This is a genomic window from Nitrososphaera sp., assembly GCF_013388945.1.
Taxonomy (GTDB): Archaea; Thermoproteota; Nitrososphaeria; order Nitrososphaerales; family Nitrososphaeraceae; genus Nitrososphaera.
The window spans coordinates 1-54,395 of record NZ_JACAEH010000001.1 but is presented as its reverse complement, the minus strand read 5'-3'; the positions used below and the strand labels follow the sequence as shown (position 1 = coordinate 54,395).

69 protein-coding genes, 1 tRNA gene and 1 pseudogene (1 of these 71 running past the window's edge) are annotated in these 54,395 nt (G+C 53.3%); 25 read left to right on the top strand and 46 right to left on the bottom strand.

Annotation, left to right across the window (positions count from 1 at the left end; genetic code table 11):
- Both metK and HXY31_RS00350 read right to left on the bottom strand, forming a co-directional pair.
- Positions 1–787, bottom strand: the 5' portion of a protein-coding gene (metK, locus tag HXY31_RS00355) for a methionine adenosyltransferase (protein WP_292638297.1). It extends 356 nt beyond the left edge of the window; only the first 787 of its 1,143 coding nucleotides appear in the window; the start codon lies at positions 785–787; the stop codon falls past the left edge of the window.
- A gap of 18 nt (positions 788–805) precedes the next feature.
- A complete protein-coding gene (locus HXY31_RS00350) occupies positions 806–1,057 on the bottom strand; it encodes an LSM domain-containing protein (protein ID WP_292638295.1) in 252 nt (83 codons plus the stop codon).
- A 95-nt stretch (positions 1,058–1,152) separates the two neighbouring features.
- Between HXY31_RS00350 and HXY31_RS00345 the strand changes: the two genes are divergently transcribed.
- Positions 1,153–1,797 (top strand): AAA family ATPase, encoded by a 645-nt coding sequence (locus tag HXY31_RS00345; RefSeq protein ID WP_292638293.1) that lies wholly within the window; start codon positions 1,153–1,155, stop codon positions 1,795–1,797.
- A gap of 33 nt (positions 1,798–1,830) precedes the next feature.
- Positions 1,831–3,015, top strand: coding sequence for a glycosyltransferase family 2 protein (locus HXY31_RS00340; protein ID WP_292638290.1), 1,185 nt, complete (start codon positions 1,831–1,833; stop codon positions 3,013–3,015).
- Positions 3,016–3,264: 249 nt separating this feature from the next.
- On the opposite strand, the gene HXY31_RS00335 is transcribed toward HXY31_RS00340, so the two are convergent.
- Together HXY31_RS00335 and HXY31_RS00330 are read right to left on the bottom strand one after the other, a co-directional pair.
- On the bottom strand, positions 3,265–3,609 hold the full coding sequence (locus HXY31_RS00335) for a hypothetical protein (protein ID WP_292638288.1): 345 nt from the start codon (positions 3,607–3,609) through the stop codon (positions 3,265–3,267).
- Positions 3,610–3,709: 100 nt separating this feature from the next.
- A complete protein-coding gene (locus HXY31_RS00330; protein ID WP_292638286.1) occupies positions 3,710–4,693 on the bottom strand; it encodes a hypothetical protein in 984 nt (327 codons plus the stop codon).
- 110 nt (positions 4,694–4,803) lie between these two features.
- Between HXY31_RS00330 and HXY31_RS00325 the strand changes: the two genes are divergently transcribed.
- Positions 4,804–5,133, top strand: coding sequence for a dUTPase (locus HXY31_RS00325; protein WP_292638284.1), 330 nt, complete (start codon positions 4,804–4,806; stop codon positions 5,131–5,133).
- Here HXY31_RS00325 and HXY31_RS00320 read toward each other — a convergent pair.
- Genes HXY31_RS00320 through HXY31_RS00305 form a run of 4 tightly spaced genes read right to left on the bottom strand, consistent with a single transcriptional unit; the run spans position 5,122 to position 6,928 of the window.
- A complete protein-coding gene (locus tag HXY31_RS00320; RefSeq protein WP_292638282.1) occupies positions 5,122–5,601 on the bottom strand; it encodes a hypothetical protein in 480 nt (159 codons plus the stop codon). The genes HXY31_RS00325 and HXY31_RS00320 overlap by 12 nt on opposite strands.
- Positions 5,598–5,993, bottom strand: coding sequence for a pyridoxamine 5'-phosphate oxidase family protein (locus HXY31_RS00315; RefSeq protein ID WP_292638281.1), 396 nt, complete (start codon positions 5,991–5,993; stop codon positions 5,598–5,600). Before HXY31_RS00315 ends, HXY31_RS00320 begins: the two co-directional genes overlap by 4 nt.
- 36 nt (positions 5,994–6,029) lie before the next feature.
- Positions 6,030–6,293 (bottom strand): hypothetical protein, encoded by a 264-nt coding sequence (locus tag HXY31_RS00310; protein ID WP_292638280.1) that lies wholly within the window; start codon positions 6,291–6,293, stop codon positions 6,030–6,032.
- Positions 6,294–6,331: 38 nt separating this feature from the next.
- Positions 6,332–6,928, bottom strand: a complete 597-nt coding sequence (locus tag HXY31_RS00305) for a hypothetical protein (RefSeq protein ID WP_292638278.1) — start codon at positions 6,926–6,928, stop codon at positions 6,332–6,334.
- A 79-nt stretch (positions 6,929–7,007) separates the two neighbouring features.
- On the opposite strand from HXY31_RS00305, the gene HXY31_RS00300 reads away from it, so the two are divergent.
- Positions 7,008–7,199, top strand: coding sequence for a hypothetical protein (locus HXY31_RS00300; RefSeq protein WP_292638275.1), 192 nt, complete (start codon positions 7,008–7,010; stop codon positions 7,197–7,199).
- Here HXY31_RS00300 and HXY31_RS00295 read toward each other — a convergent pair.
- Entirely contained in the window at positions 7,196–7,363 is a 168-nt protein-coding gene (locus HXY31_RS00295) for a hypothetical protein (RefSeq protein WP_292638273.1), read from the bottom strand. The genes HXY31_RS00300 and HXY31_RS00295 overlap by 4 nt on opposite strands.
- Positions 7,364–7,387: 24 nt before the next feature.
- Between HXY31_RS00295 and HXY31_RS00290 the strand changes: the two genes are divergently transcribed.
- Complete coding sequence (locus tag HXY31_RS00290) at positions 7,388–8,239, top strand: methyltransferase domain-containing protein (protein WP_366933049.1); 852 nt, start codon at positions 7,388–7,390, stop codon at positions 8,237–8,239.
- 44 nt (positions 8,240–8,283) lie between these two features.
- A complete protein-coding gene (locus tag HXY31_RS00285; RefSeq protein ID WP_292638270.1) occupies positions 8,284–8,685 on the top strand; it encodes a VOC family protein in 402 nt (133 codons plus the stop codon).
- Here HXY31_RS00285 and HXY31_RS00280 read toward each other — a convergent pair.
- Together HXY31_RS00280 and HXY31_RS00275 are read right to left on the bottom strand one after the other, a co-directional pair.
- Positions 8,682–9,656 (bottom strand): class I SAM-dependent methyltransferase, encoded by a 975-nt coding sequence (locus HXY31_RS00280; RefSeq protein WP_292638267.1) that lies wholly within the window; start codon positions 9,654–9,656, stop codon positions 8,682–8,684. The genes HXY31_RS00285 and HXY31_RS00280 overlap by 4 nt on opposite strands.
- Positions 9,657–9,681: 25 nt before the next feature.
- Positions 9,682–11,121, bottom strand: a complete 1,440-nt coding sequence (locus HXY31_RS00275; RefSeq protein WP_292638265.1) for an FAD-binding oxidoreductase — start codon at positions 11,119–11,121, stop codon at positions 9,682–9,684.
- 67 nt (positions 11,122–11,188) lie between these two features.
- Between HXY31_RS00275 and HXY31_RS00270 the strand changes: the two genes are divergently transcribed.
- Entirely contained in the window at positions 11,189–11,422 is a 234-nt protein-coding gene (locus HXY31_RS00270; RefSeq protein WP_292638262.1) for a hypothetical protein, read from the top strand.
- A 3-nt stretch (positions 11,423–11,425) separates the two neighbouring features.
- Here the strand turns inward: HXY31_RS00270 and HXY31_RS00265 are convergent, their stop codons facing one another.
- Positions 11,426–12,010 (bottom strand): hypothetical protein, encoded by a 585-nt coding sequence (locus tag HXY31_RS00265; RefSeq protein ID WP_292638260.1) that lies wholly within the window; start codon positions 12,008–12,010, stop codon positions 11,426–11,428.
- 107 nt (positions 12,011–12,117) lie between these two features.
- On the opposite strand from HXY31_RS00265, the gene HXY31_RS00260 reads away from it, so the two are divergent.
- On the top strand, positions 12,118–12,258 hold the full coding sequence (locus HXY31_RS00260) for a hypothetical protein (protein WP_292638257.1): 141 nt from the start codon (positions 12,118–12,120) through the stop codon (positions 12,256–12,258).
- A 65-nt stretch (positions 12,259–12,323) separates the two neighbouring features.
- Here HXY31_RS00260 and HXY31_RS00255 read toward each other — a convergent pair whose 3' ends face one another.
- On the bottom strand, positions 12,324–12,824 hold the full coding sequence (locus tag HXY31_RS00255; RefSeq protein WP_292638255.1) for a GTP-dependent dephospho-CoA kinase family protein: 501 nt from the start codon (positions 12,822–12,824) through the stop codon (positions 12,324–12,326).
- Between the two features lie 24 nt (positions 12,825–12,848).
- The gene (locus HXY31_RS00250) at positions 12,849–13,952 is read right to left on the bottom strand and encodes an Mrp/NBP35 family ATP-binding protein (protein ID WP_292638253.1); all 1,104 of its coding nucleotides are present in this window, start codon (positions 13,950–13,952) and stop codon (positions 12,849–12,851) included.
- A gap of 151 nt (positions 13,953–14,103) precedes the next feature.
- On the opposite strand from HXY31_RS00250, the gene HXY31_RS00245 reads away from it, so the two are divergent.
- Genes HXY31_RS00245 through nadC form a run of 3 tightly spaced genes read left to right on the top strand, consistent with a single transcriptional unit; the run spans position 14,104 to position 15,740 of the window.
- Positions 14,104–14,697, top strand: a complete 594-nt coding sequence (locus tag HXY31_RS00245) for a DNA-directed RNA polymerase (RefSeq protein ID WP_292638251.1) — start codon at positions 14,104–14,106, stop codon at positions 14,695–14,697.
- Complete coding sequence (gene spt4 / locus HXY31_RS00240) at positions 14,698–14,886, top strand: transcription elongation factor subunit Spt4 (protein ID WP_292638249.1); 189 nt, start codon at positions 14,698–14,700, stop codon at positions 14,884–14,886.
- Positions 14,887–14,891: 5 nt separating this feature from the next.
- Entirely contained in the window at positions 14,892–15,740 is an 849-nt protein-coding gene (nadC, locus tag HXY31_RS00235) for a carboxylating nicotinate-nucleotide diphosphorylase (protein WP_292638247.1), read from the top strand.
- A 2-nt stretch (positions 15,741–15,742) separates the two neighbouring features.
- Here the strand turns inward: nadC and HXY31_RS00230 are convergent, their stop codons facing one another.
- Both HXY31_RS00230 and nadA read right to left on the bottom strand, forming a co-directional pair.
- Complete coding sequence (locus tag HXY31_RS00230) at positions 15,743–16,360, bottom strand: hypothetical protein (RefSeq protein ID WP_292638245.1); 618 nt, start codon at positions 16,358–16,360, stop codon at positions 15,743–15,745.
- 59 nt (positions 16,361–16,419) lie between these two features.
- Positions 16,420–17,370, bottom strand: a complete 951-nt coding sequence (gene nadA, locus HXY31_RS00225; RefSeq protein WP_292638244.1) for a quinolinate synthase NadA — start codon at positions 17,368–17,370, stop codon at positions 16,420–16,422.
- A 166-nt stretch (positions 17,371–17,536) separates the two neighbouring features.
- On the opposite strand from nadA, the gene HXY31_RS00220 reads away from it, so the two are divergent.
- The 4 genes from HXY31_RS00220 to HXY31_RS00205 all read left to right on the top strand — a co-directional run bounded on the left by HXY31_RS00220 (position 17,537) and on the right by HXY31_RS00205 (position 19,359).
- Positions 17,537–17,719 (top strand): 30S ribosomal protein S30e, encoded by a 183-nt coding sequence (locus tag HXY31_RS00220; protein WP_292638242.1) that lies wholly within the window; start codon positions 17,537–17,539, stop codon positions 17,717–17,719.
- 34 nt (positions 17,720–17,753) lie between these two features.
- A complete protein-coding gene (locus HXY31_RS00215; RefSeq protein ID WP_292638239.1) occupies positions 17,754–18,566 on the top strand; it encodes an aspartate dehydrogenase in 813 nt (270 codons plus the stop codon).
- Between the two features lie 91 nt (positions 18,567–18,657).
- Positions 18,658–18,867, top strand: a complete 210-nt coding sequence (locus HXY31_RS00210; protein WP_292638237.1) for a TRAM domain-containing protein — start codon at positions 18,658–18,660, stop codon at positions 18,865–18,867.
- 90 nt (positions 18,868–18,957) lie between these two features.
- Positions 18,958–19,359: a cupredoxin domain-containing protein gene (locus HXY31_RS00205; protein ID WP_292638235.1), complete on the top strand. Its 402-nt coding sequence runs from the start codon at positions 18,958–18,960 to the stop codon at positions 19,357–19,359.
- On the opposite strand, the gene HXY31_RS00200 is transcribed toward HXY31_RS00205, so the two are convergent.
- Positions 19,356–20,477 carry a GTP-binding protein gene (locus HXY31_RS00200; RefSeq protein ID WP_292638232.1) on the bottom strand — a complete coding sequence of 374 codons (1,122 nt, stop codon included), beginning with the start codon at positions 20,475–20,477 and terminating at the stop codon, positions 19,356–19,358. The two genes, HXY31_RS00205 and HXY31_RS00200, sit on opposite strands and share 4 nt — an antisense overlap.
- Positions 20,478–20,516: 39 nt before the next feature.
- A complete protein-coding gene (locus HXY31_RS00195) occupies positions 20,517–21,983 on the bottom strand; it encodes a zinc ribbon domain-containing protein (protein ID WP_292638230.1) in 1,467 nt (488 codons plus the stop codon).
- 361 nt (positions 21,984–22,344) lie between these two features.
- Here HXY31_RS00195 and HXY31_RS00190 point away from each other — a divergent pair.
- The 3 genes from HXY31_RS00190 (at position 22,345) to HXY31_RS00180 (ending at position 24,415) form a co-directional block, all read left to right on the top strand.
- Positions 22,345–22,420: transfer RNA gene (locus tag HXY31_RS00190), tRNA-Glu, on the top strand.
- A 92-nt stretch (positions 22,421–22,512) separates the two neighbouring features.
- Positions 22,513–23,367 carry an integrase gene (locus HXY31_RS00185; RefSeq protein ID WP_292638227.1) on the top strand — a complete coding sequence of 285 codons (855 nt, stop codon included), beginning with the start codon at positions 22,513–22,515 and terminating at the stop codon, positions 23,365–23,367.
- Between the two features lie 289 nt (positions 23,368–23,656).
- Positions 23,657–24,415 carry a hypothetical protein gene (locus tag HXY31_RS00180; protein ID WP_292638226.1) on the top strand — a complete coding sequence of 253 codons (759 nt, stop codon included), beginning with the start codon at positions 23,657–23,659 and terminating at the stop codon, positions 24,413–24,415.
- A 6-nt stretch (positions 24,416–24,421) separates the two neighbouring features.
- Here the strand turns inward: HXY31_RS00180 and HXY31_RS00175 are convergent, their stop codons facing one another.
- Complete coding sequence (locus HXY31_RS00175; RefSeq protein WP_292638224.1) at positions 24,422–24,868, bottom strand: hypothetical protein; 447 nt, start codon at positions 24,866–24,868, stop codon at positions 24,422–24,424.
- Positions 24,869–24,922: 54 nt separating this feature from the next.
- Positions 24,923–25,981, bottom strand: a complete 1,059-nt coding sequence (locus HXY31_RS00170; RefSeq protein ID WP_292638222.1) for an SIR2 family protein — start codon at positions 25,979–25,981, stop codon at positions 24,923–24,925.
- A gap of 403 nt (positions 25,982–26,384) precedes the next feature.
- On the opposite strand from HXY31_RS00170, the gene HXY31_RS00165 reads away from it, so the two are divergent.
- Complete coding sequence (locus tag HXY31_RS00165; RefSeq protein WP_292638220.1) at positions 26,385–27,041, top strand: hypothetical protein; 657 nt, start codon at positions 26,385–26,387, stop codon at positions 27,039–27,041.
- Between the two features lie 1,165 nt (positions 27,042–28,206).
- On the opposite strand, the gene HXY31_RS00160 is transcribed toward HXY31_RS00165, so the two are convergent.
- The 15 genes from HXY31_RS00160 to endA form a co-directional block, all read right to left on the bottom strand.
- Complete coding sequence (locus tag HXY31_RS00160; RefSeq protein WP_292638218.1) at positions 28,207–29,160, bottom strand: Shedu anti-phage system protein SduA domain-containing protein; 954 nt, start codon at positions 29,158–29,160, stop codon at positions 28,207–28,209.
- Between the two features lie 96 nt (positions 29,161–29,256).
- Positions 29,257–30,360 carry a zinc ribbon domain-containing protein gene (locus HXY31_RS00155; RefSeq protein ID WP_292638215.1) on the bottom strand — a complete coding sequence of 368 codons (1,104 nt, stop codon included), beginning with the start codon at positions 30,358–30,360 and terminating at the stop codon, positions 29,257–29,259.
- A 404-nt stretch (positions 30,361–30,764) separates the two neighbouring features.
- Positions 30,765–32,027: a hypothetical protein gene (locus tag HXY31_RS00150; protein WP_292638212.1), complete on the bottom strand. Its 1,263-nt coding sequence runs from the start codon at positions 32,025–32,027 to the stop codon at positions 30,765–30,767.
- Between the two features lie 133 nt (positions 32,028–32,160).
- The gene (locus HXY31_RS00145) at positions 32,161–32,715 is read right to left on the bottom strand and encodes a S16 family serine protease (protein WP_292638210.1); all 555 of its coding nucleotides are present in this window, start codon (positions 32,713–32,715) and stop codon (positions 32,161–32,163) included.
- A complete protein-coding gene (locus HXY31_RS00140; protein ID WP_292638208.1) occupies positions 32,708–34,369 on the bottom strand; it encodes a phage/plasmid primase, P4 family in 1,662 nt (553 codons plus the stop codon). The genes HXY31_RS00145 and HXY31_RS00140 overlap by 8 nt, the downstream gene beginning before the upstream one ends.
- Before the next feature lie 321 nt (positions 34,370–34,690).
- On the bottom strand, positions 34,691–35,164 hold the full coding sequence (locus HXY31_RS00135) for a hypothetical protein (RefSeq protein ID WP_292638206.1): 474 nt from the start codon (positions 35,162–35,164) through the stop codon (positions 34,691–34,693).
- Between the two features lie 600 nt (positions 35,165–35,764).
- Entirely contained in the window at positions 35,765–36,199 is a 435-nt protein-coding gene (locus HXY31_RS00130; RefSeq protein ID WP_292638204.1) for a hypothetical protein, read from the bottom strand.
- A gap of 385 nt (positions 36,200–36,584) precedes the next feature.
- Positions 36,585–36,716 carry a hypothetical protein gene (locus HXY31_RS00125; protein WP_292638203.1) on the bottom strand — a complete coding sequence of 44 codons (132 nt, stop codon included), beginning with the start codon at positions 36,714–36,716 and terminating at the stop codon, positions 36,585–36,587.
- A 96-nt stretch (positions 36,717–36,812) separates the two neighbouring features.
- The gene (locus HXY31_RS00120) at positions 36,813–37,037 is read right to left on the bottom strand and encodes a hypothetical protein (protein ID WP_292638201.1); all 225 of its coding nucleotides are present in this window, start codon (positions 37,035–37,037) and stop codon (positions 36,813–36,815) included.
- Positions 37,038–37,208, bottom strand: a complete 171-nt coding sequence (locus tag HXY31_RS00115; RefSeq protein WP_292638199.1) for a hypothetical protein — start codon at positions 37,206–37,208, stop codon at positions 37,038–37,040.
- 55 nt (positions 37,209–37,263) lie between these two features.
- Positions 37,264–37,647, bottom strand: coding sequence for a hypothetical protein (locus HXY31_RS00110; RefSeq protein WP_292638196.1), 384 nt, complete (start codon positions 37,645–37,647; stop codon positions 37,264–37,266).
- A gap of 164 nt (positions 37,648–37,811) precedes the next feature.
- On the bottom strand, positions 37,812–37,985 hold the full coding sequence (locus HXY31_RS00105) for a hypothetical protein (protein ID WP_292638192.1): 174 nt from the start codon (positions 37,983–37,985) through the stop codon (positions 37,812–37,814).
- Positions 37,986–38,012: 27 nt separating this feature from the next.
- Positions 38,013–38,384 (bottom strand): hypothetical protein, encoded by a 372-nt coding sequence (locus HXY31_RS00100; RefSeq protein ID WP_292638189.1) that lies wholly within the window; start codon positions 38,382–38,384, stop codon positions 38,013–38,015.
- Between the two features lie 34 nt (positions 38,385–38,418).
- On the bottom strand, positions 38,419–38,586 hold the full coding sequence (locus tag HXY31_RS00095) for a hypothetical protein (RefSeq protein ID WP_292638187.1): 168 nt from the start codon (positions 38,584–38,586) through the stop codon (positions 38,419–38,421).
- Positions 38,587–38,591: 5 nt separating this feature from the next.
- Complete coding sequence (endA, locus tag HXY31_RS00090; RefSeq protein ID WP_292638185.1) at positions 38,592–39,173, bottom strand: tRNA-intron lyase; 582 nt, start codon at positions 39,171–39,173, stop codon at positions 38,592–38,594.
- Positions 39,174–39,228: 55 nt separating this feature from the next.
- On the opposite strand from endA, the gene HXY31_RS00085 reads away from it, so the two are divergent.
- Complete coding sequence (locus HXY31_RS00085) at positions 39,229–39,747, top strand: 50S ribosomal protein L16 (protein WP_292638183.1); 519 nt, start codon at positions 39,229–39,231, stop codon at positions 39,745–39,747.
- A gap of 2 nt (positions 39,748–39,749) precedes the next feature.
- On the opposite strand, the gene HXY31_RS00080 is transcribed toward HXY31_RS00085, so the two are convergent.
- Positions 39,750–40,364, bottom strand: coding sequence for a DUF929 family protein (locus HXY31_RS00080; protein ID WP_292638181.1), 615 nt, complete (start codon positions 40,362–40,364; stop codon positions 39,750–39,752).
- A gap of 85 nt (positions 40,365–40,449) precedes the next feature.
- Here HXY31_RS00080 and HXY31_RS00075 point away from each other — a divergent pair, with 85 nt between their 5' ends.
- Positions 40,450–41,652: a phosphoglycerate kinase gene (locus HXY31_RS00075; RefSeq protein WP_292638179.1), complete on the top strand. Its 1,203-nt coding sequence runs from the start codon at positions 40,450–40,452 to the stop codon at positions 41,650–41,652.
- Between the two features lie 32 nt (positions 41,653–41,684).
- The gene (gene dinB, locus HXY31_RS00070; RefSeq protein WP_292638176.1) at positions 41,685–42,782 is read left to right on the top strand and encodes a DNA polymerase IV; all 1,098 of its coding nucleotides are present in this window, start codon (positions 41,685–41,687) and stop codon (positions 42,780–42,782) included.
- Here dinB and artG read toward each other — a convergent pair.
- Genes artG through HXY31_RS00055 form a run of 3 tightly spaced genes read right to left on the bottom strand, consistent with a single transcriptional unit; the run spans position 42,769 to position 46,527 of the window.
- A complete protein-coding gene (gene artG / locus HXY31_RS00065; protein WP_292638174.1) occupies positions 42,769–43,794 on the bottom strand; it encodes a thaumarchaeosortase in 1,026 nt (341 codons plus the stop codon). The genes dinB and artG overlap by 14 nt on opposite strands.
- 36 nt (positions 43,795–43,830) lie before the next feature.
- Entirely contained in the window at positions 43,831–45,531 is a 1,701-nt protein-coding gene (locus HXY31_RS00060; protein ID WP_292638172.1) for an ATP-dependent DNA helicase, read from the bottom strand.
- Positions 45,532–45,546: 15 nt separating this feature from the next.
- The gene (locus HXY31_RS00055) at positions 45,547–46,527 is read right to left on the bottom strand and encodes an ABC transporter ATP-binding protein (RefSeq protein ID WP_292638170.1); all 981 of its coding nucleotides are present in this window, start codon (positions 46,525–46,527) and stop codon (positions 45,547–45,549) included.
- A gap of 61 nt (positions 46,528–46,588) precedes the next feature.
- Here HXY31_RS00055 and aspS point away from each other — a divergent pair, with 61 nt between their 5' ends.
- Positions 46,589–47,911: an aspartate--tRNA(Asn) ligase gene (aspS, locus tag HXY31_RS00050; protein WP_292638168.1), complete on the top strand. Its 1,323-nt coding sequence runs from the start codon at positions 46,589–46,591 to the stop codon at positions 47,909–47,911.
- On the opposite strand, the gene HXY31_RS00045 is transcribed toward aspS, so the two are convergent.
- Positions 47,908–48,318, bottom strand: coding sequence for a M67 family metallopeptidase (locus HXY31_RS00045; protein WP_292638165.1), 411 nt, complete (start codon positions 48,316–48,318; stop codon positions 47,908–47,910). The two genes, aspS and HXY31_RS00045, sit on opposite strands and share 4 nt — an antisense overlap.
- The gene (locus HXY31_RS00040; protein WP_292638162.1) at positions 48,319–49,500 is read right to left on the bottom strand and encodes a plastocyanin/azurin family copper-binding protein; all 1,182 of its coding nucleotides are present in this window, start codon (positions 49,498–49,500) and stop codon (positions 48,319–48,321) included.
- A gap of 102 nt (positions 49,501–49,602) precedes the next feature.
- On the opposite strand from HXY31_RS00040, the gene HXY31_RS00035 reads away from it, so the two are divergent.
- Positions 49,603–49,890, top strand: a complete 288-nt coding sequence (locus HXY31_RS00035) for a hypothetical protein (RefSeq protein ID WP_292638159.1) — start codon at positions 49,603–49,605, stop codon at positions 49,888–49,890.
- Positions 49,891–49,942: 52 nt separating this feature from the next.
- On the top strand, positions 49,943–50,833 hold the full coding sequence (gene cyoE / locus HXY31_RS00030) for a heme o synthase (RefSeq protein WP_342816070.1): 891 nt from the start codon (positions 49,943–49,945) through the stop codon (positions 50,831–50,833).
- Here cyoE and HXY31_RS00025 read toward each other — a convergent pair.
- The 5 genes and pseudogenes from HXY31_RS00025 to HXY31_RS00005 form a co-directional block, all read right to left on the bottom strand.
- Positions 50,830–51,045: a hypothetical protein gene (locus HXY31_RS00025; RefSeq protein ID WP_292638158.1), complete on the bottom strand. Its 216-nt coding sequence runs from the start codon at positions 51,043–51,045 to the stop codon at positions 50,830–50,832. The genes cyoE and HXY31_RS00025 overlap by 4 nt on opposite strands.
- A 4-nt stretch (positions 51,046–51,049) precedes the next feature.
- On the bottom strand, positions 51,050–53,248 hold the full coding sequence (locus HXY31_RS00020) for a CDC48 family AAA ATPase (RefSeq protein WP_292638156.1): 2,199 nt from the start codon (positions 53,246–53,248) through the stop codon (positions 51,050–51,052).
- Between the two features lie 31 nt (positions 53,249–53,279).
- A complete protein-coding gene (locus HXY31_RS00015; RefSeq protein ID WP_292638154.1) occupies positions 53,280–53,561 on the bottom strand; it encodes an elongation factor 1-beta in 282 nt (93 codons plus the stop codon).
- Positions 53,562–53,563: 2 nt separating this feature from the next.
- Positions 53,564–53,743 (bottom strand): zinc finger domain-containing protein, encoded by a 180-nt coding sequence (locus HXY31_RS00010; RefSeq protein ID WP_292638152.1) that lies wholly within the window; start codon positions 53,741–53,743, stop codon positions 53,564–53,566.
- Positions 53,744–53,778: 35 nt separating this feature from the next.
- Positions 53,779–54,395, bottom strand: a pseudogene (locus tag HXY31_RS00005) (dehydrogenase); the annotation flags it as partial.

The window sequence follows — 54,395 nt, the reverse complement described above, 5'->3', positions numbered from 1 at the left end:
ACGCGCCGCCGCCGTGCCGGCCCATGCCGCCGTACGTGTCGGCGATTATCTTCCTGCCCGTCAGGCCCGTGTCGCCTGGCGGCCCGCCTATCACGAACCTGCCGGTCGGGTTTACGAGGAACTTGGTCTTGTCGTCTATCCACTCGCCGCAGACAGGCTTGATTATCTTGTTTACCACTTCCTCTCGCAGCTGGTCCATGCGTATGTCAGGCGAGTGCTGCGTCGATATCACGACTGTCGCGATGCGCTTTGGCACGCCGTCCTCGTACACAACTGACACCTGCGACTTGCCGTCCGGACGGAGCCAGCCAAGCTCCTTTTTCTTTCTTGCGCTTGCCAGCTTCATCGAGAGATGGTGGGCCATGGTTATCGGAAGCGGCATCAGCTGCGGCGTCTCGTTTGTAGCGTAGCCAAACATCAGCCCCTGGTCGCCTGCGCCCTGCTCCTTGTTCTCGGTAGCAGTCACGCCCATAGAGATGTCTGGGCTCTGCTCGTGGAGCGCTGCTAGCACAGAGCACGAGTCGCAGTCAAAACCGAGCTTGGGATCGTCGTAGCCTATCTCGCGGATTGTGTCGCGCACGAGTTTCTGGATGTCAATGTGGCCCTTTGAGGTGACCTCGCCTGCAACAAACACGATGCCGGTCGTAGTCATCGACTCTGCTGCAACGCGCGAGTCAGGGTCCTGCCTGAGAAACTCGTCTAGAATGGAATCGGAGATCTGGTCGCAGATCTTGTCCGGGTGGCCCTCGGTTACAGATTCAGAGGTAAACAGCCAGCGTTTGACCATTTGTCCCAAGTCACCCGTTCAGATGTCTTTTTCCAGCTTGATGAAAAGCACGTTGTTGCCGCGGATGACGACCTTGCCGTAGTTTGCCATCACGTCGTTGCCGTTGAACTCCTCCGCGTCCGTCAGTATGAGGTTCATGTAAGAATCGACATTGTTCATCTTGCCCTTGTACTCTATCTCGCTCTTCAGCCTGACCGCTACCTTGCGGTTTATCGAGCGCTGGAGAATTGAAAGCGGGCGTTTTGATTGCTGCGAAGGCGGCGACGACACTCTAGTTATTCACTTTGGAATTCGTGGTTAGTACCACGAATAAAAAGGTTCCTTTGCCGCTCAAATCATAAAAAGAGGTATGACAAGATACTGCCGTGCACATATCGACCGGCTCGAAGGCGCTCGACGCGCTGCTTGGCGGAGGCGTCAGGACCGGGATGCTCACCGACGTGTACGGGCCGGCCGGCTCTGGCAAGTCGCAGCTGTGCTTCACTCTGTGCGCAAACTGCGCCCGGGAACAAAAGCGCGTGTTTTTCATAGACACCGCCGGCACTTTTCGGCCGGAAAGAATATCCGAGATTGCCGGAAATACAGACATTTTGGACTACATCACGGTTACAAGGGCGCTTGGCACGCGCGACCAGATAGCCGCGCTTGACAGAATTGATGACGCCGCGCTCGTAGTCGTCGACTCGCTCACGTCGCTTTTTTCAGCAGAGTATTCGGGCCCGTCGAGGCACCTTGCGGTCATGAGCCACATGCACGAGCTTGCGCTCCTTGCCATAAACGCGCCGTGCGCTGTCGTGGCAACCAACATGGTAAGGGCGGTTCCGCAGGAAAACGGGAAGAGCATAGAGCGCGAATACCTCGCCGCCACCGTCTCGATACAGGCACACATGAGGCTGAAATTTGCAGTGGAAAACGCAGCCAAGTCGTCGTACAGGGCGACCCTTGTCCAGCCGCCAAGGGATTCAGCCCAGTTCTTGATTTCTAGAAGCGGAATCCATGACATGGACTAACCGTTTTATATTGCAGGATGCCAGACAAACTTGTTGGAAACCCCCAGGCAGGAAGAGCTTCTAAAGCCTTCCAGGATTCCATTGTCAATAGTCCTGCCCACCTACAACGAGTCGCAGAACATCACAAGGGTGATAGACTCTATTTCCGACTCGATTCCAGAGGGCACAAAGGCAGAGATAATCGTGGTCGACGACAGCTCGCCTGACGGGACCGGCAGCGTGGTTGCAGACTATGCGAACCGGCTGGGTCAGGGGATGAAAAAGCGCCTGCACATCGAGGTAATCAACAGGCCGGGCAAGATGGGCCTCAGCTCTGCAATTTTGGCAGGCGTAGAGTCTGCCTGCGGCGACGTCGTGGTGGTCATGGACAGCGACATGTCCCACCCGCCCCAGACCATCCCAAGGATGCTTGAGGAGCTTGCTCATTCAAAATGCGACATCGTAGTCGCGTCGAGGTACATCAAGGGCGGCGGCGTGTCGGGGTGGCCGTTCAAGCGCAAGCTTATGAGCAAGGGCGCCACCAAAATCGCGCAGTACAGCCTTGGCATCACCGTCAAGGACCCGATGTCAGGCTTTTTCGCGTTCAGGCGCCAGATAATTGAAGGTATCAAGTTTGACGCCATTGGCTACAAGATGCTGCTCGAGATACTTGTCAAGGCAAAGGGCGCCAGGATAAAAGAGATTCCATATACCTTCACAAATCGCCGGCTGGGTTCAAGCAAGCTTGACACGTCGACCATGATAGACTATGTCAGGGCGGTGTGGCGGCTGTACCGGTACGGCAGGTCGGCGCCTGAAGAAAAGCGCAGGTCTGTGCGGTTCCTCTCAAAGGCAGGCAGGTTCTACACCGTCGGCGCAAGCGGGCTGCTTGTGAACTATCTTGTCTCCTTTGTGCTCACGGCGCTGTTCCCGGCGATCTGGTACCTGCACGCAACTATCGCAGGCATTGCGCTTTCAATCACTTCCAACTTTATACTGAACAAGCTGTGGACGTTTGAAGACCGCGACTTTTCCGCAAAGAGGACCCTTGTCCAGTACGGCATGTTTGCAGGGTTCTCGGCGTTTGGTGCGCTCGTACAGCTTGGCATGGTCTACTATCTGGTGGAGAGTCAGGGGCAGAGCTACCCGCTTGCGCTGATACTGGCAGTTGCCACGGCTTCGATAAGCAACTTTTTGCTCAACAAAAAGTGGACTTTCAAGGAAAGGGTCTGGGGTTAAGTCGACTGTCGAAGTGGCAGCGCAAGAATTATCACAAACATCACAGTATTTGATGTAAATCACAAAACGCCTCGAATAGTAATACAGTTTTGCAATTCTATGATAAAAAGACTTAAATTATTTAGCCTTAGTAGAGGATACGACCGGAAGAACGACGCTAAATAGGTAGGGACCCCCCGATATCTCTAGGGCGGATTTGCCGACCCTTCCGATAGGGGGACGACCCTATCTAACTAATTTTGTTGACTGTCATTCAACCAAGAACTTTCTGTCTATTTCATGCGGCCTGTCAAGACCATCTGTGTTAACGGATATTGTCAGCTTGTAGATTCCCGGTTCTTCAGCATGAATAGGTGCCTGCCGATCTTTATCCAGTGGGAAATGCAGGACCTGTTCGGTATATTTTGGCGACTCCATCGGCAGTGGCGTCATAAAGGCTATGTCATAGATCTTGTTTTTCGCGTCCATTTCGTTTGTTATTTTTACACGCTGCAGTCCATTGCCGCGCAAAATGCCTTTGATAATTATGGAGAACTCTATCGGCTCGTTGATTCTGTATTTTTCCTTGAGTCCTTCAACGCCAATAGCAACCAACAGTAACAAGAGACCACACCAGTCGGATAACTATTGTGGAAACCAACTTATGTTGCTGTTTGTCAGTGCATTCAGGAAAGCAGTGGCAGGCTGACGGTGCTCAACTCTGCCTTCTCTTTCTAGGCTCTATGAGCCCCATCAGCTGGTAGCCGTACTCCAGGTTGTGCTTGACGTGGTTGATGCCGTGTGTCCCGTGCGGCACGAACTTGCCGTCCAGCACGTTTTCGATGTAGACCTTGGCTTTTCTGATGGAATTCACTGCATGCTGCAGCTGGTTGTCTGACAGCTTGCGCCCGAGGTCCTTTTCGACCTCCTTTTTGAGCGCCTCCGGCTTTGTCAGCTTGCTGTACTTTTGCAGGCGCTTGTAGTTTACCGAAAGGTCGGTTATCTTTTTCACGTCTGCTGCCTGCAGGTTTGCAAGCGACAGCTCGAGGTCCTTTGGCTGCCTGCCTGTTATCTGCGACAGGTTCTCGATGAGCTCCTCGCTGAACGTTATTGGAGCCTGAGGCTGCCCCGGGCGTTGTTTTATCTCCTGAACGGGCCGTGCGACGTAGCTAGCCGCCGGGTCTTCTGCCGGCGCGCTTGCCTTGCGCTCCTGGTAGTAGCGCTCGATTCCGTACACGCCTACTGCCTCGCCCCGCGTGTCCACGCCCTTGTCAAGTATCGATATCACGTCGACTATTATTCTCGGGAAATGAAGTTTCAGCTTCTCGTCGGCTTTCTGGTAGTTTTCCATGACGTCCATGTAGATGTGGAAAGTCGCGTCGTTTACTGCCTTTGTGCCCGCCCTTTTCGAGTCCATGCCCTTTGCGGCCACCGTCAAAAAGTCGCACAGGTCCGACTGCGAGAACGTGTAGCCAGTGACCGTGCAGGCGTCTGCCACTGCCTTGATGGCAGTCAGCCACTTGCCGTACGCGTTGACCGTTGCCAGCGACACGTTGCCCAGAAACTCGACTGCCTTTTTGCGCGTCTGTGCATCCTCTATCCTGAACATGTCAAGAGATGAAGAAAGAATGTTGCCAAGCGAGGCAGACTGGTTGTCTGTCTCGGGAGTTGAGGTAACAGGTTGCCTCCCGGAAGCCATGCAACCCCTATCCAACTCAGATGCCTTAAAGCTTTCGCACTCTCTCATGATGTTCGACGCAAGCAGAACCGGCCAACATTTTTTTACGACTTGGCAGGCAGAAGGCATAGATGGACACCCTTGAAACGATATTTTCGATGCAAAAAGAGCTTGCAGCCATGATGGACCAGTCGCGCTACCCGAAAGACGCGGAAGGCAGGGTATCCGCACTTTCGACAGCGATAATCCACGAAGCAGTCGAGCTGCAGCGCCTTACGAACTGGAAGTGGTGGAAAAAGCCTGCCGGCTTTGACAGCGCCTCTGCAAGGGAAGAACTTATCGACATCTGGCATTTTGTCGTGCAGGCATCAATCGAGCTTGGCATGACGCCGGCAGACATACTTGACGAGTACCGCAAGAAGAACAAGGTGAACCGTGACAGGCAGAACTCAGGCTACTAGCGCGGATATCCTCTCAAGGTCAGTCACGCCGACGAGGTCGTCTATTTCTACCTGCTTTCTGAATGACGCTATCTGCTCCTTTGGCGATTCAAGCGTCGGATAGGGGCCTTTTGCGCCAATTATCCTGTTGTCCCTGTCGACGCCGTTTTTGTGCAGTGCAATAAGAGCCTGGCCCGCATAGTGCCCCTTGACCTCCTTGCCGCACAATACAATGCGCCGGAGGTCTGGATGGCTGACGGCATAAGCAACAATGGCGTCAATCCCCTTGTTCTCTGAAAGCAGCCTGCCGGCCAGCGCCACTTTTTCCATCAGTTCAGAGCGCGATATCTCCTCTAGCAGGTCGATGCTGCCAAGCGTGCATATCGCCACCTCCTTGCCCCTGCCCCTGAACAGCTCGTGCTTTATCGGGATCAGCGCCTCGCAGACCTTGCCGGCCGCGTCGTCGAGCTTTCTTTTCAGCCCTGTCATATTCCCCAGCTGACCTTGGTAGTCGGGGTGACGCGCACAAATGGCGCCTCGCCTTCCTTCCACGGGTCCGCCCTGACCCATGCAAACTTTTTCTCAAATATCTTGTAGAGCCGGGCAAATTCGCTCCCGCGCTCTATCAGCTCCGCCTTCCCCTGCACGCAGACTGCCCTGTTGCCTTTGGAACTATAGATGTCGACGGTGAGCGCGACGCGGTTGTTTGCCTTGATGTTTTCGAGCTTGCGCGTCTCAAGGTCGGCGGCAAAGTAAAAGGCGCCATCTTCAAACACGTACGACACTGGAACGACGTGCGGTATGTCGTCGTGGCAGGTCGCCACCCTGCACGCCTCGTTCTTGGTAAGGAAGTCGACTTCGGCCCGGCTGAATCGTACCATGCCGCCGCTAGCCGTTTCCTGTATTTAGCCGGCGCGCTAGGAGACTGCCTTTGACTCGCGCCAGCGGCTGTAGCGGATCATGACAATGCCTGCAGCTATCACAAGAAGCGACGACGCAAGAAAGCCCGGGTTTATTATCGACTTCAACTGGTCGGGCGCTGTCGACTGAAAGTTGCAGCTGTCGCCCTCACACTCTTTGACCACCGGGAAGGCAAGCAATACTATCACAAAAACGACCAGCATGGCGACTCCTGCAGTTGACACTATGGCGCCGGCCTTGACAAGAAACCCTGATGGCAAACATAGCGCGTGCGCACAAGCGACAGATATTCTTTGCCTCAGACAAGCTCTGACGCGTCAAGCGTCGCAAACTTAAATGACTCGCTCCCCGTGCGCTTGAACTGGCTGTCAAAGTGCAAAAACGGCCTCCCCTTTTCCACGTGCTGAGTCCAGAGCTTGTGCACCTTGGTGACGTAGACGTCGCGCTTTTTCCCGTTCAGCCGCAAGAGCTCGTGCGCAAGCACGTGCGAGACCTTAGGGCAGTTTTCCTGCGCAAAGTAGGCAAAGCGCTTGGGCTCTGCCTCCGGCTCTTTTGGCCGGCGCCAGAAAATCATGCCAAAGTTCTCTGTCGTGTACCCCTCGGTGTTGCAGTCCGTGAAAAACGGCTTGAAGTAGGCGAGGTAAAAGTGGTACGTGTATTTGCCCCTGTCTTCGTGGTCGCGCAGCAGGTAGGCAAGCGACATCCTGTCAAAGAGCTTGCCAGGTACTATCGGCAAAATGTCTGCTTCAACGGGTATATCTATTCCAAAGAACCTCTTTGCCCACCAGTGGTAAAAGCGGGCCATCGCAGAGACGTACTCCCAGTCCTCTGCCTGCAGGCGCTGCCATTCCTCGTTTCTGGCGACGTAGATGAAAAACAGCTTGTCGGGCAGCACCTGGTACGTGCAAGTGCGAGATGGCCTTAAGAATTTTTGCGACAGGCACGCTTTTTACGCTCAGGACGCATAAGCTGGCGTGGTCAGGCGGCTAAAGATAGACAGGGCAGTCTACCTTGTCGACGACTCTGCCAGGACGTACAGGTTTTTGGAGCGCAACCCCGACTGGCAGAGCCTTGGGAGCGACGAAAACAGAAAGAACAAGAAAAGCATCGACGGCTACACGCGCATATTCAGGGACGGAAGCAGAAAGGTATTCCGTTGCCGCTAGTGCTCATGTAGATGATTTCCGCAGCTGCAGTTGTGCTCGCCCTCGGCCCACTGCGGTTTCACATCAGGCGTGTGGCTCTTGCTCACGTGCTTCATGAGCTTGTAGTCAGAGTCAAACGTCTCGCCGCAGACGTTGCACGTCACAAGGACGCGGAACTCTTTCAATGCGCGATGGTTAATTAGGAAGGAATTAAAACTTTTTGTGGCCTGTCCTACGACCCTGTCAAGTTCAAGCAGACTTTTCGCGACAACTGGAATACTGTCGCGCCCACATACCACGCCGGCTGGGCCAGCGCTGGCAGGGGCCCTTTCAGGTCGACAAAAGAATTAGTCAAAGCTGCAAACATCAGGCGCGACGACTATGTGCTTGACCTTGCATGCGGCACGGGCGCGGTTGCAAAAGAGGCGTCGCAGTTTGTGGGCCCTTCGGGGTTGCTCGTAGGCATAGATTTTGCCAGGGGCCCGCTTGCAATAGCAAGGTCTGAAAACCCGGCCTGCAACTTTGCCGAGATGGACGCCGAGCACATCGGCCTGAGGGCGAGGTTTGACGTCGTCCTGTGCCAGTACGCCCTCATGTTCTTTCCAGAGCCTGAAAAGGTGCTTGTTGCACTAAGAGCACTGCTAAAGCGCGGAGGCAGGCTTGCCGTGGCGGTACACGGCCCTGCAGAAGGCGTCCCTTATTTTAGCACGATAATGGAGCCGGTGCTCAAGCGCATACCGGACATAAGGCCGGCTGGAACGCCAAACGTGCACAGGTTTGGCAGAAAAGAGGATCTAGAGAATGTCATTTCGGCGGCCGGCTTTTCAGAAGTTGCAGTCCGAAATTTCATCTTTGATTACCAGGCCGGCTCGTTTGCGCAGTACTGGTCGGACTACATGTCTACAACTGCAGCTTCCATAAGGTCCAAGATAGAGGCAAGGGGCGCGCAGGTAGTCGAGGAGATAAGAATGGAATCCGAGGAAAGATCCAGGAAATACGCCGACAACGGCTCGATAACGTTCCCGTGGCAGGTCCTCGTGGCGACGGCGGCAAACAGATAAGTTCTTAATTTACCTCTGCAAAACCTCGGCTAGGTGTGAAATAGGTGGCATTCAGAAAAGTCGGCGCGGTGATACTCCTCGTCTCGAACATGGACAAGTCCATAAAGTTCTACAAGGACACGCTGGGACTGCCGCTCAAGCGCAAGTCCAAGGACTGGACCGAATTCTTCAAGGACGGCACTGTGGTCGCGCTCCACCCGGCAAAGAAAAAGAGCATGGTGGGCTCGGGCGCAGGCATGCTTGTAGGATTCATGGTGACCGACATGGACGCAACCGTGAAGGAACTGAAGGCCAAGAAGGTCAAGTTCTTCAAAAAGCCAAAGGAAGAGTCGTTTGGCAAGCACGCAATCATAGAGGACCCTGACGGCCACCTCATCTCGATAGCAGAGATAAAGACCGAGCTTGAAGAGGGCTTTGACATGCTCGGCATGTTCGGGACCGACTAGGGCTTCTCTGCAGTCACGAGGTAGAGCGACCCGCCAAAGTCGGTGAACGCGACCCGGGCAAAGCCGGCTCCTTTCAGGAGCGACGATATTTCCTTTTTTGTCATGAAGGAAAATCCCTGTAGCGCAAAGTCAAGCTGCATGCCCATTATCAGCCGGCTTTCGTCGTCCACTTTTTCAGGCAGTAGGCCTTCCACTATCGCAACCACGCCGCCCTTTTTCAGCGCCCGGAAGCAGTTTGATGCTATCGCCGGCTTGTCTGACGCGGCATAGAGCGACTCGCCGAGATAGACGAGGTCAAACTCGCTTTCAAAGGCCATCTGCTCGCCTGTCTGCCTAAAGATCTCTACCGATTTTCCAGCAGCCATCTCCATCGCCCTGTGCGCGGCTTCAGACGGCTCGACTCCCACAAACGACGAGCGCGGATATTCCTGCAAGAGTTTCTCTATGAATGTGCCTGTGCCGCAGCCGACGTCGAGCACCCTGCAGCCGATGGATAACATCTTATGTAGCCTGCCGCGCTTTGCCGCAGACATGAACGCGTGGTGGTCCCAGTCTGTCGCCTCCACTATCGCGTCAAAGGACGACGCCATTTCGCTGGTCTTGCCGGTCCTTACGAGGTCTTCTAATGAACCATAGTCGAGGCTTCGCAGCGCAAGATAAGAGAACTGGCCGCCGAGGTAAAGCGGGCTCTTTTTCTCAAGCAGTATTTCCTTCATGCGCGCAGGCAGGTAGACCTTTTTGCCCCGGCGCTTCAGAAAGCCAAGTGCCTCTGCCGCAGAGCACCAGGCCCTGACTGCCTTCTGGTCGAGGCTTTTCTGCTCGGCAAGTTTGTCGCTTTCAACAGCGCGATTTGCGATTGCCTCTATCAGCCCTGTCCTGCGCCCGACATGGGCCACCCAGACCCCGTAAAAGCCGACAGAATAGTTCCACAGCCGCTTGAACTCTTTTGGGCGACACTTCCAGCCGGCCATGCAAGTCTAGCCATGCAGCCTGCTCTTAAATGATTGGCACCTTCTTGCCAGGGTTCAAGAGATAGCCAGGGTCGAACAGCTCCTTTACCTGCCTGAAAAGCGCGGTCAGCTTTTTGCCGTACATCATCTTGATATACCCTACGCGCGCAAGCCCGTCGCCATGCTCGCCTGTTATGGTCCCGCCCTTTCTGATTGTCTCTGAGAATATCCTGCGTGCAAGTTTTTCTATCATCTCAGATTCAGACGAGACGTCGACAATCGGCCGGGTGTGCAGGTTGCCGTCGCCGACGTGGCCGTACAGCACGTACTGCAGGCCGTGGTTCCGGTAGGCTGCAAGTATGCTTTCGGTGTGCTCTGCAAGCATCGACGGGTGCACCACGGTGTCTTCTACCAGCCCTATCGGCCTTCGGCTTCCAACCGTCATCTTCATGATGCTGTTCAGTGCGCCCTTGCGCGCAGACCATATTTTTGCAAGGCTCTGCTCGTCTGACGCATATTCTGCAGCCTTGGCAATTCCCTGCATTTTCTGCCTGCACTGCTCCAGCTGCTCCTGCGCTTTTGCGCCGGCAAACTCCACGTAAAGCAGGCTGCCCTTCTCGGCGCTTTTGCTGTGCAAAAACACCGTGTGGTCCAAAAGCTCCAGGGCTACAGGCGAAAACTGCAGTATCGCCGGCGCAGCCCTGACGGCACCTATCACGTCCTCAAAGCCGAGCACGAGAAGGCACCGGCGCTCCGGCAGGTCGAGTATCTTGAACCGGGCCGACGTGACGAGCGCAAGCGTGCCTTCCGAGGCTGCAAGCACTTTGTGCAGCTGGAATCTATCGCGCATGACTGCATCGAGCCTGTAGCCGCACGAGTTCTTGCTCACCTTTGGGTAGCCGTTTCTGACAAGGTCTGAATGCTTGGCAAGCAGGCTTTTCAGAGAAGCCATCCTGCCGTCGCAGCCTGCCGCGCTCGCATGCCCGGCGCTGCCGTCTGCATACACAAGATCGACTGCGTCGACAAAGTCTATCGTGTTGCCGTAGCCAAGGCAGTGCACGCCGCTTGAATTGTCGGCGATCATCCCGCCTATTGTGCAGTAGCTGCTGCTTGCAGGGTCCGGCGGCAGGAACTTGTTCCTCTTTTTCAGCTCCTTGTCAAGCACGGCCTTGACTATGCCGGGCTGTACCACAACATAGTCGTCGCCTGTCTCAAGTATCCTGTTCATGTGCTTTGTAAAGTCAAGCACCAGGCCCCTTGAGAGCGACTGCCCAAGAAGCCCGGTCCCCGCGCCCCGCCCAGTCACGGGCAGCTTTTTTGCAAAAGCGTAGCGCATTATTTCCTGCACATCGTTTGCGTCTTTGGGACACACGACAGCTGCAGGCTCTACTTCATAGTGGCTTGCGTCGACTGAATAGACGCGCCTGCTCCAGTCGTCGGCGAGCACCTCGCCTTTTGCCACGCGCACAAGGTCGTCGGCAAGCAACAGGTAAAGTTGAACTGACCGGAATAATAGTATATGATTAAATATCTCCTGATTCTCTGTAGCGGGTATGATGCAGGCAGAGCACTGCCCGGTTTGCGCCGGCAAGGGCGTTATCGAGCTTACGGACTCACAGTGCCCGTTCTGCAACGGCACCGGCGAGAGCACGAAAGCAGCCGAGAGCTACATGAAGGTGCACATCTGCCAGTGCATATTCTTGGACAGGAAGAACTGCCCCATCTGCGGCAAGCGTTGCCACCACAACACGCCCAATCGCCCAAAGATCCTTATCGCTCCGATGTGAGCGCTATCTTTTGAAATAGTTCACGACAAAGCCTGTGCCGCCGGCTATTGCGCCTGCGACTGTCACCAAAAGCATGGCTGCCACCGGCACGACGAGGGGATTCAGAATCTGTTGCGAGACCTGCTCTATCGTCATTCCATAGCCTCCAAGTTCCACTGGCGTCACGGCAAAGTCGCCGATAAAGCCGGCGTATATCATCAAAAGGCTTGCAGCTGCAACACCGACATTCATCAGAACCAAATGAGACCACGCAAGAGCGTTTGTCACGACTCCCCTGTACGGCCTGCCTGCCCTTGACTCAAAGTGATGGTAAAACTGCGCGCTCAGACCTGTTCCGATGACACCCACTACGAGGTACAGGCCGAGGCCGGCAAGCGCCGTCACTTCACTAAAACCTATTGCAGGTGTTGCAAGCATCATCTCGACCATCTTGAATGGGTAGATGGTGCCTGCGGTAAACGCCGCCAAAAGCGCGGTGAGAATGGCAACGGCGGCGCCCTGGATTATCGCCGCCCATGTAAACCGGCCCGACCACCTGCCGTACTGCTTTTCAGATCTAGTGTCTCGAGGCAGGTGTGCCGGTTCCACGCAGAAAAATAAGCATCATGCGTTATAACGAGTAGGAATTCTCTGCATTGCAGTGCACCGAGGGAAAGGGCACAAAACTTAAAAATCATTCATGCTGTCCGGTCATTGTGAAGCCGGTAACAGACATGGTCTGCACGTTCTGCAACGCCAAGATAGACTACGGCAAGAGCGTGTGCGACGCGTGCGCCAAAAAGTTCAACATCGGCACCTACGATATGAGTAGTGACGGCTGCGGTTGCGACAGCTGATTTTGGGGTCAGAAAGTGGTATATTCAATCACGGGATCATCCAGCCACCACATCATCATACCCCGCTAGTCTTGCATTCCAATCCTGTCCATTAAGTCTTTAGCCTGCTTTCTTTTGGCAGCGGTTATCTCGACTACGACGAGGCCCTCAAGCGGCTGGCCGTACAGCACGACGGAGCCAAGTGGCGCCATCACGAAAAGCGGGAGCGCAAGCATGTCCTCTTCCCCGTCGACAAGAACGCGCACAGGCTTTTTTTCGACAAGCGCGTCCTTTAGCAGGTCGACTGCGCCTTTTGATATGACGCCGGCAGGGTTCGTGCAGCGCATTTCCTTTGCCGGATAATCAGGCGCAGCGCGCGCAGCCCTCCTTTCCCTGCCGTCGATGACCGCGACATCTGGAATGATGCCAAAGCCGGTAAGGCGCTCTGTCGTCGCGTCGCCGACTGTTATCACCTTCTTGGCGCCCTTTACAATGGAAGAAACCTTTTGCCTTGTCACCTGCGCGTCTGGCAAAAGAGTCCCAAACGGCCTTTTGAGCGCCTTTTCGTCCTCCGGCGAGAGGGGCATGCGCTTAGTGCAAGAATCTGGCTATTAAGCTGACGGCTTGGCAGACTCTTGCGACGCCTTTGCCTCGGCCTCTTCCTGGGCGCGCATCTCTGCAGCTATTATGCTTATCCTGCCTGCTATTACCTTGGCTGCCTTGTCAAAGGACTGCGCCTGGAACGACTCTGGCTCTGATAGAACCGTCGGCTTGCCCGTGTCGCTTCCGGCCCTTATCTGCTGGTGCAATGGAATTTCGCCTATGAACGGGATCTTGAAGTCCTCGCTTATCTTTTTGCCGCCGCCCTTGCCGAACAAATAGATCTGCTCGTTGCAGTGCGGGCACTGGAGGAAAGACATGTTCTCGACCACGCCGATTATCGGGACATTGAGCTTGTTGAACATGCCAATCGCCTTGACTGCCACGTTCATGGCAACGTCCTGCGGCGTCGTGACTATGAGGATGCCGGTGATGGGTATGGTCTGCGCTATCGTGAGCGGCGCGTCGCCTGTTCCCGGCGGCAGGTCGATTATGAGATAGTCGAGCTCGCCCCAGTTGACGTCTGTCAAAAACTGCTTGACAATGCCTGAAACTATGGGCCCGCGGTAGATGCCTGCCTGCTGCGACTGCTCGTAGAAAAAGCCCATCGAGATTACTTTCACTCCGGCGACTTCGGGCGGCTGGATCTTGTTGTTCACGACTTCGGGCTGCGCCTTCAGTCCAAGCATCAGAGGCACGCTCGGGCCATAAATGTCGGCGTCAAGCAGTCCCACCTTTGCGCCGGTCTTTGCAAGCGAGAGTGCAAGGTTGACCGAGACCGTGGTCTTGCCGACCCCACCCTTGCCGGAAGCGACGGCCACGATGTTCTTTACGCCCGGCAAAAGCTCGTCGAGGCTGAGCGCCCTGCCTTCCATGACGCGCGCTGTCACTTTCAGTGATAGGTCCTTGACTCCAAGCGACGCAATAGCCGCGCGGACGTCGCGCTCGATGTCGCTGTTAAAGGGGCACGCCGGCGTCGTCAATTCAAGCGTGAAAGCCACCCTGCCGCTGTTTATCGAAAGATCTTTAATCATTCCCATGGAAACGATGTCCTTGTTGAGCTCCGGGTCCACCACTTTTTTCAGAGAACTCAGGACCTGATCAACCGTGACCATTTGTCAAAAATTTGGTTTCACCGTATTTAAATCATGGTCTTAGTACAGCCTTACGTGAGCGGCGATGCTGCAACGCGAACTTGTATAGAAAATTTCAGACTTGTAATCCAAAAGTTCATAAATTGATGTTTCGTTCAAGTTTGCATATATTATGTTTGCCATAGTGCACATGAGTGATGTTGTCAGGATTCCTCCAAACAGGCTGACCAATTCCCTCAAAGATGCCGCTATCCAGATCCTCAAGGAAAAGTACGAGAGCATGCTCTCGCCAGAGGTGGGCTACGTCGTCATGATTACAGACGCCGAGGTGAGCTCGGTTGGCAAGCTGGTGGCAGGCGACGGCGCCACATACCACAAGGTAACGTTCAAGGCGCTCACGTTCTACCCCAAGCTGCAGGAGATTGTCGAAGGCGAGGTCGTCGAGATAACGGACTTTGGCGCGTTTGTAAGGATAGGCCCGACAGACGCACTCTTGCACCTGTCGCAGATAACCGACGACTACCTGAAAAGCGACGTCAAGCAGGGCGTCATCGTGGCAAACCAGTCTTCTCGCACGCTCAAGATAGGCTCGAAGATCCGCGCAAGGATAACCGCAGTCAGCCTCGGCAAGGGCGCAGGCATGGGCAAGATAGGCATAACGTGCAGGCAGCCGTTCCTTGGCGCTTTGGAGTGGATACAGGAAGAGATAAAGAAAGGCAAGGGAGCGGGCCAGCCGGCAGCCGCGCCGAAAAAGGGGGCCAAGTAGTTGGCAAAGGAGAAGGCCTGCAGAAAGTGCAAGGCGCTCACGCAGGGCAAGGTCTGCCCCGTGTGCAAGTCCACCGACCTGAGCCCGGACTGGTCTGGAATCATACTCGTCTTTGACCCAGCCAAGTCGCTTGTCGCAAACACGCTTGAAATAACTGCGCCGGCCAGGTACGCGCTCAAGGTCCAGTAAGCCTGATGGAAAGCCTGGGCTCGTTTCTCGAAGTCCGCAAAGCGCTTGCAAGCTTTTTAGAAGAAGACATTGGCACCGGCGACATCACAAGCGATTCTGTGATACCGGCAGACCTTGCGGCAAGCGCAGAGATTGTATGCAAGACTGACAGCGCGACCGTGTGCGGGCTGGAAGAGGTCGGAGTAATCTTCGACCTGTGCGGGTGCTCTAGCAGGGCGCTTGTAAAGGACGGCTCACGCGCGAGAAAGGGAAAGCGCGTGATGACTGTTTCAGGCAATGCGCGTTCAATATTGAAGGCAGAGCGCGTGGCGCTTAACCTGCTGATGCGGATGAGCGGCATCGCGACAGAGACAAGGGCGCTTGCAGACGCGGCGCGCCCGGTAAAGGTCGCGGCGACCAGAAAGACGGCGCCCGGTCTGCGCTACTTTGACAAGAAGGCAGTCGTCGCAGGGGGAGGGCTGGCGCACAGGATGCGGCTTGACGACATGGTTCTGATAAAGGACAACCACATCGCCCTTGCAGGGTCGCCGCAAGAGTGCGTGAGGCTTGCCAAGGAAAAGGCGGGGACCGCAATCAAGATAGAGTGCGAGGCAAAGAGCGAAAAAGAAGCCATAGAGGCAATCAAAGCGGGCGCCGACATCGTCATGCTCTACAATTTCACGCCTGCGCAGGCTGTCAGGGCAATCAAGGCGATAACAAAGATGGGCCTGCGCAGGAAGGCTCTGATAGAGGTATCCGGCGGTGTGAACTACAAGAACATCAGGCAGTACGCAAGGGCAAGGCCAGACTACATCTCGATGGGCTACATCACACATTCGCCAAGAGCCGTGGACTTTAGCCTGGAAATCCTGTAAGGCTAATCTTTCAGAAGCAGCGGCATAATCATGCCGGCCCCGGATGTCGACGCACCGCCCTGTGCCTGCGGCCCTGCTCCTTGAGGCCCCCCTTGACCCGGCGGAGGCCCTGAAGGCCGGGGCATCGCCGCAGGAAGCGCAAACGCGCCTATCAGAACCAGCGCCACGACGACGCCTGCAAGGATGGCGGTTTTCTGCATGTGCTTTGCTGGCCTGAAACCCGTATCTCTGATCTCCGTCCGCCCCTTTCTCCTGCTTTCATAGACCAGGACGGCTGCTGCAAGACCGACAAAGATCGCCTGGCACACCTCGATGAGTATCGCAGTTGGGTTGCTCGCCGGCCCCGCCCTTCCTGTTATCGGGTTGTCCGGCATCCTTGTTATGACCCACAATGCAATGAACACGACTGTCCCGCCTATCCCGACAGCGTACCAGGGAGCACCCCATCTCCTTATCATTGGGATTATCCAGAACACCTGCGCAATGCCGCCGACGATAAACAGTATCCCCTGGTTGGCGTTAAAGCCGAGGCTGCCGGGCCCCATCATGAGGTGCAGCATGCCTGCAATGGCGGTTGCCGCAGCGGCTGCATAGTAAAGAGCCTTTGCAGGTTCTGTCAAGCGCACGTAGAATTCCTACGCGGCACGATATAAGCGACAGGTAACAGTGTTACTCGTCTTTATGAAATGGCGAGCATCCTGTCTATCGCAAGCCGCGCCTTTTCTGCAGTCTTTGCCGGGACCTTGACCTCAAAGACGTTGTGCGCAAGCGAGTTGTAGACCTTTTCCAGCGTTATCTTTTTCATGTACCTGCACACCGCGTCGTCCTTGACAGGTATGAACTCCTTGTCCGGGTTCTCCTTCTTCATCCTGTAGAGTATGCCGGTCTCAGTTGCGACGACAAACTGCTTTGCGTCAGACGTCCTGGCGTGCTTCATCATGCCCTCTGTCGACAGCACGTGTCCTGTCTTTGCAAGGTCGCCCTTTGCTATGTGGTACATCGTAGACGAGGTGCAGCTGCACTCTGGGTGGACTAGAAAGTCGGCGTTTTTCAAAGTAGCCAGCATCTTGTTGATGTCCTCTGCCTTTATGCCAGCATGGACATGGCACTCGCCGGGCCAGATGTACATGTTCTTGCGCTTTGTGACTTCAGCGACGTAGGCGCCAAGGAACATGTCTGGCAGGAAAAGCACCTTCCTGTCTGCGGGGATGCTGCTTACCACCTTGACTGCGTTTGACGACGTGCAGCAGTAATCTGAAAGCGCCTTGACGTCTGCAGTAGTGTTGACGTAGCTGACAACAACCGCGTCTGGGTGCTCGGCCTTCCATGCGGCTAGCTCGTCGGCGTTTATGGCAGACGCAAGCGAGCATCCTGCCTCAAGGTCTGGGATGAGGACGCGCTTGTCAGGGCAGATTATCGAAGCAGTCTCGGCCATAAAGTGGACGCCGCAGAATACAATCGTGTCTGCCTTTGTGGTCGCCGCGTTTCTTGAAAGCGCAAGCGAGTCGCCGATAAAGTCGGCAACGTCCTGGACTTCCGGCAGCTGGTAGTTGTGCGCCAAAATGACGGCGTTCTTTTCCTTCTTCAGCCGCAGGACCTGTTCTTTAAAATCCATCGCGAGCATTGTCATGGCTGTCTATGTGCAGCATACGATCTATATGCTCTACATTTAAAGTAGTACAATTCAGGATATGCGTGTACGCGATTTCAAAGATGCAGGCAATACTTGCCTCATTTACCGCACGGCTCACGCAATACAATTATAAGCAATCGCACTTGAACAGTGCTGGAGATAAATGCCAACTCACGGATCACTTACAAAGGCAGGCAAGGTCAGGGGCCAGACGCCCAAGGTCCAAGCCAAGCCGCGCTCAAGCAAGATAGCAAGGATGCGCAACAAGGACAACTTTGTCAAGCGCTTCGAGAAAAAGAGGCTGCCGGGACAGAAAAAGCCCGAGCGCCGCGGCGGCAGAAGGTAAGGGTAAAATCCCCCGCCGCCCAAGCTGTTAGCGCATGGCAAAGAGGGTCGGGATTATCGGCTGCGGCACGATAGGCAGCCAGCTTGCGCTAGCAGTAGACTCGGGTCAGGTCAAAAATGCCACGCTTGTCTCGCTTTTTGATGTTGTAAAGGGGAGCGCGCAGAGCCTCAGTTCAAAACTAAAGAGCGCTCCAAAGCCTTTTGACGATTTTGGCAGGTTCATGTCACAGGATTGCGACGTCGTCGTAGAGGCAGCATCGCAGGAAGCGGCAAGGAAATTTGCCAAACCCGTGCTTGACGCAGGGCGCGACCTTCTGGTAATGTCGGTGGGCGCCCTTGCAGACAGGGAACTTTTAGCATCGCTGCAGTCGTCAAAAGGCAGGGTCTACATCCCGACAGGTGCAATTGCAGGGATAGACGCCATCAGGGCAGTCAAGCATCTGCTTGACTCAGTCACGCTCACCACAACAAAGGCGCCAAAGGCGCTTGCAGGAGCGCCATTTTTTGAGACCAGCAGCATCAGGCTTGACGAGATAAAGAAAAGCACGGTCATATACGAAGGGCCTGCTGCTGACGCGGTGAAAAAGTTCCCGGCAAACGTCAACGTCGCCGCGGTTCTGAGCCTTGCAGGCATCGGCTTTGACAGGACAAAGGTAAGGATAGTAGCAGACCCCGCGTACACAACGAACCAGCACGAAATAACGGCGACTGGAAGTTTCGGGAAATTCCAGTTCACAGTAAACAACGTTCCAAGCCCGGGCAACCCGAAGACAAGCTACCTTGCAGTGCTGTCTGCAATCGAGTGCCTCCGGTCGGTCTGCGAAAGCGGCATGAGAATAGGTTCGTAAATTTTTTCATAGTTTATATTTGGATTCCACATGGCTTTTCTTACGTATGAGTTACGGAAGAAGAGATAACTTCGGCCCCAAGCCCGTGGAAATGGGGAAGGAGTACGACGTACAAATCACGGAAATCAGCCGCAAGGGCGACGGAATCGCAAGGATACAAGGTTTTGTCATCTTTGTGAAGGACGGAAAGGTAGGTCAGAACGCCAAGATCCGAGTCACACAGATCGGACCTAGGTTCGCGACTGCCGAGGTCGTAAACGGCGCAGCATCTGCTGAGGCTCCGGCATCCGACAACAACTAGACTACTGCGTTCTGACGAATGCAGTTGCGTTCCTTTTTTGTTTTCCCCTTTTACCAAAAGCATTTAGGTGCATTTGACAAAGCGAGCATAGTGTCTGCCAGGAACAACATCATCGCCATAGTTGCAGTATCCTGCATAGCTGTGGGCTCGCTGTGGGCCTATGGCAACCTGACAAAGGAGACTGAAGAGGCAGACCTCTCTGGCGTCGAGGGCATCCTGCTTGAGGCGCAGAGGAGCACGTTTAACGGCACAAACCCCGACATTTACGTCAGGGTAAACGAGCCGGTCAAGCTCGTAGTTGTGAACAAGGACATCGTGATACACGACCTGCAGATAAAGGACAAGACAGGTGGGATCCTGAACTTTGAGACGGCGCCCCTCAAGTCCGAGCAGCACTTCAACTCTGCAATAGTCGCATACAAGCCGGGCACCTACGAGTATTTCTGCCAGTACCACCCCGACATGCGCGGCAAGATTATAGCAGAACCCTAGAGCGCGCCGGGCGCCTTTACAATCGTCAAAACGTCCTCGTCTGCAAGCGTGTGGTCGAGGCCGACTTTTTGCGCGTCAAACTTGGCTGACTTGCCCCACACCAGCGCGTACTTGAAGTTGCGCGCCATGCTGCGGTGGATCTTGTTGCACACGTCTCCAACCGTGGATCCGCTCTGCATTATCATCGGCTCCTTGTAGTCTGTCTGGCCGCCCTTGGGCCGCATGTAGATGCGGATAAAGTCGAGCTTGTTGTATATCGCCTCCTTTACCGCGTCGATGTTGACGCTTGCGTCTGCCGATATCGGGATAAAGTTGTGCCCTATCTGCGATTGGACCTCCTTGACAAAGCCCTGGTTGACGAGGTCTATCTTGTTCAGAAGCACGAGCGACTTTGAGTACACACGGTTTTCAGAAAGCACGTCTATCAGCTGGTCGTCGGTGAGGCCCGGCTCCCTGATTATTATCCTGCCGTTGTGGATGCCGTACACGCGGGCTATCTCCTTTACCATCCTGTCAGACATCTTGATAGGCACCTGGCAGGCAACTGACAGCCCTCCTGTAGACGTCCTCTCGATCACGACGTCGGGCGGCCGCTCGTCCAGCTTTATCCCGGCCTCCGCAAGCTCCCTCTTTAAAAGCGCCACGTGCTGCGGCTGGAAAACGTCCAGAACGAGCAACACCAAGTCCGCGCCGCGGGCCACTGAAATGACGCGCTTGCCAAAGCCCTTGCCCGATGCTGCGCCTTCGATGATGCCGGGAAGGTCCAGCACCTGGATTTTCGCCCCGCGGTATGACATCATGCCCGGTATCGCAGTCAGCGTCGTAAACTGGTAAGAGGCGACGCGTGATTTTGCGTTTGTAAGCCTGTTCAAAAGCGTCGACTTGCCCACGCTTGGGAGGCCTATGAGGACGACTGTAGCGTCGCCGGCCTTCCTCACGTCAAAGCCGGCGTTCTCGCCGCCTGTGTGGACGGTCCTGCCGTGGATGTTCTCCTCCTGCTCCCTCTTCAGCTTTGCAATCTTGGCCTTCAGGAGCCCGATGTGGAACTCTGTGGCCTTGTTTATCTGGGTCTTGTGTATCTCGTCCTGGATGGCCTTTATCTTCTCGGGGATGCCCATCGGCACTTTACTGTGAGCGAAAAGGCGATAAAAGCATTGTCAGAGCGCCTGTCCGCACTGGTTGCAGAACCGGGAGCCGTCTGGATTTTCGTGCCTGCACCTGCCGCAGACAAAGTTCATCCTTTCCCCGCAGCTGTTGCAGAAAGCCGAGCCTTCAGGGTTGTAAGACTGGCACTTTTTGCACTGGATGCCCTCCGGCTGCGAAGGCAGCGTTGCCGTCTTTTGCGCAGCCGTGCCGGTCGCGCGCGTGTTTTTCTTTGACTGGTCTATCGCAGAGCGCGCCATCTGGGCCATGCCGTCAGGGTCTTCTATGCCTTCAAAGGTGACCATCGGCTTTCCGGCGTGCATGAAAAGGACGTCGCCTATTGTGACGCTTTCTGACTGCCCCGAGCCCTGGCTGTACGAGTACGAATAGTGCCCGCCGCCGGTCCTGCTCCGCGTCTCTCCCTGGTGCTGGAACCGCGACTCGCGCCTCTTGTTGTTGACCACCACTGACTCGACCAGCGGAAGCGAGAGCGAGTTGCACTGGTGCAGCTTAAAGTCGTAGAAAAAGACCCTAAAGTTTGTCAGGGCTTTCACCCACTTGTAGCTGCCAAAGCCTAGCCAGCTAGAGCCGTCGTCCATCCAGAGCACCTGCTCTCCACCGGCAAGGTACAGGGTCCGCGGGTACAGCTTGCTCTTGTGCCACTCGTTGCCCTGACGATATTCAAAGTCTATTGCATCAAAGTACTGGCGCTCGTACAGGCGCATGAAATCTATCTCGTTTACCAGCTCGTCTACCTTGTCGTCGTCGACGTCAAAGGCCACCGAGTTTGGGTTGCCGTCGTCGTAGGAAATCAGGATCTTGCTGTTCTTCTTTGCACCTGTGAAACCCTTTTCGGTCTCCGAGTATTTTTCTACGCTGGTTATGGAGCCCGTCGGGATCTCCAGGTAGAGGTTCTTGCCGTTTACGAAAAGAAGTTTGTTTCCTATCTCTATCGGGATTATGATCAGCTTGTCGGCGCCCCCCTCGTTTCCTCCGCCGTAGGCCTTGATTGAAAAGGCCGGCTTCGGGACCTTGTCCTCGTTTACCATCAGCCTGCCCGGACGAGGTATGTCGAGAGTGTCCTTTAGAGGTGCTGGCGCGTCCTGGCCCAGAGGAGTTGCCGATGAGGATGCAGGTTGCTGGGCGCTTTCCATGTATTCCACTACCGCATACTCGGGCGTAAACACCTCCACGCGCTTGCCCAGCTTTTCAAACAGTTTTTCAAGAAAGCGCCTGTCCGGCTCTTTGTCTGAAAAGTCAAAGGCTTCCACGATGACGCCGTCGTACCTGTCCAAGAGCCGGGCGTGGAACCGGAAGGAGAACCTGTTCTGAAGCCACATTGTCCCAGAATCGCCGTCGATTGTAAAGGTGTCTCTGTCTGCAATCTTGACCTTTGCGTCCACGTCTCTGCACGCCTGCAACAGCGCGTCGTAGGCGGCTTCCTTTGGAGCGTGGACCGTAATCGTGCCCCTAGTGGGCATGATGAACCTCCAAAGGTCTGCCTGTTTGCAAAGGCACAATCAAATGTGTGGACAAGATTATTTCTTTTTCGCCTGCAAAGGCTTTGTAAAAAAAGCCGCCTCTAGATGCCTCTGCCTGCACATTTACAAAGCTAGGGTCGGACTCTGTACCCAATCCGGACAGGTCTCGAACCCTTTTCTACCCGCAGAAAAAATGTTACATCGTGTAACATTTTGAGCACGAAAAAATGATACAATTTTGCAGGAGGGCAAGAGGCAAAAACAATCTCGTGCGCAGAATTAGTTCTTTTAAGGCGGACTTTTTTTACAAAGCCGCCTGCAAAGTTACATTTTTATGAAGAGCGAATTTCACAAGTTCCAAGCTCCGGTGGTGTAGTCCGGTTAAGCATTTCGCCCTCTCAAGGCGGAGATCCCGGGTTCAAATCCCGGCCGGAGCACTTTTCTCTCATTCACACATTCCCAACAATCTGGCCAAGATCGTAGTTTTCCAACCTTACCAAATACAGTAAGCCGCCTTGAACCGTGCTCAATGCTTAACCGGACTACACCACCGGAGAAAGCTGATGAATTCTGGAAGAACTTCAAGACGTATCTGCTACAGAACCAGAATGAAAAGACAGCGTATGATACGTTTTCTTATGCTCGTCGGTATGCTCATGTTCTGGCGGAGACCAACGCTCAGGAGCTTCTGCAGCTGTCTGACGACAAACGCAAACACGCTATGAAGGCATTGGCGGCGCTCTCAAAGTTCATGGGATGCTATGACATGTGGGAGATGCTGAAAGAACGACATCAGCTAAAGTGGTCTAATAGTGACGGACTTGAAGCATTCCATGCCATCATCAATAATGACGCAAATTATAAAGTGATGATGGAGTGGCTCAAAGACGCCTGCTCCAAGATACCTGCTTCCTACGCCAACATGCTTCTCTACGACACACTGACTGGGCTCAGACCGGGTGAAGCGATTATGAGCATCTACTACGTCCAGAACGAGCTCGACAACTATCTGAAGAAGGAGTCGATGGTGCTTGAGCATTATCGGTTCAAGTCCGATTTTATCAGAAGGACAAAGAAGGCATACATCAGCACAGTCGACGACTCGATTATCAATGTGGCTAGAAAGGCAGGAATTCACAGCTATACAGCATTGAGGATGGTGCTTGAAGAACGGGGCCTAGCCATGCATATGGGATACTGTAGGAAAATCTTCTCCACGCATCTCAGGATGTCTGGTATTGAGAGCGAATTAATAGACTTGCTTCAAGGTAGAACACCAAGCACCATCTTCGCTCGTCATTACTTCAGGCCAGATTTTCCAGATGAAATTAAGCGGATCAGGTCTATACTATCACGATTACAGGAAACGATACTCGGCTATTGACGATAGGCTAATAGCCTGCGAATGTAATTCATTATGTCCTTTGACTCTGGAGGCGGTCAGTCTAAACTCGGTATGTATCATACCTCCTCCACATGTCCTACCGCAGCTGAGACTGATCTCCGACCGACTAGCAGTTGTATTCCCAACATTGAAACCGACTGACAGACCGCACATCACCTTAACGGGAGTTGTCGCCTGGCGTGGGAGAATCGAGCCGTGGATAGAAGACTTGCGACGGACCGTGGCGGTTTTCCCAGCTTTCCAAATAGAACCAAGCCCACCAACGAGAATGAATCCTGAGGACGCATGGCGTAAGAAACTACCGGCAAACTTCGGCCTGCCCATTCCAACTACACAGAGGCTTTCCGCTCTGACACGTGCGGTAATAGACGTCACGCATCGTCACTTTCCTGAGCTTGACAAAGAGAGCTTGGGATCGCTTTATGAGCACATCTATCTGGTGGAAAACATCCCAGATCACATACGACCTCTAGTGGCAAAAGAGGCTGAAAAGGTATGGAAGCCCCTCTCCTTCATGGTCGACCGGCTATACGTAATAAATGAGGCAGAACGGCGGACTGTTCCATTATTCCTGTCTCAGAAAATAAACGAGAACTATGACCATCTGCAGCCGGGAGATAAAGAGGGAGAATGGCTACTGGCCGTCTACTTTGCTCACGACAAGCCAATGGAGTCAAAGTTAATGCTGCACAAGCTTGCATTTCTAGTCGATAAAGAAGAAGTCGGTTATCTGCATCATGATTTTGTTCCATATCCAAGAGGCCCGTGGAGTATCGGGCTAGAAGAGAAAGTGCGGCAGTTGGTGAAGGTTGGGCTATTGTATGTTGATGGTCACGTCACAGGGCTTACCGAACTCGGCAAGAAGGTAGCGGGACTGTGCTATACCGGTCTGGACGCCGTGGAGAGGGGAGCGTTGGCAAAGTCTGTGCGAAAACACGGTGGCAAAAACACCAACGAGTTATTGACTTACGTTCACGGCGAGTATCCTGACTGGAAGCGCACTGAGAGAGGCGGTCCTGACGACTAGTCTAGACTATGACCCGTGAGTTTCATCGCCTAACAATTTCCCCGCCATTTTGATGTAGTTTCTGCACTGTAAGTCGACTTCCTGTTCCAGCGCATTGATGTATAATATGGTAAAGAGGTAGTCTTGATAGGCATCAACGTGCATTTCGATCCAGTCTTCACCTTCAGTTGTGTCCGCCTTACCAGCTACTTCCTTTAGTTGGTGTGTTGCGTCTTCTAGTTGCTTGTCGAATAGGTGATGTCTCATTTCATGCAGACCGACGTCAAGTCCGGCAGCCTTTAAGATGTCCAACTTGTCGTATATTCGTGTAAGCGTCCGTCTCGGAGCCTTGAGAAAATCATCTGCAACGGCTTTTTGCACTTCCGCAGCTAGTTGGGAGCTGCCATCTTGTTCATGACCCATTAACTGCCTTAGGCGCTCAAGTGCTCCAGCCTCCTTCGTGAAGTCAGACATTCGATAGTGAAAGAATGATTGACTTCTTATACTTGTATCTTTTGAGAGTCGAGTTCACTTCTGCAAATGCTTGCTAATCTCACTTATTATCTCATGAATTGTCGTCTCTGTCAAGTATTGCTCTACGGGAACGATATTCGGAATAATTCTGTCTTCATGAAGCTGCAGACCATAGAGGTTCCCGAAGACATCTGCTTTGGCGTTTGGCGAGACTACAATCAACCGTCCACTATGCGACAAGAAAGAGCTGAAAACCTCGTTAATGTGGGCATCTCTGAAAGAATAACCTATGACTATGCACACATCGGCTTCATTCATGAAACGTGAGAAGTGTTGGAGTATAGTCTTAAACGGCTCTTTCTCTGCACCATCCTTCGGCGAGATGGTAGGCATTATTGCGATATTCTCCGAAATGTTAGGATCGTTGGTTCTTCTCTCTATTCCAGTCTTCACGATAATACCATCAGAATTTCGTTTCCAATCGAGAGAACCATGCAGTTTGTATAGATATACTGATTTTCTATCATTTTCTCTGTCTTGTTGGAGATATGTGTTGTTCGTCCAAGTATACATACCGAGCCCAGAATCAGGGCCAAAGCCATCAATCAGTTTGAATGCTGCCGAATTCAAAATGCAGAATTGTTCGACAGCTCTATCATAGTTAGTCGTAAAAATGTGCGCTTCTCCAGACTTTCCTACCACAGCGATCAGTCTGGCCATGATTTCCAGCAGAATGCCATTCTTCGTCCTATCCCAAGAATAGTTCTCAAAGATGTCGTCTTCTATTATTTCCTTAACCTCTTTCACTTGTTTTAGAAATGTAGGAAAAGGCACTTGATGACTAGGTGTTTGGATATACGCCGTTCTCTTCTCATCTGAGAGATATTTTATGGCGTGACTATCCCGAAGGCGATCCCATTCATATATCGATTGTAAGACATCTTCGATGTCGTTAAAATGATAGTTATCTAGGAATGAGAAGAGAATGCTCCTAGCGTCAGTCGGCGGGTTATTCGTGCGATATTTGGACTGGAGCTTGTTCTTGATGTCACGAGTTGTAGGTTTGCCGTATGCCACTGACGCTCCCGCACCCAGAAACAGAGCTATTCTCATTGGAGTATACTCGAAGCTGTAATATGCTACCTATAAGATTTCTCTAACATGAGTGAGCGGTCTTCTGATTTGTCAGACGCAATAAAGCGGGCGGACAGAATTCTCTCGACGATGGAAGCAGACATAATCCACTTCAGAGACCACGTTGGCGCAGGCCTGAAGATTGTCAATCCTGATCCGAACTGTAGCCTATGCGCCGCATCAAAACAAAGACAGTCGAAGCTTAGGAACCAAAATAAGAGGAAGCCCTACTGAACCTTGCCTGACGAACTTAGTCGACTACAAAGAAGCGATCCTGATGACTAAGCCGGATTTGATGGATTATGCCGGATTTATTTAAAACGGTCATATTCTGCTAAAAAGCACTAGAGGCTAAATACTCGTCTTGCATAATATGGGTAAAATGGCCTCTGTTTCAAAAGATAAGACACGAAAGATTCTGGCCAGAATCTTGAAACAAAGATACGCCGATTCATACAAGAAAAAAATTGGCAAGGCAGTCAGGAATTGGGACAAGCTCGCAGAGTCCCTGATTCTAGCTGATATCGAACGAGCATATTCCAGAGATTCTGCATTGAGAACTAAGCAATTCAGAGGCCTGCCCAAGAGCACAGTAATGGACAGACTGGCTTCGTCTCCATTTCATTTATTCGACAAAAGAAAACACGGAATGCATCTAAAATGCGAAAGAGACGGATCAGCCAAATTCTCACCGGATGAGAAGGATGAGGCAATTGCCCGGGAGTTGAAAGGACTTCTTGAACACATGAAGGCGTCCCGCAAGGTTCTCGATCTCGTCTTGTCCTTTCTTGGAATGTCGTCGCAAAGCACAGTTGACGAGGTCAAAAGTCGCTTCCAGAGTCTATCTCGCCCTAAGAAGATAAATCTATACGGCAGAATCTATCAACGCATTAAGAAGGAAGGACTGCTCGATCCTAATTATGATTATTACTATATCCACTATGAGAGCGGTTCTGATAGATACTGGCTGTCAGATTTTGCTAGGATTCTATTGAAGAAGGCAAGTGATGAAGAAAGCAAACAATCTACGTTGCGTTAGAACCTCTTCACATTCTTTGCATGGCGCGAATGCGTGCGGAGTTTCGTTCTACAGCAGGGACAAAAATTTTCAGATAGGCCAAAGAATCCGCAATAACAGGTTATACAGCCTTTGAAGTTGTTCTGGCCAGAATAGGAATTACCTTGAAGTGAGGTTCTAGTGGGTATTCGCAGACAAAGATTTTTGCAGCTCATGGAAGATCGCCTGTGGAGAAAAGAATCGGAGTGCTCAGTTCATGCCCCTTCAGTCCACCAAGTAGACGTCAATGACAACCTTTCCGTTCTGCTTCCTTTGCTGAAACTGCACTGCTCCACCGGGACCATCCAGGTGTCTGGCGAGCCTTGTGGCAGTTCGTCCACCGACGGTGGTCAATTTCTGCAAGTTCATTCGACTGGCGCCCTGTGGCAGGGTTGGAGTGCTCAATTCCTCATGTTTTTGACTTGCTGTCATGCCACGGCCAACCTAACACGGTCTATATAAAGCTGTTGCTAAAAACCGCAACACTCAAAGAGGAATCTTTCTATAATACGGAGATAACACGGGACCACCAAAATGCTGAGCAAAGCAGAACTAAAATTCATTGAAGACCTAAAGGCCGACAAAGTCAATAGATATGCTCCCACCTACAGGCGAACTCTGAAGCATAGAATCTTGAAGAAGCACAAGCAATTGACACATGAAGCACTACTCATCGCTGAAGTTCTTGACAAACTTCAGGAATTGTAGTTAGAACAGCCTTGTCTGTTTGCTCTGCCTATTCTTTTTGATTTCATATTCGCTTAGCATTTTACAGAAAAAGCAATCGGGGTCTAATTGGCCAGACCGGATAGCCTTGTCTGTCAAGTGATGAGTGGTATGATACTTCAATCCAAGTCTAATTTCTTCAGCACTGTTCGTCGCAAGAAAAGTCCCTAAAGCAAGGGTCTTGAAATAATCGGGCGGAGGTGAAGGGGTTCGTCCTTCCCGTCTATCCATGTCTTCATACATTCCATCTATTATCCAGTCATACAGACGGCTGGCGCAGCTATCGCAAAGTGGGCCATTCATCATACCCCCTTCTTCAACGAAACCGACATCAACATTGCATCGAGGCTCCTTATCAAAAGCTATGAAACACCGAGCACACGTGTGCGATTCTGCCGTCGTAGAGTCCATACCATATCACCTATTTTTTCTGCACTTTCCGTTTTCCTATCCTTTTGACGAATTCACTTGCTTGGTCGTAGATATCATCGTATGTCAATATTTGGAAGTGATTGAAGTAATAGTTCAGCGTCTTTATCGCCTTTCCATAGTCTTCGCGCCTACCGATAACGATTATCCCCTTTGGCTTATGTAGGACGACACCATATCGTTTCAAAAGGCCGGGAGCCCAATCATCTGCGGCTTCCAAATAGTCAATCATCTGTGAAATAGCATTCTTTAGTTCCTGAGAAATCGGTGTCTTCCTCGAAGGTGCGACTGTAGGCAGCAACGTCTGATCTTCAGAAGGCTTTTCATCAAACAGATTCACTTTGGGCTGCTTCAGCTCGATTATGTCATAGAATGTGTCGTATCTCTGTAGAAGAAAATCGAACCTAGTGCCGGGTAATTCAAATTGCGAGAAGCCACGTAACTGAGTCTCGATATACTCCATGCCAAACATCCAGACATGATTCTCCAAGAACTCCTGCAATTCCTGTTCCTTCTTGGAATTCTTCATGAGACGTTTGAATTCGGCCAGATGCTCTTTGTAGGTTGGCAGTTCTAGGCTCATCTGAGTCTCACGGAGCTCCGAGAGAACTTTTGTCATTTCCTGAATACGCTCTTTGTCTTTGATACGAGCTTGTCTGAGGCTAGTGACTTCATCTGTGAATTTTTGATATAGACTCTCCAAACCTTTCTGCCATCCAAGTTCCTGAGCTCCTAGTTGAAGAACCTCTATCATGCTTGCCAAGTCTTCAGCAGACTTGATACTATATGCCTGTTTGAAGCGTCGCAGACGTAGATACTTCTCTTTAGTTTCCTTCTTCTCAGCGACGATTAGCTCTGCCCAAGTGGTATTAGATTTGATGGGAATCGTTTTCAAGACATTATTAACGGAAATCCATGGTATCTCTTCAGCGGGCTTTGTCGCCAATATACCCGCTTACTGTCATCAGGCTTAAAGCCATTACGCATACATGAGAATCTTCTATAATATTCTCACAAGGTTTGCCAAAATTCTTGACACGCACTATCCTAAGGTGAATCCGCAGCTGTTACAGAATTTAGAGTTCTCTGGGTTGTTATTACCGCACTTTGAACAGATGAATTGAAGCTTCGCACCACAGTTATTGCAGAAGTTCGAACCTTTAGCAACTGAGTTCTTACAAGATGGACAGATGATCTGTTCTACTACAGTGGATTGCGTTGCAGCAGGAATCTCGACCATAGTCTCTCCTTGTGTGGGGGTCTCCTTTTCAGTTGACTTGGCTCTCTTCTCCAGTTCTTTGTATGCCTCTTTGATATCTTTCACAGCAGCTTTGGCCAGTCTCGCTAATCCATGAGGATCAGCAACGGGGCCAAATGTGACGATGGGTTTTCCATCTGCTATGAATGAGACTTTGCCTACAGTATGACTTGTTCCGCTTGAGCTTCCAGAATACACACCGGCACCATATCTGCCACGACTATACATTCCACCGCTATTTGACTCTGAAACACGATGTTGGTCAGTAACGATCACTTCATCAACACCAGGGAGGAAAATCCTGCCACAGTCATGCTCTTGGAAATCGTAGACGAAAGCTCGGAAAGTCGTAATGGCTGCGAATAGGTCGGCTTGCTTGTTGATGATACCTTTTGTCTGAATGTGGGACCAAAGTAGGGTTTCTCCTTCAGCCAGAACTGGCGCTCTAACAGGAACTTTTGTAGACGTAAGTTCACCTTTGTTGTAATAGAAGATTTCGATGGTCTTCCAGTAGTCTTTTTCAAGAGCTCTAAAAATCGTAATTTGATTCAAAATTTCGTTTATCTCCTTATCTTTAACATTGACTCTCACCTCTCCAGCCATTCTTCCCTGCGAAGCAGATGTAATTCTGAGCCACAAGTCTTCTGACTTTTTGAAGCGACCTTTTGTTTCGGTCACTGCTTCTACCTGACACTCAGAAAGGCGGCTTGAAAAAAGTGCCGCGCCGTCCTTCCGTTCCACTTGGATGAGATTGCCAAGTTCAATTGGATAAATTACTAACTTGTTTGCTCCTTTGATCTCTTCATTCCGCTCGTCTAGGGCTTCATCGATAGAATATTCTAGTTTCTTCACGAGCTTCTGATCGATAATCAGACGACCTTGCGACATCTTCTAAGAGAGTAGAAAAGTGATACATAAGTTTATTCTATCTCATTTTAGCGACGTTTTATGAGCAGAACTCCACCATCTTCAGGAATATCGATCTAGCTTCCTCAACTTCCATGTCGTCAACCTGCTCATCAGTCAGTTTCAGACATCTTCGTAATACCAAGCCCATCGTAGTGAGTAGCTCCTGATTTATAGCACGAAATTGCTCCAAGAGAATTTCTTTCTCTTTACTGTTGGTATAGTGCTCTATGTCATAGAAGAGCTTCGACAGCTCTTTTCGTCGATCCTGTATCCCTAGTGCTTCTTGTCGAGTAAGCCGTTCATACATCGTGTATTTATGACGACTTTCAGTGTGGACTACGTCCCATGTCTGAGGAATATCAGAAGAGAAGATGAAGGGCATCTCAGAACCCCGTGAATCCCAACTGCTTCAGATTCTCTTTGATGGCCATTCTGACTTTGTCGACGAGCTCTTCTCCTGAGACGTCTCCGTAGACATTCACGGTAATCGATGGTGTCGAACCTCCCCCGCGACTTACTTGTGAAGCAGGAGTTACGTTCACGAACTCTCCACGATGAGCCAAGAAGTGTGTGTCTCTGTCGAGCTTTCCGCTGAAGCCGGTGGCCGCAGAAATCGTCGGGATCGCTGTAAACGCCAGAGGACTGAAGCCTACCTTCGGAAGCTTGATTCCCGTCCATTCTGCGGCACGATTTATGGCTTCGATTATTGCATTGACTGCCGATATGACAGCACTGACGGCGGTATTGATACCATCAACGAGTGCCTGACCGCCGGCGTTAACTAGACCAATCATGCCGTTCCAGAAGGCCAGAAACCCTGTTTGAATTCCTGACCATACAGTAGTTAGAGTCTCCTGAATGCTTGTCCAGATACTCTCAAAAACAGGGCGGAAAGTCGAGTCCAGCCACGATAGAGACGACTGGAAGGCGGCTGTAATCTCGTCCCAGTGTTCTATCAGTAGAGGGATGGCTATTGACAGGCCGATGATGATTAGACCTATCGGGCCAAGTGCCGCCCAGATTGAACGAAGTGCGGCTCCGAAAGTCCTAGCTCCAGCTGCTCCGATAGCACCGGCAGGACCAACACCAAGCAGGCCAGCCTTAAAGGCGCTCAGTTGTGGACCGAGCTTTGTCAGCATCTGTGTAGCACCGCCAAAGCCAATCGCAAGAGTCGATACCAAGTTTATGACATTCGTTATCCTGCTCTGAAATTCTTCTGATGCCAGCTCCTCCTGCTGTGCCTTCAGGACGTTAAGTCGTTCTTGGAGCTCCGATATCGTTTGCTGATCAGCACCACGCTTTACGGCGTCTGCAAGCTGGGCAGTTGTGCGCTCGATTTCTGCTCTCACTTCGACGAGTTGTGAGCTTGTTCTTCCAAAAGCGACTGAAGCAATAGACCACGCCGTGGTCACGGCCAGAGCGCCACGGGCTATCGAGCCGACACTTGACATTATTTTGGCAGCGGTAGATAGCGTGCTGTGCGATTGACGCCAAGCTTGTTCATTCAGCCTAACGACTCTTGTCTGGGTGTTGACTTGCGTTCCAAGCTCTCTGATTTCTTCTTTGAGCTCCTTCGTGACGGGCTTTCCTGCCTTCAACTCAGAATTGATCTCTTTGAGACGATTCCTTACGCCTTCAGCGCCCAACTGCTGGACTCTATAAGCTACTCCCGCATTAGCGGTGGACAATTAGAAGGAGGCCTCCTTCTGGAATGACGTGCACGTCATAGCTATGACATCGTTCCATAGTCGCTGACCGAATAACAGAAGTATTTTCATTCTAATACGAACCACTCCCATTGTGACGACCATTTACACAGTTGATGCAAATGCCACTGGCCAGTCGCCACGCTTCTGCGATATCATCGACAAAATAGAAGGTGATGCCATTCATTCTGTCGACGGTCTGTCCTTTCGCCAGAAGAAAGCTCGTGAATCCTGCGTTCTTTGCTGCTCTGGCCTTTTCTTCAAGTCTTAGGACGGGGAGAACTCTACCTTCAGTGTCTACTCCACCGCTTCCCGTCACTCTTTGATTCAGTGATACTCCAGTAAGTAGAGACATCAGCGCTAACGTCCGCATGAGAGAGCCGCTACTCCCATTCATCGACGGCTCTTCCATCTTCATGATGACGTCTCTCTCAAATGGTCTGCCAGTCAGCTTCTCAGCGACTCTTTTTGAGATGAGAAGGCTTTCCTTAAAGTCGTCAGATAGATATCTTGCTGGTTCGATCTTGATTCTGAAGCCGTCTCCTGCTTCGGCCAGTTGAAAGGAATACAACGACATGTGACCAGCTAGACTCACTGACGGAACGTGGACTTCGACTCGTCTAGTCATAGTAACTCCTTCGCTTTATCGATACAGCAGTAATCTTTCTGTCTGTCAGGCCAAAGGAAGATTCGATCTTTTCTGAAATACTACCAGGCGAGTTCGATTTACTACCATCTGAAGGTCCAAACGTGTCGTGTCGCTCTTCTGCAAGCATCGACAGGACTTCTCCAGCCTCGACGGTGTTACAGTCTGAGTGCAAATTGTTACGGATTGGCTCTGACTTAAGTTTGCTTAAGTTTGGCGACTCGCCACTATAGCCAGTTGAACGTGAATTATTATGTCCTAGTGTCCCTATCTGACCGGCCACTACTTCTGGCATCTTAGTATTTTCCCCAGATACCAAGATAGTATTCTGTTTGATAGGGACATAAGGACAGTCTGGCTTCAGGCTTATTCCTACATAGAAGTATGGTCTGTCAGCACCTTTCACTCGCCGTCTTTCCTTTCTGACTCCAAGTGCTTTGATGCGCTCGCCAAGCTCTCTGATGTCTACGTATCCCGTTCCTTTCTCCTTACAGTATTTGGAGAAAGCTTCCTGTAGGTCGAGCGTCGTTATCCGTAGATCATCGTTGTCGACGTCCAGTTGGCAGTGGTCATTGATAAAGTCCTGAATCTTGCTAGCTCCAAGCTCGTATTGCCGTCTAATGTCTTCGATGTCGGTGTCTTCAAAGCCACCATCTGTGACTAGCCGTTTCAGGCCTACTAGCGCAACGTTCAGCAAGCCCGATAGCTCCTGCTCTGTCGTTAATTTGTGGATAAGATGCTCATCTCTATCGCTTCCTTCGAATGTCTTGCCAAAGGGAATGATGACCCATCTCCTGAAGTAAGAATAGCTTTTGTCGTCGGTTTCTGGAATCCTGTTTGCGCTGAAGATGAGCTTAGCAGTATTGACAAAAGAGAAGTGCTGTTGATGCTTTCTCTGCGCCCGAATTCTGTCGCCAGTCACTAGCGTCTTGAAGTGTCCTGTGTCACTGATCTTATCGGTTTTCAAGTCCGCAAAGACGTTAATCATCTTCTTGTGCAATTCGGCCAGTGCGAACCTGTCCTGTGTCAAGTCTTGCAGAGATACACTGCTGGCATTCTCCCTTCCCACGAAAGCTGTCAGGAGATTGATGAATGTGCTTTTACCGTTTGCTCCTTCGCCCACCAGCATAAACGCCTTTTCATATTGTGTGCTTCGCATGAGAATGTAACCGAGCAGTCTTACGACGACCTTGAACTGTTCTGTGTCGAGTGTGCTTCGAAGGAAGCGCATGATATTCGGGCAAGTCGCCTTTGGATCATACTTGGCGGGCAACTGTGCCAGAGACAAATACTCATGAGTATGCACCTTAAACTGGCCAGTCGAAATACTCAGTAGACCGGTTGCAAGATTCAAGATGTCTGAATTCCTGTCAAACTCGTCTCTTGAAACGTAGGTTCTTGCCTTGATTGAAGCAAGCACCTCGTTACGCATGTGATTGGTGATTAGATGACCGCCCAACTGTTCTAGCTCTTGAATGAGTTTTGCTTCAGCGCCTGTCCGGTATATCCCGTTTTGATAATACAACACTTCGTTTGTGTCGTCCAGAGTCTTGATGTGGAATCTATGTAGCAATTCCTCGACGAGCGCGCCTTTCTTTTCGGAATCAGTGTGGTTACTGTCGTTCAAATACGACAAGATTGCCACCTCGGCGTCATCTTGTGGTCCAAAGCTAGGCCGCGCCATCATTTCACATCCTCCCTTACGAGCTTGAGCGTGCAGCGCTTTAGCTTCTTGTTGAATGCAAAGATAGCCCGCATAGCAGCCAGCACCCATTCCTCATCATTGGAGGGAATAGTTGTCTGACAGTGATGGATAGTTAGATCGATATTCAGCGCTTTTGGATTACCATGTCTGGATATGATATGGTCGTCAAATGTAATGGGCTCTCCACAAAATCGGCAGGGATATACTCCCCACCTTTGCGGTTTAGTAGAAGTAGTAGACAAGGTTGTCCCCTTAAGACCGTAGCTTGGCCACGATATCCCGGAGTCCGAGTCTGTCTAGCTCTGCATCCTGTTGTTGACGCTTTGACTCTTCAGCTTCCTTTTGCGCTTTCTCCTTCTCCAGTCTCCGCCTTTCTTGGTATTCGGCGCGCTCTGCTTCCCAGCGTTTTCTCGCCTGCTCACCTAGGAAGGCTTTGAGTTCAGAAAGTGAGTCCGGCAGCACTTGTTTGCCAGTCGAGAGAATGCTCTCTACGTCCTGCTTCAGCGAATGAAGACTTCCTCTACTGAAGAATAGCCGAATATTTTCCAGCTTCGTGTCATCGTCGATTCTTTCTTCCAGTTGGTTTAGAGCCGACTGAAGACCATGAATCTGGTTCTGAACGATGTGGCCTATTCCATAGAGTTCGCCTACTGGCAGGATTTCGCGAAATGCGTTCTGCCTTTTCTTGAAATACTCTTGCAGTTCCTTCTTATGCTTGATTCCCAATGTAGGTCTGCTCCTAGTTCTTCGGCTCTTTGCGCTGATGGAATGACGTCGCTGGTTCGGTTATCACGTTGCGGACTGTGTTGTCACTAGATGCGATATAGCCACCTTTGGCAGTAGGATGCTGTGAATATCTTCCGACTATGCGCTCTGGGTCTTCCATTTAGGCGACCTCCTGCATGTTTCGGGGCTTCAGAAGCCTGTCTATGACAGAATCAAAACTATCTTCCAAAGTCCCCATTCTAGCCAGATTGTGGTAAGTCTGCTCTGACACTTTGATTGTCTTGTATGAAGACATGGAGAATATGTGTAAGAAGTCACATTAAGGAACTAATTCGGGTGATACTTCTATCACCTCTTTTCCAAAGTTTACTTATAAGAAGCGATGGATAGGCTCCACTGACTAGAGCCTAGTTGTCAAAGTGGAAGTATTCTAAGGCTCGGTTAGCCGAGGCTTAAACTATTCTCCCGCCGCGAGAATATCGCAGTCTTTGACATAACGACGTCAACTCGGCCTAGTGTCCTAATGGTCGCTAGCACCTTGCAGCCGCAATAATTCAAGTATAAAATGATAATTCAGATGCGTCGAAGCCAGCCTACTACTCAGAGCCTTGCGCCTATCGCTCCAGTCTCTGGAGAACCATGAAGACCGTCTGGAGTGAAGAAGCAATCGCAGACTAGATGAAGTCGTTCATGTTCTATCGCAAAGTCAGCCGATATTGACACTGAATAGGTGTCGTATGTATATCCAGCAGCAAAGCGACCTTTCGACCACTCTACATATCCAGTCTGGACGTAGATGACATAGAACCACTGCTCAAAAGCCCAGTAATGTGCTCTAGCAAAGGCGACGTTTGGTTCTCTAGCGCACACTACATAATAATCCGGCAGTTTTTCTTGAAGCCAAGTTTGTTCTTGACAGGTGTCTCCTGTCAAAAAGATGACAGTCTCTAGCTCCTCTCCATACGCTGTTAGTGGAATGAAAGTAAGCAGATCAACCGCAGCCAGAAAAATGGCGACGTAGCTCCACGTTCTCATTTTGGCGGTGGCCGACCGCCGGTGGTCTATTTAAAGATGGCCGATATTCGGTCTGAAACGCCGTATAACGGCTTTCATGCATCTCAATATTGCGTGATACGATGATTTTGCTTAAATAATAGCCGAGAAATGGTGTCTTCATGGCCGAATGCGCTCTACTCACAAAAACAGAATTGAGCTGGTTGCGTGGAGACATCAAGGTCTCCAAATCCTATGAATACAAAATGCGAAGCGTCATTCGCAAAAAACTGACGACCTTTTTCAACCAAGAACTCCCTTTGTTAAAAGAGTGTTACGGGCGGGAGTTGAACTTACTACCAGACGTAAGGAATTATCCTCTCAAGGCGGAGATCCCGGGTTCAAATCCCGGCCGGAGCACTTTTCCCTACTCGCGCAGTATCAGCATCTTGAGCTGCGGGAGCTGGAAGTACTCCTTGCAGTATATGCACTTGCACCAGGACCTGTCCTCGCTTTCCATGACCTGCAGCTTCATTCCGCAGTTGGGGCAGTTGAACATGCCTCTTATTCCGCACCTCCACCTATAACGAGGAGGAGTACAGCGCGTGGCAGAGTGTTGTAGTGAATGCACTGCAGTATAGGCAATGCGCCAGAATTAGCTTGCAAGGGACTTTTTCAGTATGATTGTCTTCAAAAGCGCGGTTGTAGACCTGCCAAATACGGATTCAAGCACGGGCTCTATCCTTGACGAGATGACCCTTTCGCCGTCGATTGCGCCCTGGCTTTCTAGGAACTTGATGATGTCGCCTGCCGCTTCCGGGCCGACCACCACTTCGAGCCTTTGCCTGAAGGGGCGCAGCATCCATGCGTCGCTTGCCATCTAGCGAAGTTCCTCCTGTTCTTCCGCGTACCGGGCCTTCAAGTAAAAGATGCCCTTGAGCAGGTCTCTTGCTTCGGCAGGAGAAAGTTCCCTGACAAGCTGCTCGCTCACTCCCAATTCCAGAAGCTTGGCACAATCCCAGTGGATTGCCTTTAGATCTGAATATTGCACGGAATTGCATAGAAAGTGCTGGAATTTAAAGCTATCTTTAAATCTAACAGGCGGGCTAGATCGAGTCAACGGCCTTTTTTGCCAGGCCCTCTTCGATCTTTGCCCTCACTGCCTGTTCTATCTCGTCCTGGTCGTACGGCCTGACCAATCCGACAAGTACGGTCGTGCTGCTGTCGACTGGAAAGAACATGCCGTCCACCGACTCGTGACGAACAAGGACAAATCCCACCTCGCCAAACAGCCTCTCGTTGCTCTTGACGATGTCCATGACAGTCGCAGTCTGCCTCGAAAGCCTTTGAGCATCTTCCTCTTTTAGCACGGGCACGTCCAGCTTTATGTGCGAGCCCCGGATCCCGTTTGAAAGCACGAATGCAGCAACCATCGACTCGTCAAGGTCTACAAGTTCCTGGCAGAATTGGTCGTATTCAGCGTCTGGCACAGGGGCAGCATTACCTGCCGGTGATTAAAAACTTGAGCCGCAAGGCTCGGCAGTCCGGTAAATTCTCTTCATCTGTTCTGCCTACGCAGGCAGAGTAATAGGGGGACTGTACACCTCGTCATCACCCTGCAGCCTGCGCTTGTATGGCTTTCAGGGATAAAAAATCATTCGACCACGTGGACGCTGTGGAAGCTCTGCTTGCACTTGGGGCAGTGCGCGTGCACGCCCATGCACTCTATGCAAAAGTCCGCGGCCGCAAGAAACTCGGATTCGTCGCCGCGGTAAAAGCAATGCTCGCAAAAGCGCTTTGCCAACCTTACCTCGGAGGCGGCTCTCATGCATTTAATCCTTTGGAGGGTGTACTATTAAACCTTCTTCTTGATCTTTTTGTTCTGTTTCAAGAGCGCGAGGACCTTGTTGCGTATCTTGAGAGTGTCGGCCTTGGAGGTGGTCGAGAGGCACAGAATCCCGTCGCCGAGGGGAAACGTGAGAAGGTTCACCTTGCCGTGCTCCGTTATGCTGTACCGGAACTCGCCCAGCCTGTCCGAGAACTGCCTGAGCGTAAGGACGTTTGAGAGCGACTGGAGGTACATCTGCTGCTCCGCCGTGCCGTTTAGGAGCGGCTGCGTGCCCTGCTGGAAGCCGCCTTCCACGACCTCGCCGCTGCCGTTCACTATGCCGGCAAAGCGGATGTTCTTGTCAAGTTTGATGACCCTCTCGCAGAGTGTGCCTTGCATGGGGTCGTACAAGCCGTCGGGGCTATAAATCGATTTACACGGATAGGCGCGTCTCTACGACGTGGCCTTCCTTTATGTGCGACGAATAGTGTATCCTGACAAGCTCGGTGATGTCCGCGTCGTCAAAATATTTCGTGGAGTAGCGCGCAAGCACCATCTTGCAATCGGCGCAATAAACTTCCTTAAAGCGTGCCCCTTCCACGCCCATCACTTGCCCGGGATAGACGTGTCGTGCTTGTTCTGCGCAAAGCGCATCCGGGACGCCTTGTAGTATATCACCTCGCCCCTGCGCTCAATGACTGCAACGACTGCATCCTTGCCCATCTTTTCAATCTCTTCGACTGCGCCTGCAAAGTCCTTGGCTGAGACGTTCGCGCCTTCGCTTACTCCAAACACCACGTACTTTGCCGGCTTTTTCTCGTACTCGCCCCTTTCGTAGACGCGAAAGTCGTCGCCAAACCCAAAGCCCTCCTTTGCGACGTAGCCCCGGCTTTTCAGGTCGCGGTAGACAAGGAACCTCGTCATGATGTTCCTGTCGTGCTTTAGCAGGAATTCAAAGAGCGAGTCAAAAGTCATCTCCTTTCCCTTCACAGTCAGGCGCTTTGCCTGCATCAGGTACAGGGCCTCGTACGGCTTTAGAACATAGTCGTCGCCTTCTTTTTCGCCGTAGCCCCGGGTCCGAAGTTCGTCCTGCACGCGCACGTCGTCGACAAGAATCCTGCTGCCGGAAATTCGCGCCTCTACTGCCTGCACCTCTTCCTGTTTTTCCGGGGCAGGCGGGACTGACATAACGATTAAATCACAGCAGAATTCCACATTTAAGCATTCAAACCAGTGTATCGATATGAAGGGAGTTAATTATCGCGAGACCCGTGGCATGCCGTATGTCCGCAAGGAGTACATAGCCGGCAAGCCCCAGATAAAGATAGCAAGGTTTTCGTCAGGCCAGGCATCGCCTGACTATGATTACAAGCTGGAGCTCATCGTCACCGAGAAACTGCAGATAAGGCACAACGCTCTTGAAGCAGCAAGGCTTGCGGCAAACAAGAGGATGGCAACTGCAGGAGAGATGAGCTTTTTCTCGATGCTGCGCGTCTATCCCCACGTCATCCTCAGGGAGAACAAGATGATTGCCACAGCAGGCGCAGACCGTCTCCAGGAGGGAATGCGCAGGGCGTTTGGCAAGGCAACAGGTCTTGCCGCCAGGGTGAGGCCTGGACAGCCAATATTTGAGGCGCACGTGACTGCGGCAAACCTCAACCTCGCAAAGGAAGGCTTCAAGGTGGCGGCAAGCAAGCTTGGGTGCCCCACGATAACGAGGGTAAGCGAGCTTCGGCCCCAAGTTGCAAAGGTAGAGGAATAGCCCTACAGCTTTTCGACCAATGTTTTGATTGATTCAGAGCCGCAGGCCTGACCCTTGCCGCCAATGCTCTTGCAGACAAGCGCGGTGATGTTGTCTATCTCGGCGCGCATCGCCTTGCCTATCGCAGAGTCGGGCTTGTCAAGCTCTGCACGAACCTGCTCGTGCGACATGTTCTGTATCATCTCCGGCGAAAAGCCGGCTCCTACCTGCATGTACTGGCCGTCCACCAGCAAGAAAGGAATCATCTGGTCCGGGTTGTACATGTCAAGGATTTCAAAGTCAGAGTCGCCAAGTTCCTGCAGCGGCTCAAAGTTGCGGTCTGCAGTCTCTTTGCCGGCAAACTCGACGTGGCTGCTCGAGTATTTTGCGCGTGCAAGGCTGAAAGTGGGGACGTTGAGGTACTTTTCGTCGTGGCCTGCGCTCTTGTCCTCGACGAGGCCCTCCCATTTGCCAAAGCGCTCTAGCGCCTTTACAATCGCCCAGCGCTCTGCCGCGCAGAACGGGCAGAATCCTGCGCCCATGAAATAGACAAGCGACTTGCCGCCGTCTCTTTTTAGCGGTTGGTCTGTCACGTGCATGAACTTGCCAAGAACCCTCCTAGGTACGAAACTGCTCACGGACAGCTCTCGCCTTGGCTGTTCTTTAAGTGTTTAGAGGAATTTCGCACAAGATAAATTAATCCCTGCAAATTTACAGGTGCTGTTGGCCCCAAGGACGGTTCTCGACGTTGACGCCAAGAGTTTTGAGGGCAAGCGCGTTCTTGTCAGGGTCGACTTTAACGTGAGCGTCAGCAACGGCTCGGTGGGCGAGGACTACCGCATCCGCATGACAATCCCGACGATAGAGTACCTGAGCAAGAACGGGGCAAAGGTGATACTTGCATCGCACCTCGGCAGGCCGGAAGGGCGCGACCCGGACTACACGCTTGCGCCGGTCGCCAAGAGGCTGCAAGAGATAACGGGCAGGGCCGGCATCAAGGTGAGGTTTGCAAGCGACTGCTTCGGGCCGGCCTTCGAAACTGAAATAGCCCAGATGGGCAAAGGAGACATACTTCTTCTGGAGAACCTGCGCTTCCACCCCGAAGAGGAGGCAAACGACGAGGAGTTCTGCAAAAAACTTGCGTCGCAGGCAGACATCTACGTCAACGACGCGTTTTCCACGTCGCACAGAAAGCACGCGTCAACCTATGGCGCGGCAAGGCTGTTTGATACAAGGCTTGCCGGATTTAACCTAAAAAAAGAAGTCGAGTACCTCTCGATGATGCGTGAGAACCCGCCCAAGCCGTTCAAGGTTGTGGTTGGCGGAGTGAAGATAAAGGACAAGATAGGCGCGCTGGAAAACCTGCTGCCAAAGGCAGACAAGGTAATAATCGGCGGAGCTGCAGCATACACGTTCTTGATGGCAAAAGGCGTCAAGACCGGCAAGTCGCTCATCGACCACGAGCGCCTCCCTTGGGCGGAAAAGGCCCTTGCCAAGTACGCGGACAAGATAATGCTCCCCACCGATCATGTGGCCGCGCAGTCGCCGGCAGACACTTCGATAATGATGGTGAAGGAAATCCCCGAAGGCATGGCCGGCTTTGACATCGGAAGCGAGACCATAGAGCGCTTTTCCGCAGAGGTGAGCGGGACCAACGGCTCGGGTATGATATTCTGGAACGGCCCGATGGGCATGTTTGAGGTGCGCGCGTTTGCAAACGGCACGATAAACATCGCAAAGAGTATGGCCCTTGCCTACTGGCGGGGCACCAAGACGCTTGTGGGTGGCGGCGACACGCTTGAAGCAATGAAGAAGGCAGGCGTCGCAGAAAACGAGGTGAGCCACGTTTCTACGGGCGGAGGGGCAAGCCTGCGCTACCTTGCAGGCGACGAGATGCCCGGCGTGTCAGTTCTGCAGACCAAGTAATCGAATTATACCAGAACGCTTTACAAGCAGCGTTGGCAAGGGCTGTCCTGCACGTCGACTTTGACTACTTTTTTGCCCAGTGCGAGGAGCTCAGAAATCCTGAAATAAAAAACAGGCCGGTAGTCGTGTGCGTCTTTTCCGGCAGGACCGAGGACTCGGGCGTCGTGAGCACCGCCAACTATGTCGCAAGAAAATACGGAGTCAAGTCAGGCATCCCGATAAGGACTGCCAAGTCAAGGCTTGCAGACGCAAAGGACGCGCTGTTCTTGCCCCTTGACGTCGAGTACTACAAGGCAGTGTCTGAAAAGGCGATGGCTGCCATCAGGGAAAACGCCGACGTCTTTGAGCGCGTCGGAATCGACGAATGCTTTGCCGACGTGTCAGAGAGGACAGGAGGCGACTTTGACTCTGCCGAGGGCATTTCTCGCAGGATAAAGGACGAGGTAAGAAGGGCGGCGCAGATCTCGTGCTCTGTCGGCGTCGCCCCGAACAAGATGCTTGCCAAGATTGCGTCGGATTTTGACAAGCCGGACGGGCTCACAGTCGTCAGGCCGGAGGACGCAGGAAGGTTTGTGTCTGCCCTTGACGTTGACAAGATACCGGGCGTAGGCCCCAAGACCCGCGACAGGCTTGCCGAGCTTGGCGTAAGGACTGCGGGCGACCTGGCGGCGTTTGACATCTACAGGCTCGTCGGCGAGTTTGGCAGGAAAAACGCGACTTACATGCAAAACGCCGCAAAAGGCATCGACGACGAGCCGGTGCAAGAATCAGAGGGCGAGCGCAAGCAGATAATGAGGATAGTGACGCTAAAGCATGACGCAGCTGCGGCGTCTGAAATGTACGGCGAGCTCGAAGGGATATGCAGGTCTGTGCAGGAAAGCGTTTCTAAAAAGAACCTTGCTTTCAAGAGCGTTGGCGTCATACTCATACTGAACAACCTAGAGACGGTAACAAGGTCTAGGACGCTCAAGGCGCACACCAGCGACCTTGACGTCCTGCACTCCACCACAAAGGCAATCCTTGACGACGCAATGGCAGACGGCATGAAGGTCAGGAGGCTTGGCGTCAGGGTGTCTGATTTTCAGGACAGCACGGGCCAGGAAACGCTTTTTGACTTTATGCCGCGCTAGGGCTTGCCTGCTTTAGCCGGCGCATCCTCTTGCCCTCTGCGTACATCACTATCCCGATGTAGATTGCAAGCCAGGGCAGGAACATTATCTCGCCTGCCACCGAATGGAATGCCTCCCACTCGCTCACCTTCGTAGTCACGACAAGCGCGTAGAGCGAGAGCGAGATTATCCTCACCACGTTGACTGCGACGGTACCAAAGGTGCCGATGACAAAGTAGATCATCTTCCTCTTCAGCGGCATTTCCATCTTTAGCAGAAACGCCAGCATGACAAGCGTGTAGATTATCATGCTGTGCACGCCGGCAGAAGGCCAGAACACCTGAAGCGCAAACGGCCCCTTAAGCCCGTTGAGCACCAGCAGGTTGCCCCGGGCCGACGCGGGCGGGACCGGGTTGTCAGGGTTTGCGGGCCCGACGTTGGTGATGTTGGCGTCGATAAAGTTGATGACTGCCTGATCTATCTGCAGGTACACAGGGACTATCACCTGGAGCGGCCCCAGTGTGTCGTACGGGAAAAAGGCGTCAAGGGCAAGGATTACGGCGCTTCCTGCAAGGTATATCGCGCCTGCCGGCGCTATCTTGTACCAGCGCCTGCCAAAGAGCACCGCAAGCGACGCGCCGATAAAGAGCGCCATCACGATAAAGTCCCACATCCACACCCAGCTCAGCTCAAGTTCGACATTGTACAGCGGCGCGGCGTCTTGTATCGACTGGCGCAGGCCAAACGGCAGGGCCGCAAAATAGGCTATAGTAGCGGCTGCAAGCGCAAGGACCACCGCAACCTTGGCCTTGCTGACAGGCTGCCTTATGCCTATCAGCTCTGCCGCGATGAACGCCATCGCAAAGATAAAGCCGCCCCTGCCCTCGTTCCACGAGAGGCTGAACGTGTCAGGGTAGGCCGCCATCGTGAATATTATCGGGGCGATGAGTGCAAGCGTGACTGCGATGCTCGGGTGCACCCCGAAGATTGCAGGCGGGCTTGCGGCCTTTGGGACGGTCGCGTCGCCGGACAAACTGCTATTTTTCAGCCTCTTGAGCATAAAAACGTTCTAGGTCCGGATTGCTTCTGAGAACCACTTGGGCACCATGTCCTGCGCGCTCTTGAGCAGGTAGTCTATGTTTGAGTCAAGCATGTAAGTCGTGGCAGAGTCGTCCTTGCTCCTGACGCTCCGGCCGTACGACTGGACAAGGCGCAGGACGGTATACCATGTGTACCAGCGCGGGTCGCGCTCTTTCATCGCAGCGACCTTGCGGTCACTCAGGTCCGGGTACGGCACTTTTACTATTATCTGAAAGCGCGACAGGTCGTCCTTCAGGTCGACTCCGAGGTGAAGCGACGGGGATATCAGTACGGTTGGCTTTTTGCTTGCCGTGTGTTTGGCTATGACCTCCTCCCGGTCAAGTGTCGAGCCGGTCTCTATCAGCCTGGCCGCGTTCTCCCTTGTCAAATTGTCGCGGATGAACTGCAGCTGTGCATAAGACGTCGTGTGGATTATCCCCTTTTCGTTCTTGTGCGTCGACATGATGTTGTCGACTGCCTTGACGATCTTGGGTAGGCCTTCCTGCATCGTCTTTGCAGAGAGCCACGCGACGTTCATCAGCCTTATCGGCCGGTTCTTGACGGGAAAGTCAGACTCGCGCACCTGGATGAACTTGGCGGCATCAGGCTTTATCCCTGCCACCTTGCAGAGATAGTCCTTGCTCAGGATGGTCGCGCTCATGAAAAACGCGATGGCGCCCTTGTCCAGTATCTCGCCAAAGTAGCTTGCCGTCTCAAGCGGCGTCAGCGTTGCGCGGGATATCGCGTCGCCGTCGCGCTGGATGCTTGACACTATCCAGTTCTTCTTGCTGCTCCGCATGTCGTACAGCACTGCAGACAGGTTCTTTTCGCGCGAAATCGCGTCTATCAGGTTGCGCTCCGTGTAGGGCTCGGCAATCCTCCCGCGGTCAATCGCGTCGGTTGCCTGCTCGATGAACTTTTGCAGCTTTTCCTGCAGGCGCGAAAGAAAGTCAAGCCAGGTGTCCACGTCCTCGACGGCCCGCTCGGGCATCTGAAAGCGCGGAAGGAAGCGAAGCGAGTTTCTGTTGACCGTGAACGAGCGGAAATCGCCCACTTCAGATTCCAGCTGGTGCGCCTCGTCAAGGACCAGCAGCTTGCGCTTTTGCGTGGTGCCTGTGTAAAAGATGTCGGATAAAAAGTAGCGGTAGTTGTACACAGTGTGGCTTGCCTTTGCGCCCGCCCACTTTTGGTGGAAGTAGTGGCACGGCCTCCACGAAAGTTCCACCAGCCTCGACTGCTTTTTCAGGCTGTCGACGTAGCCTTTTTCCGCAAGCGGGTTTATCCTTACAAGCTCCTGCGCAGTCCCCTGCCCCACAACGTCGTAGTCCAAAAGCCGGGTCTTGAACGCGCAGTCATAGTCCTCGTCCTGCACGCAGGGCCCGTAGTCGCAGCTCTCGTCAAGCCCCATATCCTCCTTTACTATGCACGGGAAGTTCCCGCGCCCCTTTACCTCGAGCACGAAGGGAAAGTCGCGCCTGTACTGCGCCTGCAGGTCCTTGGTTGCGGTGCAGATGTGCGAGATTCCAAGGTAGCGCGCAAGCGTTATTGCAACGGGGCTCTTGCCAAAGCCAGTCGGCGCTTCAAGAAAGATGTTCTTGTAGCCTGATTTTATGGCCGACTCTATGTCCAGGAGCACCGAGCGCTGCCTGTCGCGCATTTGCTGGAACGGAAAGTAGTTGAGTATTGACAACAGGCAGCGTGGTTGTCAGTCAGCCGTCTTTTTTAACGTTGGGTCGTACAGGAAGCACCGGACGTAGCCCGTGTTTGTGGGAAATTCAGGCGGGTCGCTCTTGCACACGTCCATCGCGTGCGGGCAGCGCGCGTAGAACCTGCAGCCCTTTGGCGGGTCGAGGAGCGACGGCGGACTGCCGGGGATGAAGCGGATGTTTTTTTCTGTGGAATGGAGTCGCGGGACCGCCGAAATCAAAGCCTGCGTGTACGGGTGCTTGGGGTCGCGGTAGACCTCCTCCGCGGAGCCAAACTCCACCAGCTGGCCGGCGTACATTATGCCTATCTTTTGGGCTATCTGCGACACAAGCGCAAGGTCGTGCGTGATGAGGATGACTGTCAGGTTCTTTTCCTCGTGCAGTTTTTTGAGGAGTGAGATTATCTGCGCCTGCACCAGCACGTCAAGCGCCGTCGTCGGCTCGTCGGCTATCAAAAGTTCCGGCTCTAGCAAGAGCGCCATTGCAATGACGACGCGCTGCTTCATGCCGCCGGAAAGCTCGTGCGGGTACCTTGCGCCCACCGACGGGTCCAGCCCCACCTGCTTTAGTGATTCTGCGACTTTGCTCCCGTAGTCGCCCCGGTAGCCGTGCTCCCTGAGCACTTCTTTGAGCTGGCTAGACACCGTGTATACAGGGTCAAGCGCGTTCATGGCGCCCTGAAAGACCATCGCTATCTTTTTCCATCGCACCTTTTCCGTGAATTCCCTGTCTGAAAGCTTTGCCACGTCCTGGCCTGACAGCATCACGCTTCCGCCCACAACCTTGCCGGGCGCCTGCATAGAGCGCATGAGCGCAGACCCGAGAGTGCTCTTGCCGCAGGCAGACTCGCCGACGATTCCCAGCGACTCGCTTTTCTTGAGCACAAAGTTGACGCCGTCTACCGCCCTCACCGGGCCTCTCTCGGTCATGTAGAAGGCGGAAAGCGCAGAGACTGCAATCTTGTCGTCGTCCTGAGGCACTAACGGCATGGACACGTCGTACGTATAATAGCTTGCGCCATTGGTGGAAAAGGTTCAAAAGATGGCAAGGTCGGTCAAAGATAGCGAGAAACCCGGGATGGCAGACATACACAGAACCCACTATGCCCGCGAGCTTGGCGAGCACCTTGTAGGCAAGGAGGTAAGGATAGGCGGCTGGATAGAGGACGTGCGCGACATAGGCAAGCTCGCCTTTGTCACCGTGCGCGACGCTACGGGCGCATGCCAGATTATAGTCACAGGCGACAACGTGCAGAAAGCCGTGCAGGCTCAGAGGCAGAGCGCGGTCGTGGTCGCAGGCGTGGTGCAAAAGAGCAAGGCAAGGGACTTTCCAGTAGAGGTCAAGGTCAGCGAGTTTTCAATACTTACAGGCGCCGTCCACCCGCTGCCGATAGACCCTACAGGCAGGGTCGAGTCTGCGTTTGACAAGCGGCTTGACGCCAGGGCGCTTGACCTGCGCAACCCAAAAGTCGCAGCAATATTCAGGCTGCGTTCTGCAGGGCTCAAGGCAGTTCGCGACCTCTTGCGGAGCGAGGGGTTCATCGAAGTGAACACCCCCAAGATAATCGGGAGCGCAAGCGAGGGCGGCGCAAACCTGTTTGGCTTTGAATATTTCAAGCGCAAGGCGTACCTTGCGCAGAGCCCCCAGCTGTACAAGGAGCAGCTGACGCTCGGGCTTGACAGGGTATTCGAGATAGGGCCGTATTTCAGGGCCGAAAACTCGCACACGGTGAGGCACCTGACCGAGTTTACAAGCGTCGACGTCGAGGCCGCGTTCTTGGACTATGAAGACGTAATGGACCTGGTAGAAAAGGTGGTCAGGACAGTCGCAAAGGAGTTCAACGAGAACTGCAGCTGCGAACTTGAACTTGCCGGCGCCAAAAAGACAGAGATAGGCAAGATAGAGCGGCTGACCTACGAGCAGTGCCTCGACGAGCTTGCAAAGACAGGCGAAAAGCTTGCGTTTGGAGACGACCTGTCAGACGCGGCGCTGCGCAAGCTGGGCGAGGCGCACAGTGGCTTTTACTTTATCACCGACTGGCCGCTCAAGCTAAAGCCCTTCTACATCCACGAAAAGGAGGACGACCCGCGGCTTTCAAAGTCCTTTGACCTGCAGCACGGATATCTCGAGCTTGTGTCTGGCGGGCGCAGGCTGCACGACCCTGCAAAACTGCGGGCAAGGCTTGCGGAGCAGGGGCTCAACCCCGAGGGCTTTGCAGAACACCTGAAGGCGTTTGACTGGGGCATGCCACCTCACTCGGGGTGGGGACTTGGCTTTGACAGGCTGATGATGGTGCTCACGGGCGCGCAGAACGTGCGCGAGGTAGTGCTGTATCCCCGCGACACCGACAGGCTGACGCCCTAGCGCACGACAATTTCGACCGGATAAATCTGGTCTGAATGAATCCAGGCCGCAAACCTGCTTTCAGTCGTTGAATAAATGACCCACACTACAGGGTTTATCTCCATGAACCTTGCGTCAGTCGACGACGGCTTGGGGCTTGCGGGGTGCGAGTGGAATATCCCTGCAACCTGCAGCTTTTTTTCTTCCGCTTTCTTGTAGGCGTTCAAGAGCTCGTCGGCAGGCACGGAAAAAGAGACCCTGTCGGCCTGCGCGTTTTTCACCACCATGACTTCAGACACTGCGACCTGCGCTGCGCCGGCGCCAAGTAAGAACGCGCACGACTCGTTTGGAAGCGAGTCTCTGGCGTGCTTTTCAAGCTGTGCCAGATGGCTTTGCGTCAGAACAATGCTCGAAGGTATGCTCTGCATCTAGTTGACGATTACCTTGCCCGTCATATAGGGATGGAGCGAGCAGTAGTAATTGTATTCGCCAGTTTCTTCAAACACCCAGTTGAATTCGGCGCCACCTTTCATGATTTTCGAGTCAAACACGCCGTCAGGCGCCGGAGTATTGCCTTCGACCACGCCCGACGTCACCGTGTGGAAAGTGGAGTCGTCATTGGTCCACACAACCATGCTTCCAACCGTAGTCTCGACGACGTCAGGGTCGTAGAACTGGCCGTTTGTAGGCGCAGAGGAACCGACCACTATCGAGACAGGAGTCACGGTAGCAGGCGTCGCTTCCCCGCCAGGCGCACCACCCGTCGAGTTGGTTGGCGCCTCGGTCCCGCCTGCCTGCTCGCCTGTGGACTGGCCGGCTTCGGTCACCTGCAAGAACGCTGTCATGAACGGGTGCAACGTGCAGTAGTACTCGTATTCGCCGACGTCAAGCGTCGCGGTGTTGAGCACCCACGTCTTGCCGGCGGCGATCACGCCAGAGTCAAAGGCAGCCCCGTCGTCGGCCTTGCTTGTTACAGTATGCGGCGTGTTGTCAGCGTTGGTCCACTCTACGCCGTCGCCTTTTGCAGCCACTACGGGGTCGGGGTCGTAGTCAGGGTTGTCCTGCGACGAGGCGCCGGCAAGGATTGTCGCCTTGACTATGTTTGTCGGCGCAGGCGGAGTCTCTGGGGTGGGAGTCTCTTCTTCCTCTTCTACGGGAGCCTTGGGCGCCACCAAGCCAAAAGCATAGAACGTAGCGCCGGCGACAATCGAGCCACCTATGAAAATGACTGCCGCGGCCTTGAGGTATTCTGGCTTTTTGTACGAGACAAACGCAAGCATTGCGCCGGGGATGCCGATGATTGTCATGAGCCCGATGTAGGCAAAGATGCTGGGCACCTGCGTGCTCACCGTGACTGCGGCTGCAACGCCAAAGGTCACCAGGAAGCCGAGCGTGATGAAGGTGCCGGACTTGGCCTTGCCCGACGACGGGAACCCGTCTTTGAAGATGCCGGAGGCAAGGAATATCATGCCGATAAACATGGTAAGGAGCGAGACTGCGTGCATGCCGTCGATGAAGGTCTTGGCGATGCCTGCAAGCGAGATGCCGACGCCGACTATGCCGATGGTGGTAAGTCCTATGCCGGGGGTCAGCAGGTCCCAGTCAGTCATGCTCCGGTTATTGGGGGCAATTTTGGCATAATTAATCTTTTCTAGACATCCAAAATTATTGACAACCTTCCTTAATGTCGAATTTGCAGAGCCACACGCAGCTTGTCAGTGGCAGACCTGTTTGACGTCGGCGACGGCGACACGGTGTGGGACGCGTGGCTCGCAGCGGTCAACCTGCTTGACATGGTGGAGCGCACGCACAAGGTCGAATACGACTTTGAGGACGCAAGGAAAAAGATAGCAGACGTGTGCGCGATGGCAGACAGGCACGGCATAGACAAACGAAAGTGCGGCTGCGGGCTTTCCGACGCAGAGCATTCCATCCTGAAGCGCAAAATACTGAAATTCTACAGGCTGCAGGTGTCAAACCTGAAGCATTTCGTCTACTGAGTCCGAATAAATTAAATGCTAGCAGAGGCAGAACACCCACGAGGCACCATCCGTGACCGCACGTGACTTTGTAGAGGTTTCAAAGCCCAGAATAGTGGTAGTCCTCGTAATTACCGCAGTCTGCTCGTACCTTGCGGCCACGCGCTTTGATGCAACCCCTGCCGTTGCGTGGGACGTCAGCTGGTGGCACCTCGGCTTCCTGACGCTCTCAGGGGCGCTGGCTTCGATGGGCGCAAGCGCTCTCAACCACTACTACGACAGGGACATAGACAAGATAATGGAGCGTACAGCCAAGAGGCCCATTCCTGCCGGCAGGCTCTCTGCGCAAAGCGTCCTTGCCTACGGCATAGCGGTGAGCGCCATCTCTGTCGCCATTGCATGGTTCACGCTCAACCCTGTTGCGACAGGCATGATAGCGCTTGGCATATTCTTTTACGTCATAATCTACACAGCGTGGCTCAAGCGCAGCAACGCGTCAAACATAGTCATCGGAGGCTTTGCCGGCTCGGCCGCGTCGATGGCAGGCTGGGCAACTGCCACAGGTTCTATGGACCTGCTCGGCTTTCTTGTCGGGTGGCTCGTGTTCATGTGGACTCCTCCACACTTTTGGTGCCTTGCAATCCGCGCGCGGGAGGAATATGCAAGCGTCCGCGTGCCGATGCTCCCGGTCATGATAGGAAACCAAAAGACTGCAAGCTATATCCTTGCCAACACTGCGATACTCCTGCCCTATTCTGTAGCGCTGTACTTTTTCGGCCTCGGCCTTTTGTATGCGGTGATCGCGGCAGTCTCTGGCGGGCTCATGCTTGCCTACCACTACAAGCTTACAAAGAACCCGACACCGGAGTTTGCCTGGAAGGCGTACAAGGTCACGGCGCCGTACCTCGTCGTCATCTTTGTGGCGCTTGCAGTCGACGCGCTGTTCTACTACAGGCCGTTCTAAGTCTGCGCGACCAGCTCGACCCTGCGCTTTTCCTTGGTGACCCACGACACCCTGATGAGCCCGTAGATCTCAAGGTCGAGCAGGATCTTGTTGAATTCCGAGTCGGCAAGCGTCACGCCGTCTTTTGACAGCGCGTTCATCAGGTCCGCGTCTGTCATCGTGCCTGCCTGGCGGATCTTTTCGTAGACTAGGTTTCTTAATGGATATTTCATAGTGTCACCCGTAGAAGGATTTGTCCGGCGGCTTTGGCATCGCATAGGTCAGGTTCTTCTTCATCGCCTCGTACCAGTCCTCGACTTCCTTTGTTATAGACGGTCTTGCTGCTTTTAAGGCCTTGGCAAAGTCCTGGCCCGAGACTATGTCTGACTTGTTCTGCATGGCGCTCACCGCGGCTTCCCTGCACAGCGCCACTAGGTCGGCCCCGCTAAAGTTCTTTGCGGCCTGGGCTATAGACTCAAGGTCGACGTCCTCTGCAAGGGGCATCGGCTGCGTTATTATCTTCAGTATCTCTAGCCTCGCAGCCTCGTCCGGCTGGCCTATGTAGACTATAAGGTCGAGCCTGCCCGGGCGCAAGAGCGACGGGTCCACGAGGTCCGGCCTGTTCGTGATTCCGACTACTATGACGCCAGAGCTTGCAGCGTCGTCCATCTCTGTCAGTATCTGGCTGACCACGCGCTCGTTGCCAGACGAGTCGTCGCTCTGGCCCCTCGGGCGCGCAAGCGAGTCCAGCTCGTCAAACACCACTATGCACGGCGACGAGGTCTTGGCTTTTCTAAATATCTCGCGGATTGCCTTTTCGGATTCTCCGACCCACTTGGACAGCACCTCGGGCCCCCTCACGATTATGATGTTGGCGTTGCTCTCTGTCGCAAGCGCCTTTGCAATGAGCGTCTTGCCGGTGCCTGACGGGCCGTACAGCAGCGCGCCCTTGGGCGGCTTTATGCCCATCTTGGCAAAGTTCTCGGGCTCTTTTATCGCCGCTATCAGGTTGTCGTGGAGTATCCGCTTTGCGTCCTGCAGGCCGCCCACCTCGTCCCACCTGACCTTTGCGACCTCGACGTAGAACTCGCGCATGGCTGTCGGCACTATCTCCTTTATGCCGTCTCGAAAGTCCTTCGATGTTATCACCATCGACTCGAGCATTTCAGGCGATATCTTGTCCCCTTCCAAGTCGAGCTCTGGAAGGTAGCGCCGGAGCGCCTTCATTGCGGCTTCGCGGCAGAGCGCCTTTATGTCTGCACCCGTGTAGCCGTGAAGTTCGGAAGCAAGCTCGGCAAGGTTGATGTCGTCAGCAAGGGGCATCCCGCGTGTGTGTATCTGAAGTATCTCGAGCCTGCCTTCCGCATTTGGGACGCCAATCTCTATCTCCCTGTCAAACCTGCCGGGGCGCCTGAGCGCTGGGTCGAGGCTCTCGGGCCGGTTGGTGGCGCCAAGCACTATCACCTGGCCCCTCTCCTGCATCCCGTCCATCAATGCAAGCAGCTGGGCGACCACGCGCTTTTCCACGTCGCCAAACGCCTCCTCCCTCTTGGGCGCAATCGCGTCAATCTCGTCGATGAATATTATCGATGGCGACGACTCTTTTGCCTCCTTGAATATGTCCCGAAGGCGCGCCTCTGTCTCGCCGTAGTACTTGTTCATTATCTCCGGCCCATTTATTATGAAAAAGTTGGCCTCAGATTCTGACGCCAGCGCCTTTGCAATGAGCGTCTTGCCTGTGCCCGGCGGCCCGTACATCAGGATGCCAGAGTGCGGCTCTATACCGAGCCTTGCAAAGACCTCCGGGTGGCGCATCGGAAGCTCGACTATCTCTCGCAGCCGGCGTATCTGCTCCTTCATGCCGCCTATCTCCTCGTATGTTACGCGGGGCTTGCGGTCACTCGTGGTCTCGGCGATTATCGAAAGTTTTGTCGGGCGCTCTATGCGCACAATCGCCTTTGGCGCCAGCTTTTCCACCTTAAAGTCCATCTGGTTGCCGAGGATTATGACTGACACCTCGTCGCCCTCGCTCACTGGGAAGCCCTTGAGCCTGCTTTTCACAAACTCGCAGAACTCCTTGTCAACTGTCATGTTGCTGTCGCCAATGGGGCTGAGCGTTATGCTCTTTGCCGGCTTGCTCTCTGCGCGCCTTACCGCAAGCAGGTCGTTCAGGCCGACGCCGGCGTTCTTTCTCGTCTGGCCGTCTATCCGGATGATGTCTGTCTCCTGCTCCTCGTCGTCTGCAGGCCACGCGGTGACTGCAGTCTGCCTCTTGCCGACAAGCTCGACAATCTCTCCCGGCTGCAGCCCCATCTGCTCCATGTAGTGCGGGTCAAGGCGCGCCCTGCGCTTGCCCACGTCGCGGTGCTTGGCTTCTGCGACGCGAAGTTCTATCTGTTGAAACTCGTCGCTACCTGCCTTGGCTTTTTTCACCATGCACCGGCCTCCGGGATAACGCGCATTAGCCTTACTTCATCTTGACAGAAGCGCGGCTTATGTTCATCACTTCTATCTCGCCGACGCCCTCTACAGCCTTTATAGCGTCCTCGAGTTTTTCCATCTGGCCTTCCGAGTCGTCCAGCATAAAGTCGCCGACTATTGCGTGCAGCCCAAATGCAATGGGCTCTTTAGTGTACTTGCTAAGCTCCATGCCGGTCGGCACATTTTTCTTCAGAGATTCCGCAACGCCGTCCAGGTTTGTCTCGGCGTCGGCCGGAAGCACTTTAACACGGGCGATCAAGCGTGCCATTTCTACGGGCCCTCAAAACCGCACCCGACGCACTTGTATGGACGGGCAAACTCGCGGCACGACTCGCATCGCCACATCAGGACGTACCCGCAATTGGGGCAGTAGTATTTTACGCATTCATCGTTAGGCATTATCGGCCTGCTGCATGAGGTGCAGACCGGCAACTGCAACGGCTTTGACATGCGGTTCGGAGAACAATATCGGAATTTATATCTATCTAGGAGTCGAAAAGCCGCCGGATTTCGTTGCCAAGGAGTGCTTTTGCCATCCTGGCCGCGCTTTTCACGCCCAGGACCTTTGAAAGCGCTGCAGAGTGAAAGTCAAAGTCGCCGGTCGACGACGCTTCTTCCAGCTTTTCCGGCGGGACCGACGCAAACAGCTCGCCTATCGCCCTGTTGTCGAGCCTTTCAAGCAGCCTGCGCGCAAGCAACATCTTTTCAAATTCCTGCCCAAACATCGACTCCCAGGCAGGCTTGTAGTCCAGCCTCTCGTCGCCTGCCGCCATTGCCTGTGCGATGGCCCTGCCTGCAAGGATGCCCCCCATGCCGCAGGTGTAGATGCCGCCGGCAGTCGTCGGCTTTGTCTGACCCGCCGCGTCGCCTGTGATGACAGTCCTGCCGTCTACGAAGCGGTCTACAGGGCCGCCGACCCAGATAGGAGCATAGACTTTGCGAACAGCCGAGTGTGGTCCCTTTGAGTCCATGTACGACTTGAGCGCCGACGCCGCGTTTATCCCCTTGCCTGCAACGCCCACCTTGCCCCGGCCCTCGCCTGTCGGGATTATCCATGCAAAAAAGCCGGGATACTTTTCGCTGTCAAAGGCCACCTCTATGG

What these genes read in the sequence shown, in the direction of transcription:
- HXY31_RS00245 (WP_292638251.1), top strand. Translation starts at nt 14,104, where the DNA reads ATGTTTGCCATAGTGCACATGAGTGATGTTGTCAGGATTCCTCCAAAC.
- HXY31_RS00165 (WP_292638220.1), top strand. Translation starts at nt 26,385, where the DNA reads ATGGCCTCTGTTTCAAAAGATAAGACACGAAAGATTCTGGCCAGAATC.
- HXY31_RS00185 (WP_292638227.1), top strand. Translation starts at nt 22,513, where the DNA reads ATGCTTAACCGGACTACACCACCGGAGAAAGCTGATGAATTCTGGAAG.
- HXY31_RS00175 (WP_292638224.1), bottom strand. Translation starts at nt 24,868, where the DNA reads ATGTCTGACTTCACGAAGGAGGCTGGAGCACTTGAGCGCCTAAGGCAG.
- HXY31_RS00130 (WP_292638204.1), bottom strand. Translation starts at nt 36,199, where the DNA reads ATGAGAACGTGGAGCTACGTCGCCATTTTTCTGGCTGCGGTTGATCTG.
- HXY31_RS00330 (WP_292638286.1), bottom strand. Translation starts at nt 4,693, where the DNA reads ATGGCTTCCGGGAGGCAACCTGTTACCTCAACTCCCGAGACAGACAAC.
- HXY31_RS00025 (WP_292638158.1), bottom strand. Translation starts at nt 51,045, where the DNA reads ATGAAATATCCATTAAGAAACCTAGTCTACGAAAAGATCCGCCAGGCA.
- HXY31_RS00010 (WP_292638152.1), bottom strand. Translation starts at nt 53,743, where the DNA reads ATGTCAAAGCCGTTGCAGTTGCCGGTCTGCACCTCATGCAGCAGGCCG.
- HXY31_RS00100 (WP_292638189.1), bottom strand. Translation starts at nt 38,384, where the DNA reads ATGCAAGGCACACTCTGCGAGAGGGTCATCAAACTTGACAAGAACATC.
- HXY31_RS00325 (WP_292638284.1), top strand. Translation starts at nt 4,804, where the DNA reads ATGGACACCCTTGAAACGATATTTTCGATGCAAAAAGAGCTTGCAGCC.
- HXY31_RS00020 (WP_292638156.1), bottom strand. Translation starts at nt 53,248, where the DNA reads ATGGTGAAAAAAGCCAAGGCAGGTAGCGACGAGTTTCAACAGATAGAA.
- HXY31_RS00320 (WP_292638282.1), bottom strand. Translation starts at nt 5,601, where the DNA reads ATGACAGGGCTGAAAAGAAAGCTCGACGACGCGGCCGGCAAGGTCTGC.
- HXY31_RS00200 (WP_292638232.1), bottom strand. Translation starts at nt 20,477, where the DNA reads ATGGGCATCCCCGAGAAGATAAAGGCCATCCAGGACGAGATACACAAG.
- HXY31_RS00215 (WP_292638239.1), top strand. Translation starts at nt 17,754, where the DNA reads ATGGCAAAGAGGGTCGGGATTATCGGCTGCGGCACGATAGGCAGCCAG.
- HXY31_RS00220 (WP_292638242.1), top strand. Translation starts at nt 17,537, where the DNA reads ATGCCAACTCACGGATCACTTACAAAGGCAGGCAAGGTCAGGGGCCAG.
- HXY31_RS00085 (WP_292638183.1), top strand. Translation starts at nt 39,229, where the DNA reads ATGAAGGGAGTTAATTATCGCGAGACCCGTGGCATGCCGTATGTCCGC.
- HXY31_RS00105 (WP_292638192.1), bottom strand. Translation starts at nt 37,985, where the DNA reads ATGAGAGCCGCCTCCGAGGTAAGGTTGGCAAAGCGCTTTTGCGAGCAT.
- HXY31_RS00315 (WP_292638281.1), bottom strand. Translation starts at nt 5,993, where the DNA reads ATGGTACGATTCAGCCGGGCCGAAGTCGACTTCCTTACCAAGAACGAG.
- nadC (WP_292638247.1), top strand. Translation starts at nt 14,892, where the DNA reads ATGGAAAGCCTGGGCTCGTTTCTCGAAGTCCGCAAAGCGCTTGCAAGC.
- HXY31_RS00195 (WP_292638230.1), bottom strand. Translation starts at nt 21,983, where the DNA reads ATGCCCACTAGGGGCACGATTACGGTCCACGCTCCAAAGGAAGCCGCC.
- HXY31_RS00255 (WP_292638255.1), bottom strand. Translation starts at nt 12,824, where the DNA reads ATGCCCCTCTCGCCGGAGGACGAAAAGGCGCTCAAAAGGCCGTTTGGG.
- HXY31_RS00015 (WP_292638154.1), bottom strand. Translation starts at nt 53,561, where the DNA reads ATGGCACGCTTGATCGCCCGTGTTAAAGTGCTTCCGGCCGACGCCGAG.
- aspS (WP_292638168.1), top strand. Translation starts at nt 46,589, where the DNA reads ATGGCAAGGTCGGTCAAAGATAGCGAGAAACCCGGGATGGCAGACATA.
- HXY31_RS00170 (WP_292638222.1), bottom strand. Translation starts at nt 25,981, where the DNA reads ATGAGAATAGCTCTGTTTCTGGGTGCGGGAGCGTCAGTGGCATACGGC.
- HXY31_RS00270 (WP_292638262.1), top strand. Translation starts at nt 11,189, where the DNA reads ATGATGCAGGCAGAGCACTGCCCGGTTTGCGCCGGCAAGGGCGTTATC.
- HXY31_RS00120 (WP_292638201.1), bottom strand. Translation starts at nt 37,037, where the DNA reads ATGGCAAGCGACGCATGGATGCTGCGCCCCTTCAGGCAAAGGCTCGAA.
- HXY31_RS00145 (WP_292638210.1), bottom strand. Translation starts at nt 32,715, where the DNA reads ATGACTAGACGAGTCGAAGTCCACGTTCCGTCAGTGAGTCTAGCTGGT.
- HXY31_RS00155 (WP_292638215.1), bottom strand. Translation starts at nt 30,360, where the DNA reads ATGTCGCAAGGTCGTCTGATTATCGATCAGAAGCTCGTGAAGAAACTA.
- HXY31_RS00040 (WP_292638162.1), bottom strand. Translation starts at nt 49,500, where the DNA reads ATGACTGACTGGGACCTGCTGACCCCCGGCATAGGACTTACCACCATC.
- HXY31_RS00250 (WP_292638253.1), bottom strand. Translation starts at nt 13,952, where the DNA reads ATGGTCACGGTTGATCAGGTCCTGAGTTCTCTGAAAAAAGTGGTGGAC.
- HXY31_RS00210 (WP_292638237.1), top strand. Translation starts at nt 18,658, where the DNA reads ATGGGGAAGGAGTACGACGTACAAATCACGGAAATCAGCCGCAAGGGC.
- HXY31_RS00180 (WP_292638226.1), top strand. Translation starts at nt 23,657, where the DNA reads ATGAATCCTGAGGACGCATGGCGTAAGAAACTACCGGCAAACTTCGGC.
- endA (WP_292638185.1), bottom strand. Translation starts at nt 39,173, where the DNA reads ATGTCAGTCCCGCCTGCCCCGGAAAAACAGGAAGAGGTGCAGGCAGTA.
- nadA (WP_292638244.1), bottom strand. Translation starts at nt 17,370, where the DNA reads ATGACAATGCTCGCGATGGATTTTAAAGAACAGGTCCTGCGGCTGAAG.
- HXY31_RS00125 (WP_292638203.1), bottom strand. Translation starts at nt 36,716, where the DNA reads ATGTTCAACTGCCCCAACTGCGGAATGAAGCTGCAGGTCATGGAAAGC.
- HXY31_RS00280 (WP_292638267.1), bottom strand. Translation starts at nt 9,656, where the DNA reads ATGGCCGGCTGGAAGTGTCGCCCAAAAGAGTTCAAGCGGCTGTGGAAC.
- HXY31_RS00045 (WP_292638165.1), bottom strand. Translation starts at nt 48,318, where the DNA reads ATGCAGAGCATACCTTCGAGCATTGTTCTGACGCAAAGCCATCTGGCA.